We start from the raw sequence: 53,929 nt of genomic DNA on the forward strand, positions 1-53,929 counted from the left end.
CCTGCGTTTCGCGATTCGCGAAGGTGGCCGCACCGTGGGCGCCGGCGTGGTGTCGAAGATTATCGAGTAAGCCCCACCGGGGCCGGCGATTCGAAAGAATCGCAAACGTGTTCGCCGAAAGGCGGGCTGAAGAATTTGATCTTTAACAGACTGAAGGCGTACGGCAATGGCCGAACAGAAAATCCGTATTCGTTTGAAGGGTTTCGATCATCGTTTGATTGATCGATCGACCCAGGAAATCGTGGATACCGCCAAGCGCACGGGTGCGCAGGTTCGCGGTCCTATTCCGCTGCCCACGCGCAAGGAGCGCTATACCTTGCTGATTTCACCACATGTCAACAAGGACGCGCGTGATCAGTACGAAATCCGCACCCACAAGCGGTTGCTGGATATCGTCGATCCCAACGACAAGACGGTCGATGCCCTGATGAAGCTGGATCTGGCTGCGGGCGTTGACGTGCAGATCAAGCTGTATTGAGGCGAGTAAGAGCAATGGCTATCGGATTGGTAGGACGCAAACGCGGCATGACACGGATCTTCACCGAGGAGGGCAACTCCGTTCCGGTGACGGTCATCGAGGTCAGCCCGAACCGGATCACGCAGATCCGTGAACAGGATAAGGACGGATATGCCGCCATTCAGGTGACATGCGGCAACAAGCGTACGTCTTTGGTCTCCCGCCCGCTGGCCGGGCACTTCGCGAAGGCGGGTGTCGAGGCCGGTGAAGGCCTGTGGGAATTCCGCCTCAACGGCGACGACAGCGACGGTCTCGAGATCGGCGCCGAGTTGACCGTCGAGCGCTTTGAACCGGGCCAGAAAGTCGACGTGACCGGAACCACCAAGGGCAAGGGTTTTGCCGGGGTGATCAAGCGTCACAATTTTCGTATGCAGGATGCCACCCACGGCAACTCGCTGGCGCACCGTGCACCGGGCTCGATTGGCCAGTGCCAGACGCCGGGCCGAGTGTTCAAGGGCAAGAAGATGGCCGGTCACATGGGTGACGAGCGCCAGACCACGCTGAACCTGCGGGTCGTCCGCGTGGACGCAGAACGCAACCTGCTGTTGATTCGCGGTGCCGTTCCGGGCGCGACCGGCGGTCACGTCATGATTCGTCCGTCGACCAAGGCCTGAAGGAGAGAGTGATGGAACTCGCAATGACAGGCGGCAGCAAGATCAAGGTATCCGACGAGGTCTTCGGCCGTGATTTTTCGCAAAGCCTGGTGCACCAGGTGGTTACCGCCTATCTGGCCGGTGGCCGTTCAGGCACCAAGGCCCAGAAGAACCGTTCGGCGGTTTCGGGTGGCGGCCGCAAGCCGTGGCGCCAGAAGGGTACCGGCAATGCGCGCGCCGGCACGATCCGAAGCCCGTTGTGGCGGAGCGGTGGTGTGACCTTCGCTGCGCAGCCGCGCGACTTTACGCAGAAGGTCAACCGCAAGCAGTACCGGGCAGCGATCAAGTCGATCCTGTCGGAACTGGTGCGCCAGGAGCGATTGGTGGTTGTCGAGAAATTCGAGTTCGCCGAGCCGAGGACGCGTCTGGTACGCGAGAAGCTCGCGGAGCTGGGTGTCGTCTCCGGCGTGCTGATTGACGTCGAACTTGATGACAATCTCTACCTCGGCAGTCGCAATATTCCGGGTATTCAGGCGTTGACCGTCGAAGGTCTCAATCCGGTCAGCCTGGTAGGCGCGGACAAGGTGGTCGTGAGCAAGGCGGCCGTCAACAAGATCGAGGAGTGGCTGGCATGAAGACCGAACGCATGTACCAGATTGTCCGCAGGCCGCACGTTTCGGAAAAGACGGCGCTACTGCAGGCGGACAGCAATCAGTACGTTTTTGAGGTGCGCCGTGACGCCAGCAAGGGTGATATCAAGCGCGCCGTGGAAGGTCTGTTCGAAGTCGACGTGGAGCAGGTGCAGGTCCTCAACGTGAAGGGCAAGCAAAAGAGCTTCCGCTTCGTGCCGGGTCGCCAGAAGGGCTGGAAGAAAGCCTATGTGCGAGTCAAGAGCGGCCAGACCATCGAAGAAGTGCAGGCAGACTGAATAACCGCGAGCCGGGAATAGAATCATGGCAATCGTCAAATCAAAACCAACATCTCCGGGCCGTCGAGGTCGCGTAGAGATTCGGCACCCCCATCTCTGGAAGGGCGAGCCGCATGCGCCGTTGCTCGAGCCACAGGGCAAGACCGGCGGTCGCAACAATGCAGGCCGAATCACGACGCGGCATCGCGGCGGTGGTCACAAGCACCACTATCGGCGCATTGACTTCCGTCGCGACAAGGACGGCATTCGGGGTGCGGTCGAGCGGATCGAATACGATCCCAATCGCAGCGCACACATCGCCCTGGTCAAGTACCTGGACGGCGAGTGGCGCTACATCCTGGCGCCGCGTCACGTACGCGCCGGCGACGAGATCCTCAGTGGATCGGAAGCCCCGATCAAGCCGGGCAACGCAATGCAGCTGCGCTCGATTCCGGTCGGTACCCAGTTGCATGCCGTCGAGCTCAAGCCCGGCAAGGGTGCCCAGCTCGCACGCAGTGCCGGTGCTTCGGTTCAGCTGGTGGCGCGTGAAGGTCAGTATGCGACCGTGCTGCTTCGCTCCGGCGAAATGCGCAAGGTGCATTCGAATTGCCGAGCGACCATCGGCCAGGTGGCCAACGTCGAGCACAATCTGGAAAAGATGGGCAAGGCGGGCGCCAAGCGCTGGCGTGGGGTGCGGCCGACCGTTCGCGGTGTGGCCATGAACCCCGTCGATCACCCGCATGGTGGCGGTGAAGGCCGGACTTCGGGTGGCCGTCATCCGGTCACGCCGTGGGGCAAGTCGACCAAGGGCAAGCGCACCCGCAAGAACAAGCGCACTAATCAGTACATTACGCGTTCACGCAAGCGCAAGTAACAGGAATTCGTTATGCCACGTTCGATCAAGAAAGGGCCGTTTATCGATCATCACCTTCAGGTGAAGGTGGAAGCGGCCGTCGAAGCCAACAACCGGCGCCCGATCAAGACCTGGTCGCGTCGCTCGATGATCATGCCGGAAATGGTCGGTCTGACCATTGCCGTGCACAACGGTCGGCAGCACATGCCGATTCTGATCAACGAGAACATGGTTGGTCACAAGCTCGGCGAATTCGCGCCGACGAGAACATTCAAGGGTCACAGCGGTGACCGCAGGTCCAAGTAACCAAGGGTTCGAGACGGTGATGGAATCTACAGCAAAGCTCCGGGGCGCGCGCATATCGCCGCAGAAAGCCCGGCTGGTCGCGGACCAGATTCGCGGTTTGCCGGTCGAGCGGGCGGACGAGATGCTGACGTTCAGCAACAAGAAGGCCGCGCAGATCGTGCGCAAGGTCCTGATGTCCGCTATTGCCAATGCCGAGCACAACAGCGGTGCCGACATCGACGAGTTGAAGGTCAGCACGATCTTCGTCGACGAGGGTCCGACCTTCAAGCGTGGCATGCCGCGGGCAAAGGGTCGCTTCACGCGCATTCTCAAGCGCACCAGTCACATCACCATTGTCGTGGCAGAGGACTAATCATGGGTCACAAGGTACATCCAACCGGTTTTCGTCTCGGGATCGCCAAGGACTGGGGCGCCAAGTGGTATGCGGAGTCGCGCGATTTCGCGGACCAGCTCAACACTGACCTCAAGGCTCGGGCGTTCCTGCAGAAGGCGCTTTCGCATGCTGCGGTCAGTCGCATCGAGATCGAGCGTCCGGCCAAATCGGCCGAGATCACCGTGCATACGGCGCGTCCGGGCATCGTCATCGGCAAGAAGGGCGAGGACATCGAGAAACTGCGTCGTGAAGTGGGCAAGATCATGGGTGTGCCGACCCATATTCGCGTCAACGAGATTCGCAAGCCGGAACTCGATGCGCGACTGGTGGCCGAAAGCATTGCCCAGCAGCTCGAGCGTCGCGTAATGTTCCGCCGCGCAATGAAGCGTTCGGTGGGGAACGCCATGCGACTCGGCGCCCAGGGCATCAAGGTACAGGTGGGTGGTCGCCTCAACGGTGCCGACATCGCTCGCAGCGAGTGGTATCGCGAAGGTCGCGTGCCGCTTCACACGCTGCGCGCCGATATCGACTACGGCACGGCCGAGGCCGCAACGACGTACGGCGTCATTGGTATCAAGGTCTGGGTGTACAAGGGCGAGGTTTTCGACCTGTACGCCGAGAAGAGTTCGGAAAATGCACCGGCCAAAAGCGGTGCACGCAAGGAGAACTGAATCATGCTGCAGCCGAAACGCACCAAGTTCAGAAAGCAGCAGAAAGGACGCAATCGCGGCCTGGCTCACGTGGGCAATCGCGTCAGCTTTGGCGAGTACGGCCTTCAGGCGACCACGCGCGGTTTCATCACCGCACGCCAGATCGAGTCGGCCCGTCGTGCCATTACGCGCCACGTCAAGCGTGGCGGGAAGCTCTGGATTCGCGTGTTCCCCGACAAGCCGGTGAGCAAGAAGCCGGTTGAAGTCCGCATGGGCAAGGGTAAGGGTAACGTCGAGTTCTGGGTGGCCCCGATCCAGCCCGGGCGAGTGATTTACGAGATTCAGGGCGTCAGCGAAGACGTGGCGCGCGAAGCGTTCCGCCGCGCCTCGGCCAAGCTGAGCGTCCGCACCACCTTTGTAGCGAGGACGCTGTAATGAAAGCGAGTGAACTGCGTGACAAGAATTCCAGCGAGCTCAACAGCATGCTCCTGGATCTGCGCAAGGAGCAGTTCTCCCTGCGTATGCAGCACGGTACCGGCCAGTTGGGCACACCCCATGATATGCGCCGTGTCCGCAAGGAGATTGCACGGGTCAAGACCGTGCTCAACCAGAAGCAGGATGAGAAGCAGGCATGAGTAGCGAAGAACGCAAGCAACGCAGTGTCGTCGGACGCGTCGTGAGTAGCAGGATGGACAAGACCGTGACGGTTCGTCTCGAGCGGTTGGTCAAGCATCCGCTGTACGGCAAGTACGTTCGCCGTTCGAGCAAGGTGCATGCTCATGATGCCGACAACGACTGCAATGAAGGCGATACCGTGCGTATCGAGCAGACCCGGCCGATCTCCAAGACCAAGGCCTGGCAAGTAATTGAAGTGGTCGAACGGGCCCAGTAAGCGGAGCGAATGAGATGATTCAGATGCAGTCCAGATTGTCGGCAGCCGACAACAGCGGAGCACGCGAGGTCCAGTGCATCAAGGTGCTCGGTGGCTCCAAGCGCCGCTACGCCAATATTGGTGATGTCATCAAGGTGACCGTCAAGGACGCAATTCCGCGCGGCAAGGTGAAGAAAGGCGAGGTCTATAACGCCGTGGTGGTGCGTTCCGCAAAGGGTGTGCGTCGCCGTGACGGTTCGCTCATCCGTTTCGATGGTAACGCGGCGGTCCTGCTCAACAGCAAACTCGAGCCGATCGGTACCCGCATTTTCGGTCCGGTCACGCGCGAGCTGCGTACGAGTCAGTTTATGAAGATCGTGTCGCTCGCACCGGAAGTGTTGTAAGGAGTTCAAGATGGAACGTATACGCAAGGGCGACGAAGTGATCGTGACGACCGGCCGCAGCAAGGGCCAGCGCGGTCATGTGCTCAAGGTGCTCAAGGACCAGCGGTTTCTGGTCGAGAACGTCAACATGGTCAAGCGCCACCAGAAGCCCGATCCGCAGAGTCAGAAGCCTGGCGGCATTATCGAGCGCGAAGCGCCTATTGACGCTTCGAACGTGATGCTGTTCAACCCGGCCACCGGCAAGGGTGACCGCGTGGGCTTCAAGTTTCTGGAGGACGGCCGCAAGGTTCGTTTCTATCGTTCGACCGGCGAAGTGGTCGATATCTGAGGTCGGTGCAGTCCGTCGGCAGCAAGCTGAAAATCGAAAATTTTCTGGAAAAGACAATGGCAAGGCTAAGAGAATTCTACAAGGACGAAGTCGTCGGAAAGCTGACCGAGAAGTTCGGTTATTCCAACGTGATGGAAGTCCCGCGTATCGAGAAGGTCACGGTCAATATGGGCGTTGGCGAGGCGGTCGGTGACAAGAAGGTCATCGAGAATGCCATTTCCGACATGGCCAAGATTGTTGGACAGCAGCCGGTGATTACCAAGGCCCGCAAGTCGGTTGCCAGCTTCAAGATCCGCGACGGCTATCCGATTGGCTGCATGGTTACGTTGCGACGGGAACGGATGTACGAGTTCCTCGATCGATTGGTTAACGTTGCCTTGCCGCGCGTGCGCGACTTTCGCGGTGTTCCGCGCAAGGCTTTCGACGGCCGCGGCAATTACAACCTGGGTGTGAAGGAACAGATCATCTTTCCCGAGATCAACTACGACCAGGTCGACACGCTGCGCGGTATGGATATCGCCATCACGACCTCGGCGTCTACGGATGAAGAAGGCCTGGCCCTGCTGGAAGCGTTCGGCTTCCCGTTTCGGGCCAAGTAAGGAGTAAAGAAGGTATGGCTAAAGTTTCCATGGTAGAACGCGACGTGCGCCGGGCCAAGCTGGCCGCGAAGTACGCCAAGAAGCGCACCGAGCTCAAGCGCATCATCGCCGATCCCGAAGTGGATTTCGAGGAAAAGCAGGATGCGATGCACAAGCTCAACAAGCTGCCGCGCGACTCCTCGCCTGTGCGAGGACGCAACCGCTGTCGACAGACGGGCCGGCCGCGTGGTTACTACCGCAAGTTCGGACTGGGTCGCAACAAGCTGCGTGAGGCGGCGATGCGTGGTGATATTCCGGGTCTGCGCAAGGCTAGCTGGTAAGGAGAGATAAGAGCAATGAGCATGAGTGATCCCATTGCCGACATGCTGGCACGCATCAAGAACGCGCAGGCGGTCAACAAGCGCAGCGTGAGCATGCCGGCCTCGAAGGCCAAGATTGCCATTTCCGGCGTCCTCAAGGACGAGGGCTACATCCGCGACTTCCACGTCGAGGAGGACGGCCCCAAGCGGGAATTGACGATCGAGTTGAAGTATGTCGAGGGCCGCGGTGTCATCGATCGTCTCGATCGTTACAGCCTGCCGAGCCGGCGCCGGTATTTCAGCAAGGATGAACTGCCGAGCGTTTTGAACGGCCTCGGTGTTGCAATCGTGAGCACCTCGCACGGCGTCATGTCGGACCGTCAGGCCCGATCGGAAGGCCACGGCGGTGAAGTGCTCTGCATGGTCGCCTGATTGAGTTTTCGGAGAGACTAGAAATGTCGAGAATTGCCAAGGCCCCGATCGAACTGCCCAAGGGCGTCGAATTCAACCATGCTGGCGGTGTGGTCAAGGTCAAGGGCACCAAGGGTGAGCTGGAAATGGAAATGCACCCCACGGTGAACTTGAGCGTCGAAGACGGCGTGGTGTCTGTCGCTCCGGGAAAGTCCGGGACGATGGCCATGGCCGGAACGATGCGCGCACTGATCGCCAACATGGTGCAAGGCGTCACTGACGGATTCGAGAAGAAACTCGAGCTCCGCGGTGTCGGTTATCGCGCGCAGGTTCAGGGCAAGAAACTGAATCTGCAGTTGGGTTTCAGCCATCCGGTCGATTTCGAGATTCCCGATGGGGTCACGATCGAGACGCCCAGCCAGACCGAAGTCGTTATCAAGGGCAGCAGCAAGCAGCTCGTTGGTCAGGTGGCGGCCGAGATTCGCGGCCACCGTCCGCCGGAGCCCTACAAGGGCAAGGGTGTGCGCTACGCCGGCGAGCGCGTCGTGATGAAGGAAGCCAAGAAGGCCTGAGGAAACGATCATGAAGGACAAGAATCAATCAAGACTGCGTCGTGCGCGCAAGAACCGCGCTCGCATCACGCGTTCGAGCCAGGCGCGCCTGAGCGTGCACCGCTCGGGTCAGCACATTTATGCACAGATCATCGCATCGGGCGGTCAGCACACCATCGCTTCGGCGTCGACACTGCAAAAGGATGTGGCCGAAGGCCTGAAAAGCACCTGCAGTGTGGAAGCGGCCCAGGCCGTGGGCAAGAAGGTCGCCGAGCGCGGCCTCGAAGCCGGCGTCGAAGGCGTGGCGTTCGATCGCTCCGGTTTCAGATACCACGGACGGGTCAAGGCGCTGGCGGATGCCGCGCGTGAAGCCGGTCTGAAGTTTTAACGCTAACGGAATTCATCATGGCTAGAGAAAACAGCACCGACGATCTCATCGAGAAACTGGTCGCGATCAACCGTGTGGTCAAAGTGGTCAAGGGTGGCCGCCAGTTCAGCTTTACGGCGCTCGCGGTGGTCGGCGACGGTGACGGCAAGGTCGGCTTCGGCTACGGCAAGGCACGTGAAGTGCCGCTCGCCATCCAGAAGGCGATGGAACGTGCCCGTCGCGACATGGTGCGGATCTCCCTCAACGAAGGGACGCTCTGGCATCCGGTCAAGGCGCGTCACAGCGGATCGCGTATCTACATGCAGCCGGCGTCGGAAGGTACCGGTGTCATTGCCGGCGGCCCGATGCGTGCCGTGTTCGAGGCGGTCGGGGTGCACGATGTTCTGGCCAAGAGCCTGGGTTCAAACAACCCCATCAACCTGGTGCGCGCCACGATGAAGGGCCTGCAGGCCATGGCGTCGCCCGAAAAGGTCGCCATCAAGCGCGGCAAGTCGATCGAGGAGGTCCTGGAATACCATGGCTAAGAAGAATGCCGGAAAGCTGCGCGTGAAGCTTGTCCGCTCGATCAACAACACGATCGGCAAGCATCGCGAAACCGTGCGCGGCCTTGGGCTGCGCCGCATGCACCAGACCGTCGAACTGGAAGACACGCCGGCCATTCGCGGCATGATCCGCAAGGTCGACTACCTGGTGCAGGTCGAAGAAGCCTGATTTCAACTTTTTGGACGGTGACATGAAACTCAATTCGATTCAGCCCGTAGAAGGCAGCCGCAGCGAACGCAAGCGCGTCGGACGCGGTATCGGTTCCGGTCTGGGAAAGACCGGGGGCCGGGGTCACAAGGGTCAGAAGGCGCGTTCGGGCGGCTATCACAAGGTCGGTTTCGAAGGCGGCCAGATGCCGCTCCAGCGGCGTGTGCCCAAGGTCGGATTCCGCTCCGCGGTCAACCGCCACACAGCCGAGTTGCGTCTGTACCAGATCAACGTAATCGATGCTGATGTCATCGATCTCGACTCGCTCAAGTCAGCCGGTCTGATCGCTGATGTTACCCGCAAGGTTCGATTGGTCAATACCGGCGCCATCGAGCGGGCGGTGACCGTCCGCGGTATTCACGTGACCGCCGGTGCGGCCAAGGCCATCGAAGCCGCAGGCGGCAAGGTCGAATAATGGCACGCAACCCATCGGAAATGGCCGGCATGCTCGGCGGAATCGGTCGGCTCAAGGAGCTGCGCCAGCGCCTGTTCGTGGTGTTGGTCGCTCTGCTGATCTTCCGTTTCGGTACGTTCATTCCGGTGCCGGGCATCAACCCGATCGCCCTGGTGGAGCTGATGGACCAGTCGAGCGGCACCATCGTGGACGTGTTCAACATGTTCTCCGGTGGTGCGCTGGGCCGTTTCTCGATCTTCGCGCTCGGCGTGATGCCCTATATTTCGGCGGCCATTATCATCCAGTTGATGAGCCATGCCATCCCGCAACTTCAGCAGTTGCGCAAGGAAGGCGAGTCGGGTCGCCGCAAGATTACCCAGTACACGCGTTACTTCACGGTCGTGCTGGCGTCCTTCCAATCCTTCGGTGTAGCGATGGCGCTGCAGAGCCAGAGTGCCGGTTCCAATCTGCCCGTTGTGATATCGCCTGGACCCGGCTTCGTAATGGCGGCGGTCATCACGCTGACGGCAGGGACGGTTTTCCTGATGTGGCTGGGTGAGCAAATCACCGAGCGTGGTATTGGCAACGGCATCTCGATTCTGATTTTCGCCGGTATCGTCGCTGAACTGCCGCGAGCCATCGGTTCGACCCTGGAACTGGTGCGGACGGGTCAGCTCGGCATACTGACGGCAACCTTCCTGCTGGTACTCGCGCTGGCGGTGACCGCTTTCGTGGTCTTCGTCGAGCGGGGGCAGCGGCGCATTACGGTCAACTACGCACAGCGCCAGGGCCGGCAGGCCTATCGCAGCCAATCAACCCATCTGCCGTTGAAGGTCAACATGGCCGGCGTGATTCCGGCGATTTTCGCGTCCAGCCTGGTGCTGTTCCCGGCGACGATCTCGACCTGGTTCGGCGAGGCGGGGCAGTCCGGAATCCTTCAGACGATCTCGCAACAGCTGAGTCCGGGGCAACCGATTTATATCGCCATCTTCGGCGGCATGGTGATGTTCTTTTGCTTCTTCTACACGGCCATTGTCTTCAATTCGAAGGAAACGGCCGACAACCTGAAGAAGTCCGGGGCATTCATTCCGGGCATTCGTCCGGGACGCCAGACCGCGGAATACATCGATTACGTGTTGACCCGGCTGACGCTGGTCGGGGCGTTCTACCTGGCGGCGGTCTGTCTGCTGCCGGAGTTCCTGATCATGCAGTGGAACGTACCGTTCTATTTCGGCGGTACATCCCTCTTGATCATTGTGATCGTCACCATGGATTTCATGGCCCAGTTGCAGGCGCATCTAATGTCGCATCAGTACGACAGCCTGCTCAAGAAATCCAACCTGAAGGGTTATGGCCGAAGCGGCGTGGTTCGCCGCTGACAAGGGGCCGAGTCGCGGCCGGAATGATTGGAGAGCAGTAATGAAGGTTCAGGCATCAGTCAAGAAGATCTGCCGCCACTGCAAGGTAGTGCGCCGCAAGGGCGTGGTCTACGTCATTTGCAGTGATCCCAAGCATAAGCAGCGGCAGGGATGAAACAGCACCGTCCGACGGGCTTGGCAAAGGCCGGAAAACCCGGTAGAATTGCTGGTTTGCGTCGAGCGGGCGTATTGGTTTACGGAGCAAGCAAATGGCACGTATAGCAGGCGTCAATCTGCCCGTCCAGAAGCACACCTGGGTGGCATTGACTCACATTTACGGCATCGGTCGAACCCGGGCCTACGAGATTTGCGCGGCCACCGGTGTGGCCCCCGACACGAAAGTGCGCGACCTGACCGAAGCGGAGCAGGAAAAGCTTCGCCAGACGATCGGTCAGATGAGCGTCGAGGGCGATCTGCGCCGTGAGGTGTCGATGAACATCAAGCGCCTGATGGACCTGGGCTGCTATCGCGGTCTGCGTCATCGTCGTGGCTTGCCGGTTCGCGGCCAGCGCACGCGTACCAACGCCCGTACCCGCAAGGGTCCGCGTCGCCCGATTCGTTGAGGTAGGAACAGATGGCCAATCAGCAGAGCGCAAAAAGCAGAAAGAAGGTCAAGAAGACCGTGGTCGACGGCATTGCTCACGTGCATGCCTCGTTCAACAACACCATCATCACGATCACCGACCGTCAGGGCAACACGGTCTCCTGGGCCACCTCCGGTGGTTCCGGTTTCCGCGGATCGCGCAAGTCGACCCCGTTCGCGGCCCAGGTGGCGGCGGACAGCGCCGGCCGGACGGCCCAGGAATTCGGCATGAAGAACCTCGAAGTCCGCGTCAACGGCCCCGGGCCGGGTCGCGAGTCTTCGGTTCGCTCGCTCAATGCGGCCGGATTCAAGATCACCAACATCACGGACGTCACGCCGATTCCGCACAACGGCTGCCGTCCACCCAAGAAACGTCGCGTGTAAGTCACCGGCAGGCAGACTGAAGAGATATGGCTAGATATATTGGACCAACCTGCAAGCTCGCACGCCGCGAGGGCGTTGACCTCAACCTCAAGAGCCCCGCGCGCGGACTCGAGTCGAAGTGCAAACTGAACCAGCCGCCGGGCCAGCATGGCGACAGCCGTCGTCAGCGCCTGTCGGACTATGCGTTGCAGTTGCGCGAAAAGCAGAAGGTGCGCCGGATGTACGGCGTGCTCGAGAAGCAGTTCCGTAACTATTACAAAGAAGCGGCACGACGTAAGGGTGCGACCGGCGAGAACCTGTTGCAGCTTCTCGAGGGCCGCCTGGACAACGTCGTCTACCGGCTCGGTTTCGCGGTGACCCGGGCGCAGGCGCGTCAGATGGTCAGCCACAAGTCGGTCGAGATCAACGGCAAGGTGGTCAATATTCCCTCCTACCAGGTGCAGCCGGAAGACCGCGTCTCGATCCGGGAAAAGGCCAGGAAGCAGCTGCGCATCCAGGAAGCCATCAATGTGGCGCGCGAACTGGATCTGGTTCCGACATGGATCGACGTGGACTTCGACAAGATGGAAGGTGTTTTCAAGGGCGCTCCGGATCGCGATGATCTGCCGCCGGATATCAACGAAAACCTCATCGTCGAGCTGTACTCGAAGTAAGCCGCAGGCCTTCAAGCGCCTGCGCTGCAAACGAAAACCGATTTTGGAGAGGCAAACATGTCAGGCCAGATAAGCGAACTTATCGGCACGATGCTCAAGCCCAAGGGCCTGGTTGTCGACGAGATCTCGTCGCGACGAGCCCGCATTACGCTCGAGCCGCTGGAACGCGGCTTCGGGCACACACTGGGCAATGCCCTGCGGCGCATACTGCTGTCGTCGATTCCCGGTAGTGCGATCACCGAAGCCGAGATCGACGGCGTGCTTCATGAGTACACGTCTGTCGAAGGCTTGCAGGAAGATATCGTCGAGGTCATGCTCAACCTCAAGGATGTCGCCATTCGCATGCACAGTCGCGATGAGGCCACCCTGACCCTGAGCAAGGACAAGGCCGGACCGGTCACCGCGGGCGACATCCAGCTCGATCACGACATTGACGTGCTCAACCCCGAACACGTGATCTGCAACCTGACGAAGGCCAGCAAGCTGCGCATGCAGCTCAAGGTGACCCGGGGCGTCGGCTACCAGCCGGCTGCGGCTCTGAAGTTCAACGAGGAGGAGACGCGCACGATCGGTCGTCTGCAGCTCGACGCTTCCTACTGCCCGGTCCATCGCGTGGCCTACAGCGTCGAGAGCGCTCGCGTTGGCCAGCGCACCGACCTGGACAAGCTGGTTCTGGACATCGAGACCAACGGCACGATGAGCTGCGAGGACGCCGTGAAGCTGGCTGCCGGCATTCTGGTCGACCAGATGTCGGTGTTTGTCGACTTCGTCGCCCGGGAAAAGGACGAGACGGAAACGACGACCGAGAGTTTCGATCCCATCCTGCTACGCCCGATCGACGATCTGGAGTTGACGGTACGTTCGGCCAACTGCCTGAAGGCCGAGCACATCCAGTATGTCGGTGACCTGGTGCAGCGGACGGAGACCGAGCTGCTCAAGACACCCAACCTGGGCAAGAAGTCCCTGACCGAGATCAAGACGGTGCTGGCGACCCACGATCTGTCGCTGGGTACCCGCCTGGAGAACTGGCCGCCGCCGTCGCTGGCGCGCACCGAGCACTGAGGAGAAAACGATGCGTCACCGTAAAGCAGGTCGCAAGCTCAACCGGAATTCGCCACATCGCCGAGCGATGTTCCGTAACATGACTGCCAGCCTGATCGAGCACGAGCTCATCAAGACCACGCTGCCCAAGGCCAAGGAGCTGAGGCGCGTGGCCGAACCGCTGATTACGCTGGCCAAGGAAGACAACGTTTCCGCCCGTCGCCTGGCATTCAATCGCCTGCGTGATCGCGACGCCGTGGGCAAGCTCTTTTCGGAGCTCGGTCCGCGGTACCGCGAACGCCCCGGCGGCTATCTCCGCATTCTCAAGTGCGGTTTCCGGCCCGGCGACAATGCGCCGATGGCGTATGTGGAATTGGTCGACCGCCCGGACGCGCCGAGCGCGGAGACAGCTGAATAGCATCCGGATCGAGACCGGAGGTTCAGGAAGCCCGGCCCTCGTTGCCGGGCTTTTTTTGTTCAGAGACTTCTTCGCATGAATCCGAGATCACGGTTGGACGTGGGCTACAATGTGCGACTGCGGGTCGTTGTTTCCCGCCTCACCGTTGAATGACCCGGATTCTCGGATGCGCCGAACGATCATTCTTTCCGCCGCCCTCGCGATCATCGTGCTCGGCCTGTGGGGTACGGCCGCCATCTATTTTGACGAAGCCCGAATGAAAGGGATTGTTTCCGATCGGCTCAGCGAGCAGGTCGGCCGGCGAGTCGAGATCGTCGGAGCGCTTCGGTTCAGCCTGTTTCCCCGGCCCGAAGTCAATGCCGAGGACGTGATCATTGCCGGGCCGGGGGGCCATGACGGTCCCGCAACCATGCGAGCACAACGCGTCAGCATGAACCTGCGATTCCTTCCCCTGTTGCAGGGAGAACTGGCTCCGGCGCAGATGCAGCTCAGCGGCGCAGTCATCAATGTTGCAAGCGTCGACCCGGACGGTGCATCTTCCGACCCCCTGAGTGCCATCCGTTCCAGTGCCAGGTTGCTGTCGGGGCGCGCCTTGCACTTGCGGGACGTGACCCTCGTGTTGCCGGGCGGGAGCGACGGTGCTCCCCGAACCGTCACAATCGATTTTATCGAGTTTGACCGTTTCAGCCTGGACCGGACGGTGGCCTTTCAGTTCAGCGGCGACCTGGGTGACCCGCCCATTCTTGATGACGTCAGCGTCGAGGGGAAACTGCATATCCCGGCTTCGCCGGACTACCCGGTTCGTCTTCGCGACATGCTGCTCGAGGGACGCCTGGTCGCACTCGACGAGAAGGTCGCATTGGTCGGGGACCTGACCGCTTCGCCGGACGATCCATTCCGCGTCGCGCTGGCCGGCGGGCGCCTGCGCCTCGGGGAAGAAACTTTCGACCTGTCACTCAATTATCACGGCGGCTCATCGCCGTCTTCCGACCTGCTCCTTTCCGGGGGTAAACTTGATTGGCTGGCGGTCAGGAGGGTAGTTGCCCAGAGTATCGGAACGGATCTGGAAGCGGGTCTGGCGGCACTCTCGGCACACGTGGATCTGCGCTCCCAGCTGCAATTCGATCGATTGAAGATCGGCCCGGCTGAACTCTCCAACGCCCGTATCGATCTTCGTTCCCGGTCAGCCGGCATGGGAGTGAACCTGGCTGCCGTCTTTCCCGGCGGCCTGGTCGATGCAAGCGGTGTTCTGACGGGACAGGTCCCGGAATCACTGGCTCTCGACGTAAGCCTGGCTGACCTCGATCAGTTGCTCGAGTGGTGGAAGCTGCCGGCGGTCGTCGACGGCAGCGGCGAGTCCATGCTCACCCTGAACTGGCCGATTGAGGGCCGTAACGGCTATCGCCTCGAAGGTCGATACGAACTCTGGGACGGTTACTGGCGCGTCGCACGTGAAAACGGCGAGCCCGCCGTCCATGAATTCGATCAATTCAACGGAGAGCTCCGGATAACGCCCAGATTCGTGGAGATTCCCGGCTTTGAGCTCATCGGCGGCGAACTGTCCGGTAGCGGATGGGCGGCCATCGAGCTGCCAGACGGCACACTCGGCGGTGAACTCATGGGCACGGGGGCAGAAGCGTCGTACCTGGCGCTCTCGGGTAGCCTGGCCCGGCCGCAGCTCGCCTCACTGACGCCCGAGATGTCCGGACAGCACGGTGAAGCAGCGGGACTGGATGAAGAGACCGGTCAGTGACATCCGATCAGGATCGTATCGCAGGCCTGGCAGCCGCGCTGGGCGCTTTCTGCATCTGGGGTCTGGCGCCGCTGTATTTCAAATTGCTGGGACATGTCGGCGCCGACGAGATCATCGCTCATCGCGTGATCTGGTCTATGGTCTTCCTCGGCATCGTCCTCGTCGCCCGCGAGCGGCGAGGGCTGATTGCGCGCATTCGCGTCGATCGCCGGGTGCTCGCAGCGTTGATGATCAGTGCGATACTCATTGCCGTCAATTGGCTGGTCTTCGTTTACGCAATCAATACCAATCGAGTACTGTCGACGAGCTTGGGCTATTTCATCAATCCACTGGTCAACGTTTTACTCGGCATGCTGATCTTTCGCGAGCGGCTTGGAAGGCTGCAGACCATCGCTGTGGTGCTGGCTTTCATCGGCACCGCCTGGATGACGGTGCGCGTCGGCCGGTTCCCATGGATCGCCTTGATGCTGGCGTTCAGCTTTGCCCTGTATGGTGTCGTGCGCAAGAAGACCGACGTCGGCCCGCTGATCGGTCTGTTCTGGGAAACCCTGCTGATGACGCCCCTGGCGCTGTTGTGGCTGTTCTGGCTGGATCGTCGCGGTATTCTGGCCTTCGATTTCGGTTCCGCGGGTGAAGCGGCCTTGCTTGCCGGCACTGGGCTGGTGACGCTGGTACCGCTCGTCCTTTTCGCGACCGGCGTACGCCGTCTCAATCTGAGCACGATCGGACTCATGCAGTATCTTGCGCCGAGCATGACCTTCGTGCTGGCCGTGTTCCTTTTCGATGAGCCCTTCACACTCGATCATGCCGTGACTTTCGCCTGTGTCTGGACCGCCTTGATCCTGTTTACCATCGCCGGTTGGCGACACTACCGGCGAGCCCGTATTCCCACCCGGGAGGTTGCATGAACGAAACCGACGCTACCCAGCGGCCAACCAGCCGGCGGTTGGGTTCACTGCGTGCTCTCAGGCCCTTCATCCGGCGCTACCGTCTCCAGATCGCATTCGCGTTGCTGTTTCTGGCGGTTTCCGCGGCCGGCGCGCTGGCCATTCCGGCAGCGGTGGGCCAGGTCATCGACCGCGGCTTCATGGCCGAGAACATCGGCAATATCAATCGCTGGTTCTGGCTATTGTTCGCCGCCGCCACGATGATGGCGATCGGGGGCGGTCTGCGGTTCTATTGGGTGAGCTGGCTGGGGCAGCGTGTTGTCGCCGACATTCGAACATCCGTCTATGAGCGGGTGCTGGCGATGAGTCCGGAGTTTTTCGGCACCACCCGCACGGGTGAGGTGCTATCGCGACTGAACACCGACACGACCCTGGTCGAGACCCTGGTTGGTTCGACCGTGTCTTTCGGTATTCGCAATCTGCTGATGCTGGTCGCGAGCTCGGTGGCGCTGGTGTTCACCGCTCCGTCGCTGGCCGGTGTGATCGGCATGTTGATCGTGCTGATCATCGTACCGGTCGTGTTGCTCGGTCGCTGGGTGCGTCGACTTTCGCGCAATGCCCAGGACCGCGTGGCCGATTTCAGCGCGCACGGCGACGAGACCATCAATGCCGTCCAGACTGTCCAGACTTTCGCCCAGGAAATGCGCGAGCGAGAGCGCTTTTCCGCCGCCGTCGAGTCGGCCTTCGTTGCCGCGCGCGACCGGATTCGTGCCAGCACCCTTCTGATCGTGCTGATCATCCTGATGACCTTCGGAGCCATCACCTTCGTGCTCTGGCTTGGCGCACGCTCGGTGCTGACCGGGGACATGACCCCGGGGCAACTCGGCCAGTTCGTGCTCTATGCCGCCATTGCTGCGGGCTCGACCGCCAGCCTCAGCGAAATCTGGAGCCAGTTGCAGCGGGCCGCGGGTGCCATGGAGCGGCTGGCCGAACTGCTCGAAGCCAGGCCGTCGATCGTCAGCCCGGCATCGCCCCGGAGCCTGCCGGAAGGGCCGCTGTCGGTAGAATTCGACGCGGTTGACTTCGCGTATCCTTCACGTCCCGACGAGGCCGTGCTTCGTGGCCTGAGCTTCAAGGTAGAAGCGGGTGAGACGGTCGCTATTGTCGGGCCGTCCGGCGCGGGCAAGTCGACCCTGTTTCAGCTGCTGTTGCGCTTCTACGACCCCGCGGCTGGCTGCATTCGCCTGGGCGGCGTCGACGTGCGCGAGCTGGATCTGGCCGAGCTTCGCCGCCGACTGGGTGTCGTGCCGCAGGATGTGACGATGTTCTCCGGTAGCGCAGCCGATAACATCGCCTACGGCAGCCCCGGTGCGCAACCGGACGTCATTGCCCGGGCCGCGCGATCAGCCCACGCCGACGAGTTTCTGGAACGCTGGCCAGACCGCTACGAGACCTTTCTGGGCGAGCGTGGTATGCGGTTGTCCGGTGGCCAGCGGCAGCGCATTGCGATCGCCCGCGCACTGATCAAGCAACCGCCGCTTTTGTTGCTTGACGAAGCCACGGCCAGCCTGGACGCGGAGAGCGAGCGCCTGGTCCAGGACGCACTCAACGACATCAGCACCGACCGGACGGTGCTCGTGATCGCGCACCGGCTGGCAACGGTCAGGCGTGCTGACCGAATCGTGGTGCTCGACCAGGGGCGGGCAGTGGCCCAGGGCAGTCACCAGCGCCTGGTGGCCGAAAGCCCCCTTTATGCCCGCCTGGCGCGCTTGCAATTCCTTGCCGATGAGGCGGTTGAGGATCGTTCGGACGATTAAAGCGACCAGTAGCGGAATTTCTGCCCGCCGACGGAGGCTTCGGCCATCAGACCACCACGGGCATGATTGAATACCGCCACGCCCCGCTCGTAGCTGGTGGTTGCCGAGCGCCCTTCGGTGGCGGCCACAGCGGTGGCCTGGGCGGAAAATTCGAAACTTTCCCGCTGGAAGCGGCGCAGGGCGGCCTCGTCGCGGAAAAAGATCACCTGGCTGTAGGACTGGGCGCCGATTTGCGGACCGATAGTGGCCTGTGAGGCCGAGGCGCGGCCGACCGGCCGTCCCTCCTCGAAAACGATGCCGCGGCCGAAGCCACCGCCGACCCAGAAGCCCCCCTTGCCGATATTGGGAAACACGGCGTAACCGTAGGCTTGGTCAACCCAGCGCTGCAAGCCGGGATCCTTGTCGATGAAGGTGGCCAGGGCCGAACGTGATTCGCTGATGAGCGCATCGTCCGAAGGTGCCGAGGCGCAGCCGCTCAATACCGCGACAAGCAGGATCAATCCCGGTAGAAATGCGTAATTTCGGACATTGGCTGACATGGGGGACTCCATTGTCTGATTTTTCGAAAGACCGGTGAACACCGGCGTTTCAGGGTTTCGACGCTTTCGTAGTATAGTTGGTTCCCGGCCGGGAATCGCCTGCGAAATCACGTCGCATTCCTGTCCGGAAGGGAGGGTGGTCCATGAAGCTCACTGGCAGCTATGCGCTTAAGGTCGCCTTGATCTATGCGGCAGCGGGTGCGTTGTGGATTTTCCTCTCCGATTCGGCCGTCGAACAGCTGGCCGGAGACACTGCCCTGCTCACGACTTTTCAGACCTACAAGGGCTGGCTGTTCGTACTGGCCAGTGCGATTCTGGTGTTCTGGTTGAGTTGGCGCGCGCTGGGTGATCAGGCCGGCCTGATTCGTGAACTGCGTCAGACGGCCGTAATTTTCGAACGCACCCACGAAGGTGTGGTGCTGACCGATCAGCGCAAGCGGATTGTTGCGGCCAATCCGGCCTTCGAGCGCATGGCCGGCATCTCCCAGGATCGCCTGATCGGCCGTGATCTGGCCACCCTTCATTCATCCCGACACGACGAACGCTTCTTCTCGGAGCTGGAACACTCCATGGCCCAACGGGGCTACTGGAACGGCGAAATCTGGAACCGAAGTGCGGATGGCTCCGAGCGGCCGTTCCTGGCCACCGTGACCGACATCGGCGCCGATCGAGGCGGCAACGAGCAGTATGCCTGGATCTTCACCGATATCAGCGACCTGAAGCAGGCCCAGAAGCGGCTTGAACAACTGGCCTACTACGACCCGCTCACCGGCTTGCCCAATCGATTGCTGCTGCAGGACCAGTTGCGCCGGCTTCTCGCTGGTGCCAGGACGGGCGAGGAGCGCATTGCTGTCCTGTACATCGACCTTGACCATTTCAGAAACGTCAACGACAGCTTCGGTCACCCGATCGGTGATGATTTGCTGGTCATGGTGGCGCGCCGGCTACGCGGTGGACTGCCCCCCGGTGCCGGGCTCTCACATCTGGGCGGCGACGAGTTCGTCATCGATCTGAGCGGGACGGATGCGCATGATGCCGCGACGGCCTGTGCCCGGAAGACGCTGGAAGCCATCGCCGAGCCCTTCATGCTCGCCAACCGCAGTGAAGTTTACGTCAGTGCCAGCATCGGCATCTGTGTCTCGCCCGACGATGCACGGACGGTGACCGAGCTGCTTCAATTCGCCAATGCCGCCATGTATCAGGCCAAGCGCCGCGGCAGGAATACCTGGCAACATTTCAATGAATCGATGGTGCAGTCGGCCAGCAAGCGGCTGCAGCTCGACGCGCGCCTGCGCCACGCCCTCGACGCCCGGGAATTCGAGCTGCATTACCAGCCCATTGTCGCTGCCAGCCCTCAATACCATGTCTGTGGTGCCGAAGCGCTGGTCCGCTGGCGCGCTCCCGACGGGCGACTGGTCATGCCGGCCGAATTCATTCGTGCCACGGAAGAGAGCGGCCTGATCGTGCCGCTGGGCGACTGGGTGCTCGAGCGGGCCTGCGAACAGGCCGCCGAATGGTACCGGCAGGGTATCGAAGGGCTACCGATATCGGTCAACCTTTCGGCGAGACAGTTCCAGACCGGCCGCCTTGCCGAGACCGTCGAGCGGATGCTCGAGCGCACCGACCTGCCGCCCGGACTGCTGACCCTGGAGATCACCGAATCGATGCTGATGGAACAGGTGCAGGCCGGTCAGGACGTGCTGCGACGCTTGCGGGCCATGGGCGTGCATATTTCGCTCGACGATTTCGGTACGGGATACTCATCCCTGTCCTATGTCAAGGAGTTCGATCTCGATACCCTCAAGATCGATCGGTCTTTCATTCTCGATTTGGCTGCCAGAGATTCTGATCGTGACCTGGTTGCCGCCATCATCAGCATGGCGCGCTGCCTGCATCTGAAGGTCGTGGCGGAGGGTGTCGAGAAAATCGAACAGCTCGACATCCTCACGCAGATGGAATGCGACAGCTTTCAGGGCTACTTCTTCAGCCGTGCGATCTCGGCGGGTGAAGTGCCAGGCATTGTCGAGGCCTTGGGGAATCTCAGGCCGGATGCGCAATCATCTGGACAGTGACTGCGATGAAATGGCAGATACTGCCCGCCAGAACAAAAAGATGCCAGACGGCGTGTGCGTAGGGGAGGCGTTCGACGTGGTAGAAAAGTGTACCCGCGGTATAGAGAATGCCACCAAGAACCAGCCAGAGCATGGCCGTTGGCGCGACGACCTGACTCAACGGCACGAGTGCGACGACCACCAGCCAGCCCATTCCCAGATACGTGGCCGTCGACAGTTTCCGAAAACGGCCGGTGAAAAAGACCTTGAAGATCACGCCGATGACGGCCAGACCCCAGATGACGCCGAACAGGGACCAGCCCCAGCTTCCTTTGAGCGTGGCGATGGTAAATGGCGTGTATGTGCCGGCAATCAGCAGGAAGATGGCGCAGTGGTCGAGTACCTTCAGACGCGCCTTCCATACCGGGTGACGAGCGGCGTGGTAGAGGGTCGATGCCGTATAAAGCAGCGTCAGCGAGGCAACGAATACCGAGACACTCACGATCTCGCGTGCCCCGGCATGAATGGCGGCCAGGGTGATCAGTACGGCGCCGGCGCCAACGCTGAGAATCGCACCCAGGCCGTGCGTCAGCGAATTGAGCAATTCTTCGCGATGTTCGGAGTTGTGGTTCATGCGGTTGACTATACTAATGCAGCCGGAAGTATTGCCACAATCAGCTTGCCTCTCGGCGCTCGTGGCAAGGCGTCGGCGTGCTGGGTGTAGCCCGGGCCTACATCAAGCGCCGACAACGCAGTCCAGGATCGCCGAGAGGCAAGCCCTGCGGGGGCTCCGGACGAATCCGCCTGTGGCGTTAAAGTGGCTCGACGTAGAATGACTATGCCTTCGCCACTTTGCCTTGCAGGCGAATCCGTCCGGAGCCCTGAATGAGGCAATACTTTCGGTTGCATTAGTAGGACCGGGCACGCCGGGCTGCAACCGACAAGCCCTGCGACACCCTCGCAGAATACGGTACGATCACAGGGTTGCACACATCCGGAATTCGCGCCATGACCGTCATCAACCGCTTTTTTGCGCTATCACTTCTCCTTGTCCTGTGCGCGTGCGCCGATCAATCGGAGCCGGATCGAGCCGGCGCCGGCGACGAATCGGCCCAGGCAACCGCCGGGCAGGGCACCAGTGACTCGTCCGAGCCAGCGGCTGCCGAGACGGACGTGGCCGCCTTCGATGCCTTTGCCGACCAGTTGATTGATGAGATGCTTCAGCGCTCGCCCGAGTGGGCGATTTACCAGGGGCGCTACGAGAATGCCGGTGAAGTTTCGATTCCGGACGCAGCGCACCGTCGCGACGAACTGGCATTCGTCGCCGACGCCCTGGAGCGGCTCGGTGAATTCGACCGTGAGGCACTGCCAGTCGACCAGCGCACCGACTACGATCTGCTGGAGAACCGGCTCGAGTCGGCCCGCTTCTATACCCGGACGCTGAGATCGTGGGAGTGGCAGCCATCCAACTACAACGTCGCCGGTCCCCTGAATATCTTGCTCAACACCGAGTTTGCCCCGCTGCCGGAGCGGTTGGCCCTGATTCGCGACCGCCTCGAGCATGTGCCGGCCTACTATGAGGCGGCGCGCGAGAGCCTGGGCACGCCCACGCTGGAACACACTGAACTGGCCATCAGCCAGAACCGCGGAAGCCTGAGCGTTCTGGACGATATCCGCGAAAAGGCTGACGAAGCGCAACTCGACGCCGATCTGTCCGACTCGCTGTCCGATGCACTGGCTGGCGCCGAAGCCGCCATCGAGGATTGGGTCGGCTGGCTCGAACAGCGCTTGGCAAAGCTCGAGGAATCCGGAAACGCACGTCCGTTCCGTCTGGGGGAAGCGCTCTACGAGGAGAAGTTTGCCTACGACATCCAGGCCGACTTCACCGCGGCGGAGTTGTACCGCCGCGCCCAGGCCGAAAAGGAGCGCCTGCTCGACGAGATGGACGGCTATACCAAGGAGCTCTGGCCGAAGTACTTCACCGGGGAGCCCATGCCCGAAGATCGCCTGGCGCGTATCGGGCAAATGATCGATCGTCTGTCGCAGGAACACGTGGCGGTGGAAGATTTCGTCGACGAAATCCGACAACAGATACCTGAGCTGGCCGAATTCGTGCGCGAAAACGACCTGCTCGACCAGGATCCGGACAAGCCGCTTATCGTGCGCGAGACGCCCGAGTACATGCGCGGCAGCGGTGCCATTGCCTCGGTCAGTGCACCGGGGCCGTTCAACCCCGACGCCGACACCTATTACAACGTCACGCCGCTGGAGACCTTTGGCGAGGAGCAGGCAGCCAGCTATCTGCGCGAGTACAACGACTGGATGCTGCAGATCCTCAACATCCACGAGGGTATTCCCGGGCATTATACCCAGCTGCTGCATGCCAACAAGTCGCCCAGCCTGGTCAAGAGCCTGTTCGGCAACGGTGCGATGGTCGAGGGCTGGGCCGTCTATGCCGAGCGGATGATGCTCGAGCAGGGCTGGGGCGATCAGGCGCCGGAATTGTGGCTGATGCACGGCAAGTGGCTGCTGCGCGTTACGCACAACGCGATTCTCGATTACGCCGTTCACGTACGCGGTATGGAGCGCGACGAGGCCGTGCGCATGATGCGGGAAGAGGCCTTCCAGGAAAAATCGGAAGCGACCCAGAAGTGGCGGCGGCTGACGCTCACGCAGGTCCAGCTGACCTCTTACTATGCCGGCTATTCAGCCATTTACGACCTGCGCGAGCGGCTCAAGGCCGAGCAGGGCGAGGACTTCGATCTGAAGGCCTTTCACAACGAATTTCTGAGCTACGGTTCGGCTCCGGTCAACACGATCGCCGAACTGATGAGTGAAAGCGAATAAATGCTAGGATAAGCCGGAGTCAAACCAAGGGGGAGGGGACGGGCGCCGATGCTGAACCTGGATGCCTTCACGCTGGCAGTCGTGTCGGCGCTGGCGGCGCTTTTCATGGCCGTCACCATGGCCGGGATCTATTTGGCCGGCAACCGCGAGCGAGCGATCGCCGATTGGGCGCTGGCCGGGTTGCTGTTCGGTCTGGGCCACGGCTTGGGCAATCTGACCATGCTCGACATCGAGTGGCTGGATCGCCGCCTGTTACTGGCCCTGGTCAACGGCAGCGTCACCTTGGCCTACGGCATGTTGCTGCTGGGTGTTCAGCAGCACCTGGAACGGTCGCGCTGGACTTTGCCGGTGCTGGTTGCCGCACTGATGGTGCCGCTGGCGACCTGGCAGTTGCCCCTTATGTACCAGGAGCCGGTTGTCCGCATCGGAGTGCTCACCGCGCTATTCCTGGCCTTCTCCCTGGTTATCGCCACCGCTCTCTGGCGTGCCGGGGAGCAGCCGCTCAAGCCCTACCGACTAGCCGTGGCCGTCGTGATCTTGATCAACGCCTGCTTTCTGGTGGTGCGCGCCTTCTATATCTCCATGGCGGACAACCTGCCCATTGACCCGAATGCCGAATCGGTCCTGGTACCGGTGTTCTTCACTTCGGTATTGTTCTTCATGGCGCTTACGATCTCACTGTCGCTGATGCTTTTCCGGCGCAAGGAAGTGCATCTGCAGTTTCTGGCCCGGCACGACGCCCTGACCGGCCTGCTCAATCGGTATTCGCTCGATGAGTTTGCCGGCCGCGAACTGTCGCGAGCCCAGCGTGGCGAGCACGATTTGTCGCTAATCCTGCTCGATCTCGATAATTTCAAGCAGGTCAACGACGAGCATGGTCACGCCGCCGGCGACCACGTACTGGCCGAGGCGGCCGCTCGCCTTCGAGAGGTGATTCGTGAGGGTGATGTCGCGTTTCGGGTCGGTGGGGAAGAGTTTCTGGTCCTGTTGCCGGGGGCGGGGCCGAAGCGGGCCAGCCAGGTGGGTGAAAGGCTGAGGCTGTCTCTGGCCGAGCGGCCGTTTGAATTTCGCGGGCGCAGGATCGAGGTTTCCACGAGCGTCGGAGTGGTCAGCTACGATCCGCTTCGCGACGACTGGGAACGAATGTTGCGTCGTGCCGACCGGGCGCTTTACCGCGCCAAGAATGCCGGCCGGAATCGCGTCGAGATTGATTCGCTGGCGCAGCCTTCCCGGACTTTCTAGCCGATCAAGCTGCGCAAGAGCTCGGTTTTCTCCTTCAACAGCGCTTCATCGGCGCGAGTTTCCACGTTCAATCGGATGACCGGTTCGGTGTTCGACGCTCTCAGGTTGAAGCGCCAGGCGTCGAAGGACAGACTGATGCCGTCGGTGCGGTCGATGCGGGGCTCGTCGGGCGAAAAGTGATTCAGAATGCGGTCCATGACCGCCTGGGGATCATCGACGGTGAAGTTGATTTCGCCGCTGCAGGGGAAGGCGCGAATGCGTTCGTCGACCAGTTCGGCCAGAGACTTGCCGGTCAGGGCGATACGTTCGAGCAGAAGCAACCAGGGGATCATGCCCGAGTCGCAGTAGCTGAAATCGCGGAAGTAGTGATGCGCCGACATCTCTCCGCCGTAGAGCGCATTTTCCGAGCGCATGCGCTCCTTGATGAAGGCGTGCCCACTCTTGTTGACCAGGGCGGTGCCACCGGCGTCGGCGACTTCCGCCAGGGTGTTCCAGGTCAGCCTGGGATCGAGAACAATCTTCTCGCCCGGCGATTTCTCGAGCAGCTGGCGGGCAAACAGGCCAACCAGGTAATAGCCCTCGATGAAGCGGCCGTTGTGGTCGAAAAAGAAGCAGCGGTCGAAGTCGCCGTCCCACGCGATACCGAAATCGGCGCCGGCGTCGATGACGGCCTGGGCCGTTTCCTCGCGGTTTTCCGGCAGCAGCGGGTTGGGAACGCCGTTGGGGAAATCGCCGTCGGGCTCGTGGTGGAGGCGAACCACTTCCAGCGGGAGGTTTTCGGCGAGCGCGTCAAAAGCCGGTCCGGCACAGCCGTTTCCCGGATTGACCACGACCTTTGCGGCACTCAATTGGCTGGTATCGATGAACGACTTGATGCGTCGAACGTAGTCGTCGAATACCGACAGGCGACGGTGCCGGCCCGGCTTGTCGACCGTAATCGGCTCGAGGCCGTCGGCCAGCAGCGCTTCCATGTCTTTCAGGCCGGTATCGGCACTGATGGGGATGGCCTGTTCGCGGACCATCTTCATGCCGTTGTAATTGGCCGGGTTGTGACTGGCGGTGATCATGATGCCGCCGCCCACGCCGTCCATCGACGCGGCGTGGTAGACGACTTCCGTACCGCACAGCCCGATGTCGTACGTTTCGACGCCGGCGCGATTGAGGCCACGCGCCAGGGCGGCCGCCAGGGACTGGCTGGACCGGCGCATGTCGTAGCCGATGGCGACCGGTCCCGCAGGCCGTACCACGCGGGCATAGGCCTGGCCGATGAGAAAGGCGCGATCCTCGTCCAGCTGGTCGGGCACGCGCCCACGGATGTCATACGCCTTGAAGGGCGAGTTCTCGAGCGTGTTCATGCTTGCAAACTGCCGGGATGAGCAAGGATGCAATCCTAACGCAATGCCGTGCCCAACGTGGAATATCCTGCAACCGGTCGTCGCCGTCGCCCTTTATGCGCAAACCGGGGTGGCCGGCCTGGCCTCGGGACTGGCGGTCAATACCGCGCAGTGGCTGAGTCGGCTGGCCGGTCGGAGAGTAGACAGTATGCAGAGACCCCTGTTTAACGACCTTCGACCCAGTCGATCGCTGCCTGCAGCAAGTGACGGCTGTTTTCGAGATTCAGTTTTTGCTTGATGTTGTCCGCGTGCGCCTCGATGGTCTTGGTGCTGATGTTGAGCTTTTCGGCAATCTCCCTGTTGGTCCGCAACAGACCGATTTCCTCAAAAACTTCTGCTTCGCGCCGGGTCAGTAGCAGATCCCGGGGTTTCAGGCTCCCGGGTACCGGACATTTGTTGCATGCGTCTCGACCGAATGATCGCCGTGTGCAGTCGATTATGCGATCCAGGTAGTGTTTCAGTCTTGACTCGGGTGCACGTGCCGGGAAGAACCCGCAGGCATCACACTGGCGTATGGGCAAACGAATGCCGGCATGATTGCGTTCGGAGACCATCAGAATTCTGGGCTTGTTTTCCAGGGGGGGCAGGTGCGGAACGACCCGTGCGGAGAGTTCGCTGTCGAGCACCAGGATGTCGATGTCGCCACGTCCGATGGCGGCAACAGCCTCATCGATACTTTGAACGGCCAGTTCGACATCGTCATGTGCCAACTTCTGGAGCGTGTATTCGACACCCCGGGCGAAGATTTCGCTGTCGATGAGCAGGGATACCTTGATCGATGCGTTCGGCATACGCGTGGTTCGGCATTGAATTAGAAAGAACGCATAGATTATGCCAGTTGCATCTGTCACATAAATATCGGGGAATCCCCGATAGACAGTGTCGGTTTCTTTTGTCAATGATGCAGGGCAGTTCAATTGAGCGTCTCACTGGCCGGTTCGCCGGTCCGCGCCATACATCGAGCCTGTGTCGAATTGTCGAACGCGTGCTCCATGCCCGGGGAGGCCTGGGTTGCGCGGAGAGATCACGGAGTGTCGGTTCCGACGGTGAGGTTAGTGGAGTGAAACGCCGGATTCGGGGGTACGGATGCAGTCTTCCACTCACGATTGGTCAGGCAAGTTCGATGAAGCGAACGGGCATCGTTGTCCGGCCCCATCGATTCCCAGGTTTGCACCTTCCGACTGCATGCTGGGTGAAGTGCTCCGGGTTCTGGAGCACTCGCGCGATGGGGTCTGTGTATCGGTAGCCGAAGCCGGTCGAATCTGGATCGATCCAGAGCTTCGACAATATCGCGATGAAATCACATCGCCCGATGTGTTCTTCAAGGTGCCGGTCGGTGCGGCAGAGGTCGTTCATGAAACCGCTTCGGACGGAGCGGGTGCGCCCAGGCCGATCGATGAACTGCTCTATCGGACGGCCTACCACGGTGCGGATGGCGCCTTGCTGGATCGGTGCCAGCCCTACGACGTAATCGAACTCAAGTACTGGCCGAATTTCACGCGCCTCCCGCATACGCGTCACATGATCACGCTGTGTTCGCTGTTGTCGCGACGCCCCACCAGCCTTTCGTTTGCCTACCGGATGCTGAAGATTCCCGAGGCGGATGCATTGCGCTTCTGTAGCGCCGTCAATGCAGCCGGCTACACCAAGGTGGTGAGTTCGCAGCCGGCGAGCGATGCAGCCGGCCCCGGGAACCCGTCGGCCGATTTGAATGCTTCCGGAGCCTCGGGCAGCTTCTGGTCGAGATTGTTCGATCGGATCGCCGGGTTGTAGTAATGAACGATCAGTTGCACAAGATTCTCTTTGCCGGGCCCGTCGGCGCGGGCAAGACCACCGCCATCACCTCGGTCAGCGATTCGCCGGTGATTGCAACCGATGCTCAGGCCAGCGATGAGGTCGTTGAACGCAAGCAGACCACGACCGTGGCGATGGATTACGGCACGCTGCAAATCGACCCACAGTTGAACATTCAGTTGGTCGGAACACCCGGGCAGGAACGATTCGGATTCATGTGGGAGATCCTGTCCCGGGGGGCGATCGGCGTTGTATTTCTGATCGACAATGCGCGTCCGGAGCCGTTGGCCGACATGGCGTTCTACATCGACGCCTTCCGTACCCTGGTCGACAGACAGGGGGGTGCGGCGGTGGTCGGCGTTACGCGTAGCGACCTGGCGCCCAGCCCGGGCCTCGACCGATATCGTGAAGAACTGATCCGGATGGGGTATCGACTACCCGTATTCGAAGTCGACGCGCGCAAGCGCGACGACGTCAAGGTCGCTTTGCTGGCACTGGCCTCGGAACTCAACCCCACCACCTATTGGCGCCAGCGAGCATGACGCCCGTGTCACAACATTTCACTACGCGCGATTCCGTGCTCCGGCTCGATGGTTTCGGGGCCGGTTTCGGCGATCGGGTCATACTCGCCGAAATCGATCTCGAAGTGCCCGATAACGGCTTGATGGCACTGATGGGTCCGACGGGTGTCGGCAAGTCGACCTTGCTCCGGACCGTCTGCGGCGCGGCACAGCAGAACGCCAGTTTCAAGAGCTGGGGCGAGATGCGCTACCTGGCGTTGGTGGCCGGTGAGGCTGGCTGGCCGAGGCTGGTCATGCAGGATGCGCGACTGCTTGTGTCGACGGTCTACGAAAACCTGGTCAGTGGCCTGTCCAATCGTTCCCGTCTGACGCTGCCCGAGCAGCGCAAGGCCCTGACGCGCGTCCTGGAAGAGTTGGACAGCGACCGGTTCATGGGCTGTCTGGAGCAGTCCGTCGTGGAACTGTCTCTGGCCGATCAGCGTCTGATCGCAATCTTGCGCCATGTGCTTTCCGAGCCGGGCTTGTTGTGCGTTGACGAGCCGACAGTCGGACTCGACGAAGCCGGTTCCAGGAGCGTGCTCACGCTTCTGGCCCGCTACGCCGAGCAACGGCCGGTTCTGATGGCCACGCACAACCTGGCGCAGGCTGGTGATTGGGCCGACTACGTGGCCCTGCTTGTCAGCGGCCGCATCCGGGAACTCGCCCCGGCGGAAACGTTTTTCACTTGCCCGGAGACTGAGGCCGGCCGTGCATTCATTCGGCAGGGAACCTGTGCAAGCCCGAGCCCGGACATTACAGCGGAAGTGCTCGACGAAGACACACCGCCGCCACCGCCGCTACCTGAAAAGGCGCATCAGGCCATGAACGCCTGGGCCGGACCACGTGGTTTCGTCTGGCTCGACCCCGGCGAACTCGCCGGCACGCCGCGGCCCGGCGTGATCCACAACGTGGAGCAGGATCTCGATGCCCTGGCCCGCGTGGGCGTGACACGCCTGCTGACCTTGCTCGAAACACCGCTTGATTGTGATGCCGCCCTGGCCGAGCGCGGCATGCAATCAATGCATATCCCGGTCGACGACATGACAGCGCCGACGGTCACGCAAGCGGTGACTTTCTGTCGCCAGATCTGGCGCTGGATCCAACAGGGTGAGGTCGTCGCAGCGCACTGTCACGCCGGCCATGGCCGAACGGGAACGGCACTTGCCGCCTACCGAATATGGCAAGGGCTTGCGGCCGTTGAAGCCATCGAAAGCCTTCGCGCAATCGAACCACGCTGGATCCAGTCGCGCGAGCAGATCGAGTTTCTCGAACGATTCGAGAAGTTTACGCAATCGCCCGAGCATCGCCCCTCCGGCGAGCCCGGGTATGCGTGATCGGGTGTAATTCTTGCACCAGCACACACTACGACTACAACTAATGAGGAGGATTACCAATGTCCGATATTGATTCAGCCTTGCAACAGGCCATTCAGAGCATTCCCGAGTGCCTTGCCGCCGGCTATGTGGACCTCGAGTCGGGAATGCTGATCGGCATAAAGACAGTGGATTCGCATCCCGATGAAGTCATGGACATGCTGGCAGCCGCGACTGCTGAAATGTTTCAAGGGTCGAACGTGGTTGCAATCGAACGCATCTTCAAAAAGGCGCGTGGCGTGGAAGACGACGGCTCGCACTATTTCCAGGAAATGATCGTAAACAGCGACAACCTGATTCATTTTTTCATGCGGGGCAAGAATGCGCCCGACCAGGTGGCGTGCTTCGTATGCCGTCGATCGGCCAATCTGGGCATGGTGGTTACAAAGGCGCGTCAGGCCATGACCACCGTCGAGGCCGCGGCCTGAGGGTTCATTTTTAACCGCACACCAGTCGGCCCGGACTACCGGGCCGGACGAACATTTCCCAGGGACTTTCAGCCGTGAACGATGGAACTGCCAGTCAGTCGCTCCGGGACGAGCACCCCAGAGGGTCGCGGGTCCGCTCGATTCTGCGCGGACTCATGGGGTCGACCGCCGGCAGCGTCAATGCCGCGGCCGCCATCACCAGTGACGGCATGATCATCGCCTCGGTGCTCCAGGACGGTGTCGATGCCGACCGCTTCGCCGCCATGTCGGCCTCGCTCCTGGCCCTGGCCGAGCGGGAAATCAACGAGATTCAACGCGGCCGGTTACGCCAGCTGTTGATCGAGGGCACGGAAGGTGCCGTGCTGCTGGTCCAGGCCGGCAGCGATGCCGTTCTGGCCGTCTCGGCCGAGCCGAATGCCCTCATCGGCAAGGTATTCCTGGAGGCACGCCGCGCTGCCGGCAAGCTACAAGAGTGCTTGGCCGACGGGGAGTGAGGCAGACCATGCAAGTGCGATATCAGCAGCATCGTATCGAGGTGCGTGATGATGAGAGCCTGCTGTCGGCATTGTTGCGTCATGGTCTGCCGGTTCGCTATTCCTGTCGTGCCGGTACCTGCCAGACCTGCTTGATGCGTGCCACGAGCGGACGGCCGCCGGATGCGGCCCGACACGGCCTTCGTCCCGAGTTGGTCGAGCAGGGTTATTTCCTGCCCTGCAAGTGTCGGCCGACCGAACCACTGGAGGTGGAGCAGCCTTCGGTTTCGAAACTGTCGGCGGGCTGTAAGGTGACCGAGGCGAAGATGCTGGCCCCGGATATCCGCTGCCTGCGGCTGCGCTCGCACCCCGGAATCGATCCGCTGCCCGGTCAGCATATCCGGGTGATGCACCCCGATGGCCTGATGCGCTGCTATTCCGTGGCCAGCTTGCCACGCCGGGATGGTTATGTGGAACTCCATGTGCGCCGTATCGAGGGCGGCCGGGTCAGCCGCTGGTTGGTCGACGACGTGGCGGTGGGCGATTCCATTGATCTGCTGCCGGCGGCCGGCGAGCTGGTCAACCCGCAGCCCGAGGCGGACGGCGACCTGCTCCTGGTTGCCACGGGGACCGGGCTCGCGCCGCTGGCGGCCATACTGCGCGAGGCGCTCGATCGCTGCCGGGACGGGCGCATCCATTTGTTGCACGGGGTGCGACGGCGCGTGGATCTGTATGCCGATGCATGGCTGCGGGTATTGGAAGCCACTCACCGGAATTTTACCTATCTGCCCTGTTGCAGCGCCGAATCGGGCCGACAGGGCTGTTTCCACGGGCGCGTAACCGATTATCTGCGAGAAAGATTTCCCGCCGGGTTTCGGGGATGCGTTCTGCTTGCCGGGCGGCCGGATATGGTTGCCGAGGCTGCCGCCATTTGCCGTGAGCGTTGCAATTCGGTGGCGGTACGCAGTGACCCGTTTCATTTTGATCATGACGCTACGGTCGTCCCACCCTCCGGAGAAGACGAAAGGCGGGCGCCGCCACCGGATCCCGAGCTCTGGAGCAGACTGGGCAACGGCCAGGTTCTCCGCGAAGTGCTGCGCGATTTCTACGATATTGTCTTCGAGGATGAATACCTGGGGCCATACTTCGTCGGGGTGACCAGGCAACGACTCCGCGAGAAGCAGTACTCGTTTCTGCGCAGCCTGATGCTGGGAACGCGCGACTACATGGGCCAGCGGCCGCGCAATGCCCACCACTGGATGGTGATCCCGAACTGGCTGTTCGACTATCGGCTCTCGTTGATGGAGCAATGTATGCGCGATCACGGGGTGAGCGAACCCTGGATCGAGCGTTGGCACGTTTTCGAGACCTTTTTTCGCAATGACATTGTCAAGGATGCTCCCTGGCCCAGAAGGGTTGGCCATAGCGAAGTCCTGCTGGACGGCCTTGAACAAGCGAAACTGGAAGACGGCGGGCTGTGTGATTCCTGTGGGCGTGTTATCGAGCGGGGCGAGTCGGTCTGTTTCCACCTGCGCGAGGGCAGTCTCTACTGCGGTGACTGCAGTCAGACCGCCCCGGGTACCGAGTCATCCCGGACGGCCGTGTAACCGCCATGCAGTTCCGCAAGCTCGGGCTGGTCGATGGCGTATCCCACCGTGCCTGGCGAGCATTGACGCAGATCGACTCGGTGGCATTCCTGCATGTCGATCTGGAAGGGCGCATCCGCCACGTCAACGCGGGCGTTTCGCGAATTTTCGGATATCGGCTCCAGGAACTGATCGGGCGTCCCATCGAGGTGCTGTTGCCGGAGGAGCTGAGGGAGCGGCACGCCCGGTATCTGGCTGACTATATTACCCGTCGCGCCTCCGGGCGGATTCAGGCCTCACCGATCGTGCGTCGTACCCGTCATTTTCCGTGCGAATTGCAACAGCCGAACGGTGACTTCGTCCGTTTCACGACTGCGGATGCCGATGGTCGGGAGATTCCGATCTCTCTGACGGTCAACGAAGTTTATTCGGAGTCGGGCGAGCTAGACGGCTTCGTCGGCATGATCGTCGATTGCTCGGAAGAACACGCACTGCACGAGCGGCTCCGGCATCAGGCGCTGCACGATCAAGCCACCGGCCTGCTCAACTGGCGGGGGTTGCACGAGGCCGTCGTCGGGCTGGAGCGCAAGAATCGGCAGGCCCATCGAGACGGGGGATACACCCTCCTGCACGTGGATATCGATCACTTCTCCGCGCTGGCCTTCGAGTGCAAGGCCGTGGCCGACCATGCCATCGTTCTGGCCGCCCGCTGGTTGAACGCTCGTGTCGAAGCGTTGACCCCACCGGGCCGGGGCCTGGTGGCGCGGAATTTCACCGCCACAGAGTTCCTGGTTCATCTCGCCGAAACGAACCTCGAAGATGCCCTTTCGCTTGCGGAGTCACTGAGAGAAGAATTCTGCACGCTCAATCTTGGCACGGACATCAACCCCTTCTACACCACCCTGAGCATCGGTGTGGCGCGAGTGGATGTCGGCATGACCCTCGATTATGTCCTTTCACGAGCGTCCAATGCTTGTTACATGGCCCAGACCCGGGGTCATGACCGGGTCGTTGCGGCTGCCGAGCGCGACATGGAGATCTACGCACTGGGACACGAGGTCCGGCAGGCATTGCGGGCGGGGCGCATCCACGTGCATGCCCAGCGGCTGGTTCCGCTGAGACGACAATCTTCCGGCAGCAAATCGGAGCCGCTGTGTTTCGAGGTGTTGTGCAGGCTGCATGACCGGCATGGCCGGGTGATCGAGCCCGGCCGGGTGTTTCCGGCAGCAGAAAAGCTGGGCCTGGCCGTCGCACTGGATCTGCACATGATCGCGCGCGTGCTGGAGACATTCGATCGCTATCCGGATTGCCTGGCATCGCTGGAGCGCTGTTCCATCAACCTCTCGGGTATCTCCCTGTCCAGTATCCGCGCGATCGAAGAGATCCAGGGCCGGATCCGTAGCCACGGTGTCGATCCCGGGAGACTGTGCTTCGAGATAACCGAGAGTTCACGGATCCGCGACCGTCGTGTGGCGCTCAGCAATGTAGAGCAGCTACGGGCGATGGGTTGTCGCATCGCGCTCGATGACTTCGGCAGCGGTTACTCCAACTATCAGAGTCTCATCAAATGGCCGATCGACATCGTCAAGATCGATGGCAGCTATGTTCGCCAGATATTGAATGCCGGCCCGCTGAAGACGGACGTCGAGGGAATGATTGCTTCGGCAAAAGCCCGGGATATCGAGATCGTGGCCGAATACGTCGAGAACGAGCCGGTCGCCCAGATGCTTCGGCAGCTCGGCGTCGACTTCGCCCAGGGCTTTCGCTTTCACCGCGCCGAGCCACTGGAACAATTGTTGCGCAAGTTGGGTGATCGCCATGCCGGTTCGGTATGACATTGCGGAATGTGGTGCCGGCGAGCTTCATGCCGCGCCATGGGCGCGGCATGAAGGGGACTTCGGCTGGTCGTGAATCAGAAGCGCAGACCGATGGCGGTGGAGAATACCCACGGGTCGATGTCGGCCTGAATGCTGCTTTGCAGATCGACATCGAAACCGTCGCCGTCGACGGTGGTGGTGCTGAGCTCGGCGTCGGCCTCTATCTCGATCCAGCGCAGGTCGAAGTTGAGGAACCAGGCATCGTTGAGCGCGACGTCCGCACCCAGCTGCAGGGCCAACCCGAAGGAGTCATCGATCGTCATGTCGGTGCTGCCGCCGGCATAGTCGGTGCCCAGCGCGGCGTTGGAGGTGCCGATGATTCCTTGGTGCAGTGAATCGGTGGTCTTCTCGTCGAAGAACTTGGTGTAGTTCAGGCCCACCCCGGCATAGGGGCGGAAGGTCTGGTCCGGCAGAAAGTGGTACTGCAGGCTCAAGGTGGGCGGCAGGTGCTTGGTGCTGCCGAGCTTGCCCAGGTCGGACAGGGCGCCGTCGCCCTCGACGCTGTGGTTGAACGGCCAGGCGGCGAGCAGTTCGACGCCGATGTGATCGGTGGCCATGTAGGTGAGATTGATGATCGGACGCGTGTTCTCGTCGACGTCGACCTGGTAGTTGTCGAGTTCGATGCCCTCGAAGACCAGGTTCTGACTTTCGACATCGGGCGATACGTATCCCAGCCCGAGACGAACCAGCCAATCGCCCTGGGACTGGGCCAGCGCGTTGAAGGAGAACAGGGCCAGGATAGCCGTGAGCAGGAGTTTCTTGGGGTTCATTTGCATGCCTCCATCGGGGATACGGGTTGGTTTATGGAGGACAGTCTATGACTCCCCGCAGCTCGTGCAGTTGACCGGCATCAAGTTTGCGGAATTTGTCCCGTTCGGGCTGACGTACACCACTTGGTGATAACATTGATGAGCTTTCAAAGCCGGAATTGTTGACCCATGTTTGACCAGTCTTTCACTATCGCCGGATTCGACGAGGAACTGGCCTCCGCGATGCGCTCCGAAGAGCAGCGCCAGGAGGATCACATCGAGTTGATCGCCTCGGAGAACTACGCCAGCCCGCGCGTGATGGAGGCGCAAGGTTCGGTACTGACCAACAAGTACGCCGAGGGTTATCCGGGCAAGCGCTACTACGGTGGCTGTGAATTCGTGGATATTGCCGAGAACCTCGCCATCGAGCGCGTCAAGCAGCTGTTCGGCGCCGGCTATGCCAACGTTCAGCCGCATTCGGGTTCCCAGGCCAACCAGGCGGTCTACATGGCCCTGCTCAAGCCCGGCGATACGATCCTGGGCATGGACCTGTCCGAGGGCGGGCACCTGACTCACGGTGCCAAGGTGAACTTCTCGGGCCGGTTGTTCAATGCCGTGCACTACGGGCTGAACCGTGAAACGGGCGAGATCGACTACGAGCGCATGGCCGAACTGGCCCGCGAGCACAAGCCGAAGATGCTCATCGGCGGTTTCTCGGCCTATTCCCGCGTGGTCGACTGGGCCAGGATGCGTGAGATCGCCGACGACGTCGGTGCCTGGTTCATGGTCGACATGGCGCATGTCGCCGGCTTGATCGCTGCCGGCGTCTATCCCAACCCGGTGCCCCATGCGCATGCCGTGACCTCGACCACGCACAAGACCCTGCGCGGGCCGCGGGGCGGCATCATCCTCGCCGCCGGTGACGACGAGGATATCGTCAAGAAATTCCAGTCCCTGGTCTTTCCGGGCTGCCAGGGTGGGCCGCTGATGCATGTCATCGCTGCCAAGGCGGTGGCTTTCAAGGAGGCACTCGAGCCGAGTTTCCGCGACTACCAGCAGCAGGTCGTCGACAACGCCCGGGCCATGGCGGAAGCGATCATGCAGCGTGGCTACAAGGTCGTCTCCGGCGGTTCGGACAATCACCTGTTCCTGATCGACCTGATCGACAAGGACATTACCGGCAAGGATGCCGAAGCCGCGCTCGGCCGTGCCAATATCACGGTCAACAAGAACACCGTGCCGGGCGAACCGCGATCACCCTTCGTGACCTCGGGTCTTCGCATCGGCACGCCGGCGTGTACGACCCGCGGCTTCACCCAGGACGACTGCCGTGAACTGGCCGGCCTGATGTGCGACATCCTCGACAATTTGGGCGACGAGTCCGTCGAGGCCCGCGTCAAGGAGGCTGCCCTGGTGCTGTGTCGGAAGTATCCGGTTTATGGGTAGTTCAGTGTCAAGTGTTAAGTGTGAAGTGTTAAGTCCAGCTTTGATAAACGGGCAGTCGGAGTCATGCCTGCCTGGCTTCGTCGTTGGCACGCGACACTTGCAACTTAAAACTTGCAACTGACAACTTGCCAACATGTGGTGCCCATTCTGTAATCATACTGAAACCCGCGTGGTTGACTCGCGGCTGGCTTCCGATGGCTTCCAGATCCGGCGTCGGCGCGAGTGTGCCGATTGCGGAGCGCGTTTCAATACCATGGAAACGCCGGCGCTCAAGGCGCCCAATGTCATCAAGTCCGACGGTTCGCGCGAGGCTTTCGACGAGGACAAGCTCCGCCGCGGCATGCTCAAGGCACTGGAGAAGCGACCGGTGGAAACACAACTGGTCGAACGGGCCCTGCGCAAGCTGGTGCGCGAAATCCGCACGCTGGAGGAGGCCGAAATTTCCAGTCAGCGGCTGGGCGACTGGGTAGCCGCCGAGCTCTCTCATCTCGACCAGGTCGCTTACGTGCGCTTCGCCTCGGTTTACCGGCGCTTCGAGGACGTACAGGCATTCCGCGAGGAAATCGAAAAGCTCGAACGCGAAAACCCCGGCGTCATAGACCGCCGCCAGATCTCCCTGCTCGGCGACCGCGAAGACTGAACTGCTTCTCTTGGAACCACGGAATACACGGAATGACACGGAATTTGATTAAAAAAGTCATTTCAGTCTCCGTGTTTTCCGTGCCTTCCGTGGTTCCAATGCTTTTGTAGCGAGCGCGCCATGACCTTTACCTCAGACGATCATCGCTACATGGCCGAAGCCCTCCGTCTCGCGGAGAAGGGTCGGCTGACGGCCGATCCGAATCCGGCCGTCGGCTGCGTTATCGTCAGCGACGGCGAGATCGTCGGTCGGGGTTGGCACCGGGCGGCGGGCGAGCCGCATGCCGAGACCCTGGCGCTGCAGCAGGCCGGCGTCCGCGCCCGAGGCGCGAGCGCCTACGTCACGCTCGAGCCCTGCAGCCACCACGGCCGGACGCCACCGTGCGCGCAGAGTCTCGTCGAGGCCGGTGTCGCTTCGGTCATCTCGGCCATGCCCGATCCCGATGCAAGGGTGGCTGGCCGCGGCCACGATCGGCTCGCAAGGGCAGGAATCACGGTGCGTACCGGGCTGATGGAGCCCGCCGTACGCGAACTCAACCGCGGTTTTGTCAGCCGTCACGAGCGCGGCCGGCCCTGGGTTCGCGTCAAGCTCGCCGTCAGCCTCGATGGGTTCACGGCCGGGGGGGACGGCCACTCGCAATGGATCACCTCGAATTCCGCCCGCGCCGACGTTCAGCAATGGCGTGCGCAGGCTTCCTGCATCCTGACCGGTATCGGCACAGTACTGGCCGATGATCCGCGGCTGAACGTGCGGCTCAGCGGCTTCGATCGACCCGTGCCGCGGGTGGTGGTGGACTCGGCCGCGCGCTTGCCCGACGGGCTGCGCCTGACCACATTGCCCGGGCCGGTGATCGCGGCAACCTGCGTCGAGCCGCGCGCCATCGAGGGGGTGACGTGGTGGCAGATGCCGGCGAACCACGCGGGACGGGTCAATCTGACGGCGCTGATGGCAAGGCTGGTCGAACGCGAAATGAATACCGTCCATGTCGAGGCCGGCCCGACCCTTTCCGGCGCCCTGATCCAGGCCGGCCTTGTTGACGAACTGCTGGTCTACCAGGCGCCCTGCCTGATCGGGCAGGGCCGTCCGATGCTCGAATTGCCGGGGATGGAAAAATTCGCCGACCGCCTCCACCTAGAACGAATCGATCAGCGTCGTCTCGGCCCTGACTGGCGTTTTCTCTACCATCTCGCATCCTGATAGCACAGTCATGTTTACCGGAATCGTCCAGGCCGTCGGAACGGTCAACCGGATCACGCCCGTCCAGGCGGGTTGCCGCATGCGTATCGATTGCCCGGAGCTCGAGCCTGCCGGCTGGCGGGAAGGCGATAGCGTGGCCGTGGCCGGCTGCTGCCTGACAGCACTGGACATCGACGATCGGGGATTTTCGGCGGATCTTTCGGCCGAGACCCTCGAGCGCACCACCCTGGGCGGCCTGGATGAAGGCAGCCCGGTCAATCTCGAGCCCGCATTGGCGCTCGGCGATCGTCTCGGCGGCCATCTCGTCAGCGGCCACGTCGACGGCCTGGCCGAACTCATCTCCGTTCATGCCGCCGGCGAAAGCCGGGTTTTCCGGTTCCGCGTGCCGGATACACTGGCGCGCTTCGTGGCCGAGAAGGGCTCGCTCACGCTCGATGGGGTCAGCCTGACCGTCAATGCCGTCCACTTGAGCGAGTTCGAAGTCAACCTGATCCCCCACACCCTGGCCGTGACCACGCTGGGCCGGCTCGAGCCCGGCGATCGCGTCAACCTGGAGATCGACCTCCTGGCGCGCTATCTTGAGCGGCTTACAGGAGTTCAAGCATGAGCTTTGATTCGATTGAATCCATCCTCGACGACATCCGCCAGGGCCGGATGGTCGTCATGCTTGACGACGAGGACCGCGAGAACGAGGGCGACCTGATCATGGCCGCTCCGATGGTGCGCCCGGAGGACATCAACTTCATGGCCCGCTATGGCCGCGGCCTGATCTGCCTGTCGCTCACCCGCGAGCGCTGTCGGCAGCTCGGGCTGCAGTTGATGGTGCGCGACACCGACCGTCATCACCAGACCAACTTCACCGTCTCCATCGAGGCGGCCACCGGCGTGACGACCGGCATTTCGGCCTATGATCGCGCCCACACCATCCGTGCCGCGGTGGCGCCCGATGCGAATCTGGACAGTCTCACCCAGCCGGGCCACGTCTTTCCGCTCATGGCCCAGCCCGGCGGCGTGCTGGCCCGGGCCGGGCATACCGAGGCGAGCATGGACCTGTCGCTGCTCGCTGGCCTGGAGCCAGCCGGGGTGTTGGTCGAGATTCTCAACGAGGACGGCACCATGGCACGGCGGCCGGAGCTGGAGTCGTTCGTCAAGACGCACGGGCTCAAGATGGGTACGGTCGCCGACCTGATCCGCTACCGCATGAGCACCGAGCAGAACGTCGAGTGCGTGCACACCCAGACGGTGGGCACCGCGTACGGCGAGTTCCGGCTCAAGGTCTTTCGCGACCGCATCACGCAGCGCCTGCACTGGGCCCTGATTCGCGGTGAGATCGATCCCGAAGCGCCCTTCCCGGTCCGCGTACACGTTCCGGAACTCCTGGGCGATGTCATGGGCATTACCGAGCCCGGTTTCGGCATGCCGCTCGATGCCGTGCTTTGCGACATCGCGCGTCGCGGGCGGGGCCTGGCCCTGGTGCTGGGCTATGATGAGGACGACGCCGACCGGCTCGCCGGCTTGCAGGAGGGCGGCACAGGCCCGGAAGGCGGCGACCGCGGCCAGGCGGCCAACGAACTGCGCAGTTACGGCATCGCCGCACAAATCATCGCAGAGCTTGGCATCCGCCGCATGCAGGTCTTCGGCGCGCCGAAGCGACTGCACGCACTCGACGGTTTCGGCCTCGAAATAACCGACTACGTCGTACCCGAAGATGAGGGCTGAACGAAAGTCATGACCGACAAGCATCCCGCTGCCGCCGGCAGCCGCCTCGCCATCGCGGTTGCCCGCTTCAATCCCGACGTCACCAATCTGATGCTGGCCGGCTGCCGCCAGGCCTTGCTCGACGGTGGCCTTTCCGAGGACCGTCTCGAGGTTTTTGCCGTACCCGGTGCCTGGGAACTGCCGCTGGCCGCGCGCGAGCTGGCCGACAGCGGCCGTTTCGACGGTGTCATTGCGCTCGGTGCGGTGGTGCGCGGCGAGACAGCGCACTTCGACTTCATCTCGGCCGAATGCGCCCACGGGCTGCAGCAGACCCAGCTCGAGACCGGCGTGCCCGTGGGCTTTGGTGTGCTCACGCCCGAAAACGGCGAGCAGGCCATGGAGCGTGCCGACCCCGGGCGCAAGAACAAGGGGCGCGAGGCGGCGATGGCCGTACTCGACATGATCGAATTCAAGCGCCGGGTGAAGGCATGAGCCGTCGCCGGACCGTCAGCCCCTTCGAACCCCGTCGCCGTGCGCGTCGCCGCGCCCTGCAGGCGCTCTACCAGTGGCAGATCAACGATGACTCGGCCGCGGCCATCATCGACCAGTTCCGCGAGGAACAGAATTTCGAGGGCGTCGACGAGGACTACTTCGAGACCCTCGTGCGCGAGGTCGTGGCCAACCGAGAAGCGCTCGACGAGGCGCTCGGGCCACACGTAAGCCGTGTCGACGCCAGCCTCGACCAGATGGAACGCGTCATCCTCAGGCTCGGTGCCTGCGAACTCCTTCATCATCCCGAAACACCCTACCGGGTGATCATCGACGAGGCCGTCGAACTGGCTCACCGTTTCGGCGCCGAGCAGGCGCATACTTTCGTCAACGGCGTCCTCGACCACCTCTCGCGTGATGCCCGCTCCACCGAGCGCGAGCGTGCCGGCGGGGATGGGTGAATTCGAGCTGATCGATCGCATCCGCGCGCGCTCGCGCGCTGGATCAGGCGTGGTTGTCGGCATCGGCGACGACGCAGCGGTGCTCGCCCCCACACCCGGCCATGAACTGGTGGTCACCACCGACACCATCGTTCTCGACCGTCACTTCACGCCAGACTGGCCGGCCGCCGACGTCGGCCACGTCGCCGCCCATGCCAACCTCAGCGACCTGGCCGCCATGGGGGCAGTTCCACGCTGGGCCCTGCTGGCCCTGACCCTGCCCGAAATCGACGAGGCCTGGGTCGACGGCTTCCTCGACGGATTCCTGGCCGCGGCCGACTCGGCCGGGATGGCGCTGGTGGGGGGCAACCTGGCGCGCGGTCCGCTCAACATCGGTGTCCAGCTCATCGGCGAGGTGCCGTCGGGGCAGGCCGTCAGGCGCCGCGGAGCGCAGGTCGGCGACCGCATCGTGGCGACCGGCACCATAGGCGATGCTGCCGCGGCCCTGGCGTTGGGTGAAGGCGTGAGTTCCGGTCTTATGGCGCGCCTGCATCGTCCCGTGGCCCGCCTTCAGGCCGGTATGGCCCTGCGCGGGCAGGCCCGCGCCATGATCGATCTGTCCGACGGCCTGCTGGCCGACCTGGGGCATCTGCTCGAAGCGGGGCAGGGGGCCGAAGTGGACCTGGAAGCGCTGCCCGCCTCGCAAGCCCTCGAGGAGGCCGTCCCCGACGAGGTCGAGCGATGGCGGCTTCAGACCGGCGGCGGCAGCGACTACGAATTGTTGGCCGCTGTAGCGCCCGATGCGGATCTGGCGGCCCTGTCCGAGGCCGGTGGAGTCGCCATGACGGAAATCGGGCGGATCACGAATCGTGGCCGCATCGAGTGTCGATCCACGCGGCATGAAGTGCCGGAAGACCTCGGGTGCGGCTGGGATCATTTCCGCGATGACTGATCCCACCCGCACGCGTGAAGTCGCGCTGAAGTCGGTCGACGGTTTCCTGGCCTTCGGTTTCGGCAGCGGGCTCGCTCCCTTCGCACCGGGGACGGCAGGCAGCCTGGTTGCGGTTCCGCTGGCACTTCCGCTGGTCTTCCTCCCTGTACCGGCCGCCCTCGGCCTTGTCTTTGCGGCCTTTGCCTTCGGCATCTGGCTGTGTGGTCGGGTCGGACGGCGCCTGGGCGTGCACGATCACAGCGGCATCGTCTTCGACGAGTTCGTCGGCTTGTGGCTGGTCCTGATCTTTGTGCCCCTGCATTGGGCCTGGTGGCTGGCGGCCTTCGTCCTTTTCCGGATCTTCGATGCCGCCAAGCCCTGGCCCATCGGCTGGTTCGACCGCCGCATTCACGGTGGCCTGGGGGTGATGCTCGACGACCTGCTGGCAGCCGGCTTTGCGCTTGCCGGCCTGGCCTTAGCCGCGGCCTTGCTGGGGCGTCTCTGAAGAGCGCTCAGCCCTGTAGTTCGAACGCACCCGGAATCCAGCGCAAGTGGCCCTCCTCGCCGTCAATGCCGACCACGTCGAAGCGGCAGGCATGTTCCTGCCATTCGGGACGGCTCATCAGGAAGTGGCGCGCGGCGCTGATCAGGCGGCGCTGCTTGCGCTCGTCGATACTGTCGATGCTGCCGACCCGTGCGCCCGGCCCGCGCAAGCGTACCTCGATGAAGGCCAGTACCTCGGTATCGCGTGGATTGGGGTCGATCATGACCAGGTCGATTTCGCCGGCGCGGCACTGATAGTTGCGTTCGACCAGTTTCAGTCCTCGATCCGCCAGCCAGCGCTCGGCGTGCTGTTCGCCTAGATTACCGCGGTGACGCTTGCTCATGCTCGAACCCCGCGGGGCTGGCCACCCCGCCGTCGATGCGGATCACGGGCAGGTCGCGCCGGATGATGTTGCCGTCGGGCAGGCTCAGCTCGCCCATCATGCCCGGCAGCGACAGCGTGGGGTCGGCTCGCATCATCGAAAGCCAGGGCACCAGTGCGATGGCATCGCGTCCCAGCGCATGCAGCCGCGAGAGCGTGGCGTTGTCGAGGCCGGCATAGAGCGAGCGGGCGCGTTCACGCAGGGTGCCGGCGGTGGTGAAGTCGAGGAACCACGGCGGCATCGGTGTCGTCACGCCGTCGAGATCCCGGTCGCGGTCGGGCCGTGGTGCGCCGTCGACGATGTAGGAAGTGGCCATGAGTGTGAGGTCGCCGGCGTCGAAGAACGCCAGTTGAGGGCGCAGCAGGCGACCGTCGGCGGCGCGTGCGCCCAGGAAGATGACGTCGACGTCGGTGCGGCGCTGGGCCACCGATTCCACCTGGCCGTCGATAAGGCCGGAAATCCGGTCGATACGGGCCTGTGAGCGATCGACCTCGAGTATCTCGCGCAGCAGCGTGGAATGATCTGGCAGTTCGGGATCGTAGATGCGGTCGGCCAGAATCTGGCCGCCGCCGAGCGTGAAGGTTTCGGTGAAAGCCTCGGCGACGCGTCGGCCCCAGTCGGTGTACTGGGCAATGACCAGGGCACGACGGCGACCCGTTGCCAGGGCGTGAATCGCGGCCAGCTCGGCTTCGGTTTCCGGTGGCAGCGCCAGGGCGGTGATTTCGCCGCCGGCCTCGGTCAGGCGATCGACGTCTTCGGGCAGGTTGAGCAGCAGCGTGGGGATGACGCCGGCATCGGGCAGTTCGGCCAGCGCTTGCGCCTTGCGCCGATCAAGCGGGCCGATCAGGAAATCGGTGTCGTTTTCCCGGGCCTCGAACCACGCCGACACCACGTCGCCGGTTTCCGGGCCGATGTAGCGAAAGGTCAATCGCGGGCGCTGATCCGGCGGCAGACGCAGCCAACCGGCCACCAGGCCTTCTCGCAGGGCCTCGCCCGGCCTGTGCAAGTCGGCATCCTTGGCCGGGAGGAGTACGGTGATGTGTTCCGGCAATGGGCGCGTCTGTCGCCAGGCGGCGATCCAGCGACGCGCCTCGTCGGCGCTGTATTCGAGTTCGGGCCAGCGCCGCTGCCACGCGGTCAGTGCCTCGTCCAGGGCCGCATCATCGAGCAGATTCTCGCGTGCACTGATGACCAGATCCAGCCAGGGCAGCAGGTCTGGCTGGTCGCCGACCTCGTAGAGCACCCGTTCAATCTGTGCCAGGGGGAATTCCAGCAACAGCGCGAGCGCTGTCTCACCGCTGAAGTCCGGTTCGTCGATTGCCTGCTCAAGCGCAGCCAGGGCGCCGCGAACCGGTTGCGATTCGAGCTCGAACAGACGGGCTTCGAGCTCGGCGTGACGCGTTTCCAGCTCATCCGGCAATCGATCGGCCGCACTTGCCAGCAACCATCCGGCATTGGCCAGGTCGCCACGGAGCATGGCCAGTTCGGCCTGTGCAAGGTCCAGCTGAACCAGGGCGCGATCCGGGAGGGTCGTGCTGTCGATCCGGGCGAGTACCCGTTGTGCCTCTTCGGGGCGATCGGCCTGAAGCCAGGCCTCGGCGGCGCGGATCAACAGGCGGTCGCCGGATTCGGGCCCTTCCAGCGCCTGTTGTTCGAAGGCGCGTGCGGCATCTTCGTAATCGCCGGCGGCCAGCATCTGCTCGATTCGGCCGATCTCGGCATCGTCGCCACCACCGGATCGGACGCCGGGGCCGGAAGGTGCGCAGGCCGCCAGCAGGACCACAGCGGCCAGGATCGGAATTAATCTTTTCATGGGCTGAATGATAAACCACGCCAGGCCAGCCCGGAGCATGACCCCTGGTACAGGCGAATTACTAATGCGGTCACTAATCAGCAGACACTCAGCTGGCCTCTCAGCGTTTGTGGCAAGGCGTCGGTGCGCAGTTGTAGCGGGCTCTACATCAAGCACCGACAACGCAGTCCACAAACGCTGAGAGGCCAGCCCTGAGGGCGCTCCGGAGCCGGTCACCGGCTGCGTTCCGCTCGCTTGACATAGGGCCCACTATGCCTGCGCTCGCGCGCCTTGCCGGTGACCGGCTCCGAAGCGCTGAGTGTTTGCTGATTAGTGACCGCATTAGTAACAGTCAATCTGGCATCATGCCCGGTTTTCGGACCCAACCTGGACATGAAGAATGAAACAACTCCTCGCAGCAATCCTGATGGCCGGCATCGTGGCACCGGTGTCTACCATGGCGCATGACGATCCCTGGCTGTGGCTCGAAAACGTCGAGGGCGAGAACGCCCTCGCCTGGGCGCGTGGGCAGAACGAGCGTTCGCTCGACCATATCCAGGCCCATGAGCTGTTCGAGCCGATTCATGAACGTGCGCTCGAAATCCTGACCTCGGACGATCGCATTGCCTACCCGGCGCTGAGGGGCGGCGAGGTGTACAACTTCTGGCGCGACGACGAGCACGTTCGTGGTATCTGGCGCAAGACTTCGCTGGACAGCTATCGCGGTGAATCGCCCGACTGGGACGTGATACTCGACGTCGACGCCCTGGCCGAGCGCGAGGAGCGCAACTGGGTCTGGGCCGGGGCGGACTGCCGTTACCCGGACTATGATCGTTGCATTGTCGGCCTGTCGGTCGGCGGCGCCGATGCCGCCGTGCGGCGTGAATTCGATCTTCAAACGCGCGAGTTCGTCGAGGACGGGTTCCGGCTGGATGAATCGAAGAGTTCGATCACCTGGCGCGACCACGACAGCGTGTTCCTCGGCCCGGCCTTCACCGACGAGCAGATGACGGACTCGGGCTATCCGCGCACAGTCCGCCTGTGGCAGCGCGGCACCGACCTGGCCGAGGCGGAAACCATCTTCGAAGGCGAGAAGGGCGATGTTGGCGTTTTCTCGGCGCGCATCCATGACGGTGACGATCACTACGATGTGATTACGCGTGCGCCGAGCTTCTTCAGTTACGAGTACTACCTGTTCGAAGACGGCCAGGTTAAGCGTCTCAACGTGCCCGAGGATGCCGATCTGGCAGGTGTGATCGACGGCCAGCTGCTGGTCGACCTCAAGTCCGACTGGACATTGGGCGGGCGCACGTTCAAACAAGGTGCGCTGGTCGCGGGGCCGGTCGGGAGCTTCCTGGAAGCGTCGCCGAGTCTCGAGTTGCTGATCCAGCCGGGCGAGCGCCAGTCGATCGACGGCGTGGACACCACCGAAAACGCGGTACTGGTCAATCTGCTCGACAACGTCAACGGCAAATTGCTGAGCTTCGCCCGCGAGGACGGCGGCTGGCGCCAGCGCGAGCTCGATGTGCCGGAAATGGGCACGATTTCGATTGTCGCGACCGATGACCGCTCGAACCGGTTTTTCTACGACTACACCGGTTTTCTGACGCCGTCGACCCTGTTCGAGGCCGATGCTCTGGCCGGTTCGCAGCGGGAAGTCCGTTCCGAGCCGGCCTGGTTCGACGCCGAGGGCATGGAAGTGGCGCAGTTCGAGGCCGAGTCGGCCGACGGCACGATGATTCCCTATTTCGTCGTCATGCCCCGCGAATACGAGGCCGATGGTGCCAACCCGGCCCTGCTGTCGGCCTACGGCGGCTTCGAGGTTTCACGCACGCCGTCCTACTCGGGCGTGACCGGTTCGGCCTGGCTCGAGCGCGGCGGCGTTTACGTGTTGGCCAATATCCGTGGCGGCGGCGAGTTCGGCCCGAAGTGGCACCAGGCGGCCCTCAAGGAGAACCGTCAGCGTGCCTATGACGACCTGATCGCCGTGTCCGAGGACCTGATCGATCGCAACGTCACCTCGCCCGATCACCTGGGTATCCAGGGCGGCTCCAACGGCGGCCTGCTGGTCGGTGCGGTGATGGTGCAGCGTCCCGATCTCTACAACGGCGTGGTCTGCCAGGTGCCGCTGCTCGACATGAAACGCTTCCACAAGCTGCTCGCCGGTGCCAGCTGGATGGGCGAATACGGCAATCCGGACGACCCGGAACAGTGGGCCTACATTTCCAGATACTCGCCGTACCAGAACGTGTCGGCCGAGGCCGACTACCCCAAGGCCTTTTTCACCACGTCCACGCGGGATGACCGTGTTCACCCGGGTCACGCGCGCAAGATGGTGGCGAGAATGCTCGATCAGGGCCACGACGTGCTCTACTACGAGAACATCGAGGGCGGCCATGGCGGCGCGGCCAACCTCAAGCAGCGCGCCTTCCTGTCGGGTCTGATCTACGCCTATCTCCACGACCGACTGGCTTCGGAGGATGCCGGGGAGGACGAGGATTGAGGCGGATTCAGGAGTCAGGGGTCATGGATCATGGATGACTCCTGAAGCCTGGCCCCTTTGATAGTGCGCCCGCCGCCCCAAGGTCGGGAACTTCGGGGACCGGGCGCCGTCAAAACGTGCGACAGGCAAAAAAGTACCAGAATGATCCTGATTCAATGGATGACGGCTGATTTGGTATAATTTGCGCAGAATTGAAGGAGGATTGAATGACCAAGGATCTCGTACCAAGTCATCTGCTCGCACCGGCCGGCACCGGCTCGCTGGATGCCTATATTCAGGAGGTCAACCGCATTCCGGTGCTGACGCTCGAAAGGGAGCAGAGTCTGGCGCGCCGGTATCGTGACGAGGAAGATCTCGACGCGGCGCGGCAGTTGGTCATGTCGCACCTGCGTTTCGTGGTGCACGTCGCGCGCGGATACTCGGGCTACGGACTCCAGATCAGCGACCTGATCCAGGAGGGCAATATCGGTCTGATGAAGGCCGTCAAGCGCTTCGACCCGGATCAGGGCGTGCGCCTGGTTTCCTTCGCCGTGCACTGGATTCGGGCCGAAATTCACGAATTCATCCTGCGTAACTGGCGAATCGTCAAGGTGGCCACCACCAAGGCGCAGCGCAAGCTGTTCTTCAATCTGCGCAGGCAGAAGAAGCGCCTGGGCTGGCTTAACCAGAAGGAGGTCAATGCCGTGGCCGAGGACCTCGGCGTCAAGCCCGAGGTGGTCATGGAAATGGAGTCCCGCCTGTCGGGCCAGGATGTCGGCTTCGACCTGCGCAATGACGACGACGAATCCACCTATGTGGCCCCTGCGGCCTACCTGGAAGGTTTGTCGGCGTCGCCCGACCAGGCGGCGGAAGCCGAGGACTGGGAACAGCATCACCACAACCTGCTGTTCGACGGCATCGAGCACCTCGACGACCGGTCGCGAGACATCATCCAGTCGCGCTGGTTGATGGATCCCAAGACCACGCTGCAGACGCTGGCCGACAAGTACGATGTTTCGGCCGAGCGCATTCGCCAGCTCGAAGCTGCCGCCCTGAAGAAACTCAAGGCGCGCTTCGAGGCCTGAACGAACCGCGATGATTGATCGGGCTGCGAGGCCCGATGGAGTCAGAAGGGAGCTCAGACGCTCCCTTCTGCGTTTCAGGGGTTCAGGAGTAAGGGGCAGGAATCCTCATCCCGGCATGCTTGCCGAGCATGGACCGGCTGTCTAAGATGCTCGGGTGACTCCTGCCTCTAATCGCAGCAAAGCCGAGCGCGTCACCGATCGCGCTTCCGCCCAGGCCCGGATCGATCGTGTTCGGGCTTTCCGTGACGAATTGGCAGCGCTCGAGCGCGAGGGCGTCACGCTGCCCGACCCTGACACCCGCTCGTGCATGGACGCCCATCACGAGGCACTGATAGCCGACTTGCGCGAGCGCTTCGACGTGGATATCGACGGCTCGCAGAAGCGGTTTTCGCTGGGCATGCGGATCGCTTCCCTGATCGGGGCGCTGGCCTTGTCGGCGGCGGTCTTCTTTTTCTTCTACCGGATCTGGGGCCTGCTGAATACGCCGGTCCAGGTGATCCTTCTCATCGTCGCGCCGATTGCCGCCACGTTTCTGGCCGGCTATGCACATCGGCGGGAGCGCACGGGGTACTTCACCGCTCTGGCCGCGCTGGTGGCGGTCGCCTGTTTCGTCCTCGATCTCAGCGTGCTGGGACAGACCTTCAATCTCGTGCCCAGCCGCAACGCATTTCTCGCGTGGGCCCTGTTCGCACTGATCCTGGCCTATTCGTGGGGACTGAAACTGGTGCTGACCGCCGGCCTGGTGAGTCTGATCGCTTACCTCTCGGCCACGGTGGGCGCATGGGGCGGCCTGTACTGGCTGTCGTTCGGGGAGCGCCCGGAAACCATCCTGATTGCTGGCCTCCTGATCACTTTGCCGGGATGGTTCGGGAATCTGCCGCGACCCGAATTCTCGAACGTGTATCGGGTATTCGGGTTTCTGGTGGCCTTCATCAGCGTCCTCGTTCTCTCTCATTGGGGCCGCGCGAGCTTTCTGCCCTTTTCGCCCTCGCTGGTGGAGGCGGGCTATCAGTTGGCGGGATTTGTGGGCAGCGCGGTGCTGATCGCCGTGGGTATCCGCCGCGGGGAAGGCAAGCTGTTCAATCTCGGGGCGACGTTCTTTCTGCTCTTTTTCTACACCAAGATCTTCGACTGGTGGTGGGACTGGATGCCGAAGTGGCTGTTCTTCCTGGTCGTCGGCCTGGTGGCGGTCGGCTTCCTTTTCATACTGGGGCGGTTGCGGCGTACCGGACACGCGGGAGACGGCTCGTGAGAGTGCGGCTTTCCATATTCGCCATCGTGCTTGTCGTGGCCGTCAATGCCTTCGTGTTGGCCGGCGTTGCCTGGAATCGCTCCGGTGAACCCGCGGCGATACTCGAATTGACCGAGCGTGAGCTGGCGATGCCCTACAGCCGGTGGTCGGGCCGGGAAAGTACCGGCGTGTCGCTATCGATTCGGCAGGCCGACCAGGATCACGAATGGCTGGGCCGCGACAAGCTCGCCGAACTCGGCTTCGATGTCGACCGTTATGAAGGCCGCCCACGTCATGACTGGCGTGCACTCGAGCGCCGGGTTTTCGTCGTGCTGGAGTTCGACGGTCCGGCGTTTCGCGCCTTGCGGGCCGAGCGGGAAGCGCGCTTGGCAAAAGCGCGCGAAGGCCTGGAATCCGGTGAAACGAACCGCAAGCAGGTTGAAGCCGCCGAGGCTGCCCTGGAGCGCTTCGAGACGGCCGAGTCGCGGCTCGTGGTGATTGATGCGGGAGAGGAGGCCTCTTCCCTGCGGCAACGCTATCCGGACCGGGAAAGATACGCGGTGATGCGGGCGCTCGTGCACATGCACGCCACAAGCCGTCCGGGGCAGGAGTCGGAGCCGGTTGTGCGTGGCCGGGTAGGTCGCCTGTTGCCCGGTCGGGTGCACGTCCCGCGACGCTTCCATGCGCCGCTGAGGCGCTCAACCGATGAAACGCGGAACGCCTATGACGCACCGCCGCGCTACCGCGCGGTCGTTAAGTTCGGCCGTCGTGCCGAGCCCTGGCTGGCGGGGATCGAGCCGATTCCGGCCGGCGCGGATTCAGAAACTGCCGCGGATTGAACCGTGCCGGCGCAGATGGATGCGGGCCAGCAGCATGAGTACCGCGACCAGAGATCCAAGGGACCAGGCGCTGCCAACCGGCACCGCGACCGCTTCCGACGGGCTCGCCGGTTCGACCGGCGCACCCTGGGCGATCCAGTCGCGAATCAATGCGCGTTCCTCGGGCGTCGTGCCGGGCATTCGGAAGCCGGGACCGTCCGGTGAATCGCAATTGACGGCCAGGAACAGGGCGCTGGTAGCCGGGTTGAAGGGGTCGACGCGCAGTCGGCTCGAGTTGGTCGTGCTGACGACCCCGACGAGATTGTCGTAGGCCTCGCCCGCGCGCAGGTCGAGGCCGGCGGGGCCGGATTCACCGTGGCAGGTCGCGCAGTCATCGAAAACGGGCTGGATCTGCGACTGGAAATCGACCCGTGGGGTTGTGGTAATACCACTCAGGTCGTCGCAGCCGGCTGCACCGAGGCCGGCCGCGGCCGGCGCGGCCATGAGTACGAATCCGGCACCGGCCAAGATGTTTCTGAGTATCGACATGGGGTTGAGTGACACGGTTGTCATGTTGATGATCGCTTAATCCTAGTCGATTGCGGGCGAGCCCGTTCCGTCCGGTCGCCCGACCAGATTTGGTTCCGCTTCCAGGGAAAGTCCGTATTCCCGTTCGACCGATTCGGTGATGGCGGCGACCAGCTCGAGCAGTTCCGACGGGGCGGCGCCACCGCGGTTGACCAGTACCAGGGCGTGGTTTTCGTAGACACCCACCCGTCCAAGCGATCGCCCCTTCCAGCCGAGCCGCTCGATCATCCAGGCGGCGGCCAGCTTGGTGCGGTTCCCGGGTGCCGGCCAGTGCGGCAGGTGGGGGTGTTCGGCCAGGATTGCGGTGGCCGTTTCGTCATCCACGATGGGGTTCTTGAAGAAACTGCCGGCGTTCGGCAGCCGGTCCGGGTCGGGCAGGCGGTGTCGTCGCAGTCGCATGACGGCGGCGGCCAGCTGCCGCGGTGCCGGCCGGTCTACCTTCAGGCGGTCGAGTTCACCCGCCAGGCTGGCGTAGCCGGTGTTCGGCCGGAACCGTCGTGACAGTCTCAGCGTGACTTCGGCAATCAGGAAGCGGTCGCGTTCGCCCGACTTGAAGCGGCTGTCGCGGTAGTCGAAGCGACAGTCTTCCCGGTCGAGCCGAACCAGGCGGCCGGATTCCCGGTCCAGCGCGAGCAGGGACTCGAAGCGGTCGGCCAGTTCCACGCCGTAGGCGCCGATGTTCTGCATCGGGGCAGCGCCCACGGAGCCGGGGATCATGATCAGGTTCTCGATGCCGTACAGGCCTTCGTCGAGGCAGTCGCGAACCAGGGCATGCCAGTTCTCCCCGGCCGCTGCGCTCACCAGCACATCATTGCCCTCGGTCTTCATGCCGATCCCGCGCATGCGGTTGATGACGACGCGGCCGGGGAAGTCGCCCACGAATACGGTGTTGGAGCCGCCGCCGAGAATGAGTTCCGGGCCTTCGAAAGATGGCAGTTCCCGAAGCTCCTCCGGCGTATCGAGCCGAACCAGTTCGGCGCCACGGGCGGGCAGACGGAATGTGCTCAGTTCCGTCAGATCGGCATTGCGGATGATCTCAGGTGCCTGACGCGCTGCCATCGCCGTTCCAGGCGCGGATGCACTCGCGGATCAGCGCGGGGCCGCGATAGATGAAGCCGGTGTAGATCTGCACCAGATCGGCGCCGGCGTCTTGCTTCTCGGCCGCGTCGGTGCCCTGCATGATGCCGCCCAGGCCGATAATCGGGAAGTCCTTGCCCAGCACGCGGCGGGCATGGCGCAATACGCGGTCGGCCTGCGGCTTGAGTGGGGCGCCGCTCAAGCCGCCCACCTCGTTGGCGTGCCGGTGCCCATTGACGGCCGTGCGCTCGAGCGTCGTGTTGGTGGCGAGCAGTCCGTCGATGCCCGACTCGCCCACCACGTTCAGTGAGGCGGTCAGGGCCTCTTCCTCCCAGTCGGGCGCAATCTTGACCAGTAGCGGGCGGGATAGGCCGTGCTCGGCGGCCAGGCTGGCGTGCGCCCGCGTCAGTTCCACCAGGAGCTCGCGCAGGTGACCGGTATCCTGGAGCTCGCGCAGGTTGGCGGTATTGGGCGAGGAGATGTTGACCGCGATGTAGTCGCAGTGGGGATAGACCTTTTCCAGGCAGTGGCGATAGTCCTCGGCCGCGCGATCGACCGGCGTTGCCTTCTGCTTGCCGATATTGGCGCCGACAATGCCCTTGAAGCGTCGAGTGCGCAGGCGCGCGACGAGATGGTCGACGCCCTTGTTGTTGAAACCGAGACGATTGATCAGGGCCTGGTGTTCGGGCAGCCGGAACAGGCGCGGTTTCGGATTGCCGGGCTGCGGCTTCGGCGTGACCGTGCCGACCTCGATGAAGCCGAAACCGAGTTCACCCAGTGCGTCGATGTGATCGCCGTTCTTGTCCAGCCCGGCAGCCAGGCCGACCGGGTTGGGAAAGGTCAGTCCCATCAGTTCCACCGGCCTGGACTCGTCGCAGCTCCCCATCAGCCGCGGCAGGCCGACAAACCGGCCCGCAGACAGGGCATTCAGGGCCAGATCATGCGCCGTCTCCGGCGGGAGGAGGAACAGGCCGTTGCGGAGCCACTGGTACATGGTGGGTTTTAGGTGTCAGGTTTCAGGTTTCAGGAAAGAGCGACCGAAGTCGCTCCTGAACCCTGAACCCTGAACCCTGAAACCTTTCAATCAAAGCTCGAACTTGATGCCCTGGGCCAGCGGCATCTCGGTCGACCAGTTGATGGTGTTGGTCTGCCGACGCATGTAGGCCTTCCAGGCGTCCGAGCCGGACTCGCGGCCGCCGCCGGTTTCCTTCTCGCCGCCGAAGGCGCCGCCGATCTCCGCGCCCGAGGTGCCGATGTTGACGTTGGAGATACCGCAGTCCGAACCCTGGTGAGACAGGTAATACTCGGCATTGCGCAGGTCGGTGGTGAAGATCGACGAGGACAGGCCCTGGCGCACGTCGTTCTGCATCGCCACGGCGTCCTCGATGTCGCTGAACCTGATCACATAGAGGATCGGCGCGAAAGTCTCTTCCTGGACGATGTCCCAGTGGTTCTCGGCCTCGATGATGGTCGGCTCGACGAAGTAGCCGTCGCGATCGATGCGCTTGCCACCGGTGAGCACCTTGCCGCCGGCGTCACGGGCGCGTTCGACGGCCTGTTCAAAGCGCTCGACGGCCTTGGCATCGGTCAGCGGCCCCATCAGCGTGTTCTCGTCGAGGGGGTCGCCGATGCGGACCTGGCCGTAAGCGTTGACCAGTGCCTCGACGGTCTGATCGTAGATCGAATCGTGCACGAACAGGCGGCGTGTGGTCGTGCAGCGCTGGCCGGCGGTGCCGACGGCGCCGAACACCACGGCCGGAATGGCCAGCTTGATATCGGCGGTTTCGTCCATGATGATCGCGTTGTTGCCGCCCAGTTCCAGCAGGCTCTTGCCCATGCGCGCGGCCACGCGTTCGCCGACCATGCGGCCGACCTGGCTGGAGCCGGTGAACGACAGCAGGTCGACGCGCTTGTCGTCGATGAAGCGACCGGCCAGATCGTTGCCTGGCTCCATGAACGAGGTGAACACCGGCGGATAGTCGGTATCGGCCAGCGCCTCGTTGATGATGTTCTGCACGGCGCTGCAGG

65 protein-coding genes and 1 pseudogene (1 of these 66 cut by a window edge) are annotated in these 53,929 nt (G+C 62.6%); 55 read left to right on the top strand and 11 right to left on the bottom strand.

Annotated features, from left to right (window positions below):
- The 32 genes and pseudogenes from DZK26_RS12500 to DZK26_RS12655 form a co-directional block, all read left to right on the top strand.
- Positions 1-70 (top strand): annotated as a pseudogene (locus DZK26_RS12500) (elongation factor Tu); the annotation flags it as partial.
- A gap of 96 nt (positions 71-166) precedes the next feature.
- On the top strand, positions 167-478 hold the full coding sequence (gene rpsJ, locus DZK26_RS12505; protein ID WP_116899354.1) for a 30S ribosomal protein S10: 312 nt from the start codon (positions 167-169) through the stop codon (positions 476-478).
- A gap of 14 nt (positions 479-492) precedes the next feature.
- Positions 493-1,131 carry a 50S ribosomal protein L3 gene (gene rplC / locus DZK26_RS12510; RefSeq protein ID WP_116899353.1) on the top strand — a complete coding sequence of 213 codons (639 nt, stop codon included), beginning with the start codon at positions 493-495 and terminating at the stop codon, positions 1,129-1,131.
- An 11-nt stretch (positions 1,132-1,142) separates the two neighbouring features.
- Complete coding sequence (gene rplD, locus DZK26_RS12515) at positions 1,143-1,745, top strand: 50S ribosomal protein L4 (protein WP_116899352.1); 603 nt, start codon at positions 1,143-1,145, stop codon at positions 1,743-1,745.
- Positions 1,742-2,038, top strand: coding sequence for a 50S ribosomal protein L23 (gene rplW / locus DZK26_RS12520; protein ID WP_116899351.1), 297 nt, complete (start codon positions 1,742-1,744; stop codon positions 2,036-2,038). Before rplD ends, rplW begins: the two co-directional genes overlap by 4 nt.
- 25 nt (positions 2,039-2,063) lie before the next feature.
- Positions 2,064-2,891, top strand: coding sequence for a 50S ribosomal protein L2 (gene rplB / locus DZK26_RS12525; protein WP_116899350.1), 828 nt, complete (start codon positions 2,064-2,066; stop codon positions 2,889-2,891).
- A gap of 12 nt (positions 2,892-2,903) precedes the next feature.
- On the top strand, positions 2,904-3,176 hold the full coding sequence (gene rpsS / locus DZK26_RS12530) for a 30S ribosomal protein S19 (RefSeq protein WP_116899349.1): 273 nt from the start codon (positions 2,904-2,906) through the stop codon (positions 3,174-3,176).
- 19 nt (positions 3,177-3,195) lie between these two features.
- On the top strand, positions 3,196-3,528 hold the full coding sequence (gene rplV / locus DZK26_RS12535; RefSeq protein ID WP_116899348.1) for a 50S ribosomal protein L22: 333 nt from the start codon (positions 3,196-3,198) through the stop codon (positions 3,526-3,528).
- 2 nt (positions 3,529-3,530) lie between these two features.
- On the top strand, positions 3,531-4,220 hold the full coding sequence (rpsC, locus tag DZK26_RS12540) for a 30S ribosomal protein S3 (protein WP_116899347.1): 690 nt from the start codon (positions 3,531-3,533) through the stop codon (positions 4,218-4,220).
- Positions 4,221-4,223: 3 nt separating this feature from the next.
- Positions 4,224-4,634 (top strand): 50S ribosomal protein L16, encoded by a 411-nt coding sequence (rplP, locus tag DZK26_RS12545; RefSeq protein ID WP_116899346.1) that lies wholly within the window; start codon positions 4,224-4,226, stop codon positions 4,632-4,634.
- A complete protein-coding gene (gene rpmC, locus DZK26_RS12550) occupies positions 4,634-4,834 on the top strand; it encodes a 50S ribosomal protein L29 (RefSeq protein ID WP_116899345.1) in 201 nt (66 codons plus the stop codon). The genes rplP and rpmC overlap by 1 nt, the downstream gene beginning before the upstream one ends.
- The gene (rpsQ, locus tag DZK26_RS12555; protein WP_116899344.1) at positions 4,831-5,091 is read left to right on the top strand and encodes a 30S ribosomal protein S17; all 261 of its coding nucleotides are present in this window, start codon (positions 4,831-4,833) and stop codon (positions 5,089-5,091) included. The genes rpmC and rpsQ overlap by 4 nt, the downstream gene beginning before the upstream one ends.
- Positions 5,092-5,105: 14 nt before the next feature.
- Positions 5,106-5,474 carry a 50S ribosomal protein L14 gene (gene rplN, locus DZK26_RS12560; protein ID WP_116899343.1) on the top strand — a complete coding sequence of 123 codons (369 nt, stop codon included), beginning with the start codon at positions 5,106-5,108 and terminating at the stop codon, positions 5,472-5,474.
- A gap of 10 nt (positions 5,475-5,484) precedes the next feature.
- The gene (gene rplX / locus DZK26_RS12565) at positions 5,485-5,802 is read left to right on the top strand and encodes a 50S ribosomal protein L24 (RefSeq protein ID WP_116899342.1); all 318 of its coding nucleotides are present in this window, start codon (positions 5,485-5,487) and stop codon (positions 5,800-5,802) included.
- A 56-nt stretch (positions 5,803-5,858) separates the two neighbouring features.
- Positions 5,859-6,401, top strand: coding sequence for a 50S ribosomal protein L5 (rplE, locus tag DZK26_RS12570; RefSeq protein ID WP_116899372.1), 543 nt, complete (start codon positions 5,859-5,861; stop codon positions 6,399-6,401).
- A gap of 14 nt (positions 6,402-6,415) precedes the next feature.
- Complete coding sequence (rpsN, locus tag DZK26_RS12575; protein ID WP_116899341.1) at positions 6,416-6,721, top strand: 30S ribosomal protein S14; 306 nt, start codon at positions 6,416-6,418, stop codon at positions 6,719-6,721.
- Between the two features lie 15 nt (positions 6,722-6,736).
- Positions 6,737-7,132, top strand: a complete 396-nt coding sequence (rpsH, locus tag DZK26_RS12580; protein ID WP_116899340.1) for a 30S ribosomal protein S8 — start codon at positions 6,737-6,739, stop codon at positions 7,130-7,132.
- A gap of 23 nt (positions 7,133-7,155) precedes the next feature.
- Complete coding sequence (gene rplF / locus DZK26_RS12585; protein WP_116899339.1) at positions 7,156-7,683, top strand: 50S ribosomal protein L6; 528 nt, start codon at positions 7,156-7,158, stop codon at positions 7,681-7,683.
- A 10-nt stretch (positions 7,684-7,693) separates the two neighbouring features.
- Positions 7,694-8,050, top strand: coding sequence for a 50S ribosomal protein L18 (gene rplR, locus DZK26_RS12590; protein WP_116899338.1), 357 nt, complete (start codon positions 7,694-7,696; stop codon positions 8,048-8,050).
- A gap of 17 nt (positions 8,051-8,067) precedes the next feature.
- Entirely contained in the window at positions 8,068-8,574 is a 507-nt protein-coding gene (rpsE, locus tag DZK26_RS12595; protein WP_116899337.1) for a 30S ribosomal protein S5, read from the top strand.
- Positions 8,567-8,761, top strand: coding sequence for a 50S ribosomal protein L30 (gene rpmD / locus DZK26_RS12600; protein WP_116899336.1), 195 nt, complete (start codon positions 8,567-8,569; stop codon positions 8,759-8,761). The genes rpsE and rpmD overlap by 8 nt, the downstream gene beginning before the upstream one ends.
- Positions 8,762-8,783: 22 nt before the next feature.
- On the top strand, positions 8,784-9,215 hold the full coding sequence (gene rplO / locus DZK26_RS12605; protein WP_116899335.1) for a 50S ribosomal protein L15: 432 nt from the start codon (positions 8,784-8,786) through the stop codon (positions 9,213-9,215).
- Positions 9,215-10,573, top strand: coding sequence for a preprotein translocase subunit SecY (gene secY / locus DZK26_RS12610; protein ID WP_116899334.1), 1,359 nt, complete (start codon positions 9,215-9,217; stop codon positions 10,571-10,573). Before rplO ends, secY begins: the two co-directional genes overlap by 1 nt.
- A 40-nt stretch (positions 10,574-10,613) precedes the next feature.
- A complete protein-coding gene (gene rpmJ / locus DZK26_RS12615) occupies positions 10,614-10,727 on the top strand; it encodes a 50S ribosomal protein L36 (RefSeq protein WP_116650666.1) in 114 nt (37 codons plus the stop codon).
- A gap of 94 nt (positions 10,728-10,821) precedes the next feature.
- On the top strand, positions 10,822-11,175 hold the full coding sequence (rpsM, locus tag DZK26_RS12620) for a 30S ribosomal protein S13 (RefSeq protein ID WP_116899333.1): 354 nt from the start codon (positions 10,822-10,824) through the stop codon (positions 11,173-11,175).
- A gap of 11 nt (positions 11,176-11,186) precedes the next feature.
- On the top strand, positions 11,187-11,579 hold the full coding sequence (gene rpsK, locus DZK26_RS12625; protein ID WP_116899332.1) for a 30S ribosomal protein S11: 393 nt from the start codon (positions 11,187-11,189) through the stop codon (positions 11,577-11,579).
- A gap of 26 nt (positions 11,580-11,605) precedes the next feature.
- A complete protein-coding gene (gene rpsD / locus DZK26_RS12630; protein WP_116899331.1) occupies positions 11,606-12,232 on the top strand; it encodes a 30S ribosomal protein S4 in 627 nt (208 codons plus the stop codon).
- A gap of 57 nt (positions 12,233-12,289) precedes the next feature.
- On the top strand, positions 12,290-13,294 hold the full coding sequence (locus DZK26_RS12635) for a DNA-directed RNA polymerase subunit alpha (RefSeq protein WP_181918505.1): 1,005 nt from the start codon (positions 12,290-12,292) through the stop codon (positions 13,292-13,294).
- Positions 13,295-13,304: 10 nt separating this feature from the next.
- A complete protein-coding gene (gene rplQ, locus DZK26_RS12640) occupies positions 13,305-13,691 on the top strand; it encodes a 50S ribosomal protein L17 (protein ID WP_116899330.1) in 387 nt (128 codons plus the stop codon).
- A gap of 166 nt (positions 13,692-13,857) precedes the next feature.
- Positions 13,858-15,444: an AsmA family protein gene (locus DZK26_RS12645; protein ID WP_181918504.1), complete on the top strand. Its 1,587-nt coding sequence runs from the start codon at positions 13,858-13,860 to the stop codon at positions 15,442-15,444.
- A complete protein-coding gene (gene rarD, locus DZK26_RS12650; RefSeq protein WP_116899328.1) occupies positions 15,441-16,352 on the top strand; it encodes an EamA family transporter RarD in 912 nt (303 codons plus the stop codon). The genes DZK26_RS12645 and rarD overlap by 4 nt, the downstream gene beginning before the upstream one ends.
- Positions 16,349-18,148, top strand: coding sequence for an ABC transporter transmembrane domain-containing protein (locus DZK26_RS12655; RefSeq protein ID WP_116899327.1), 1,800 nt, complete (start codon positions 16,349-16,351; stop codon positions 18,146-18,148). The genes rarD and DZK26_RS12655 overlap by 4 nt, the downstream gene beginning before the upstream one ends.
- Here the strand turns inward: DZK26_RS12655 and DZK26_RS12660 are convergent.
- Positions 18,145-18,687, bottom strand: coding sequence for a YSC84-related protein (locus DZK26_RS12660; protein ID WP_181918503.1), 543 nt, complete (start codon positions 18,685-18,687; stop codon positions 18,145-18,147). The genes DZK26_RS12655 and DZK26_RS12660 overlap by 4 nt on opposite strands.
- 143 nt (positions 18,688-18,830) lie before the next feature.
- Here DZK26_RS12660 and DZK26_RS12665 point away from each other — a divergent pair, with 143 nt between their 5' ends.
- Positions 18,831-20,759, top strand: a complete 1,929-nt coding sequence (locus tag DZK26_RS12665) for a bifunctional diguanylate cyclase/phosphodiesterase (protein WP_116899325.1) — start codon at positions 18,831-18,833, stop codon at positions 20,757-20,759.
- Here the strand turns inward: DZK26_RS12665 and DZK26_RS12670 are convergent.
- On the bottom strand, positions 20,728-21,372 hold the full coding sequence (locus tag DZK26_RS12670) for a hemolysin III family protein (RefSeq protein ID WP_116899324.1): 645 nt from the start codon (positions 21,370-21,372) through the stop codon (positions 20,728-20,730). The genes DZK26_RS12665 and DZK26_RS12670 overlap by 32 nt on opposite strands.
- A 374-nt stretch (positions 21,373-21,746) precedes the next feature.
- Between DZK26_RS12670 and DZK26_RS12675 the strand changes: the two genes are divergently transcribed.
- Positions 21,747-23,585 carry a DUF885 domain-containing protein gene (locus tag DZK26_RS12675; RefSeq protein ID WP_116899323.1) on the top strand — a complete coding sequence of 613 codons (1,839 nt, stop codon included), beginning with the start codon at positions 21,747-21,749 and terminating at the stop codon, positions 23,583-23,585.
- Between the two features lie 48 nt (positions 23,586-23,633).
- Positions 23,634-24,827 carry a GGDEF domain-containing protein gene (locus DZK26_RS12680; RefSeq protein WP_116899322.1) on the top strand — a complete coding sequence of 398 codons (1,194 nt, stop codon included), beginning with the start codon at positions 23,634-23,636 and terminating at the stop codon, positions 24,825-24,827.
- On the opposite strand, the gene DZK26_RS12685 is transcribed toward DZK26_RS12680, so the two are convergent.
- Positions 24,824-26,182: a phosphomannomutase gene (locus tag DZK26_RS12685; protein WP_116899321.1), complete on the bottom strand. Its 1,359-nt coding sequence runs from the start codon at positions 26,180-26,182 to the stop codon at positions 24,824-24,826. The genes DZK26_RS12680 and DZK26_RS12685 overlap by 4 nt on opposite strands.
- A 203-nt stretch (positions 26,183-26,385) precedes the next feature.
- Entirely contained in the window at positions 26,386-27,120 is a 735-nt protein-coding gene (locus tag DZK26_RS12690) for a response regulator transcription factor (RefSeq protein WP_147316870.1), read from the bottom strand.
- Between the two features lie 286 nt (positions 27,121-27,406).
- Here DZK26_RS12690 and DZK26_RS12695 point away from each other — a divergent pair, with 286 nt between their 5' ends.
- From DZK26_RS12695 to DZK26_RS12725, 7 genes are all read left to right on the top strand, one after another.
- Positions 27,407-27,994, top strand: coding sequence for a hypothetical protein (locus DZK26_RS12695; RefSeq protein WP_116899319.1), 588 nt, complete (start codon positions 27,407-27,409; stop codon positions 27,992-27,994).
- Positions 27,995-27,996: 2 nt separating this feature from the next.
- Positions 27,997-28,557 (top strand): ATP/GTP-binding protein, encoded by a 561-nt coding sequence (locus DZK26_RS12700; RefSeq protein WP_116899318.1) that lies wholly within the window; start codon positions 27,997-27,999, stop codon positions 28,555-28,557.
- A gap of 5 nt (positions 28,558-28,562) precedes the next feature.
- Positions 28,563-29,909 (top strand): ATP-binding cassette domain-containing protein, encoded by a 1,347-nt coding sequence (locus DZK26_RS12705; RefSeq protein ID WP_181918502.1) that lies wholly within the window; start codon positions 28,563-28,565, stop codon positions 29,907-29,909.
- A gap of 59 nt (positions 29,910-29,968) precedes the next feature.
- Positions 29,969-30,376 (top strand): hypothetical protein, encoded by a 408-nt coding sequence (locus DZK26_RS12710; protein WP_116899316.1) that lies wholly within the window; start codon positions 29,969-29,971, stop codon positions 30,374-30,376.
- 74 nt (positions 30,377-30,450) lie between these two features.
- Complete coding sequence (locus DZK26_RS12715; RefSeq protein ID WP_220337274.1) at positions 30,451-30,870, top strand: roadblock/LC7 domain-containing protein; 420 nt, start codon at positions 30,451-30,453, stop codon at positions 30,868-30,870.
- An 8-nt stretch (positions 30,871-30,878) separates the two neighbouring features.
- Positions 30,879-32,456, top strand: a complete 1,578-nt coding sequence (locus tag DZK26_RS12720) for a 2Fe-2S iron-sulfur cluster-binding protein (protein WP_116899314.1) — start codon at positions 30,879-30,881, stop codon at positions 32,454-32,456.
- A gap of 5 nt (positions 32,457-32,461) precedes the next feature.
- Positions 32,462-34,270, top strand: a complete 1,809-nt coding sequence (locus tag DZK26_RS12725; RefSeq protein WP_116899313.1) for an EAL domain-containing protein — start codon at positions 32,462-32,464, stop codon at positions 34,268-34,270.
- Between the two features lie 77 nt (positions 34,271-34,347).
- Here the strand turns inward: DZK26_RS12725 and DZK26_RS12730 are convergent, their stop codons facing one another.
- The gene (locus DZK26_RS12730; protein WP_116899312.1) at positions 34,348-35,082 is read right to left on the bottom strand and encodes an OmpW family protein; all 735 of its coding nucleotides are present in this window, start codon (positions 35,080-35,082) and stop codon (positions 34,348-34,350) included.
- A gap of 168 nt (positions 35,083-35,250) precedes the next feature.
- On the opposite strand from DZK26_RS12730, the gene glyA reads away from it, so the two are divergent.
- The 9 genes from glyA (at position 35,251) to DZK26_RS12775 (ending at position 42,407) form a co-directional block, all read left to right on the top strand.
- Complete coding sequence (gene glyA / locus DZK26_RS12735) at positions 35,251-36,507, top strand: serine hydroxymethyltransferase (RefSeq protein WP_116899311.1); 1,257 nt, start codon at positions 35,251-35,253, stop codon at positions 36,505-36,507.
- A 133-nt stretch (positions 36,508-36,640) separates the two neighbouring features.
- A complete protein-coding gene (nrdR, locus tag DZK26_RS12740) occupies positions 36,641-37,147 on the top strand; it encodes a transcriptional regulator NrdR (RefSeq protein WP_116899310.1) in 507 nt (168 codons plus the stop codon).
- A gap of 120 nt (positions 37,148-37,267) precedes the next feature.
- Positions 37,268-38,344, top strand: a complete 1,077-nt coding sequence (gene ribD, locus DZK26_RS12745) for a bifunctional diaminohydroxyphosphoribosylaminopyrimidine deaminase/5-amino-6-(5-phosphoribosylamino)uracil reductase RibD (protein WP_116899309.1) — start codon at positions 37,268-37,270, stop codon at positions 38,342-38,344.
- Between the two features lie 10 nt (positions 38,345-38,354).
- Positions 38,355-38,951: a riboflavin synthase gene (locus tag DZK26_RS12750; protein WP_116899308.1), complete on the top strand. Its 597-nt coding sequence runs from the start codon at positions 38,355-38,357 to the stop codon at positions 38,949-38,951.
- Positions 38,948-40,063 (top strand): 3,4-dihydroxy-2-butanone-4-phosphate synthase, encoded by a 1,116-nt coding sequence (ribB, locus tag DZK26_RS12755; protein WP_116899307.1) that lies wholly within the window; start codon positions 38,948-38,950, stop codon positions 40,061-40,063. Before DZK26_RS12750 ends, ribB begins: the two co-directional genes overlap by 4 nt.
- A 9-nt stretch (positions 40,064-40,072) precedes the next feature.
- Entirely contained in the window at positions 40,073-40,534 is a 462-nt protein-coding gene (gene ribH, locus DZK26_RS12760; protein WP_116899306.1) for a 6,7-dimethyl-8-ribityllumazine synthase, read from the top strand.
- On the top strand, positions 40,531-40,992 hold the full coding sequence (gene nusB, locus DZK26_RS12765; protein WP_116899305.1) for a transcription antitermination factor NusB: 462 nt from the start codon (positions 40,531-40,533) through the stop codon (positions 40,990-40,992). The genes ribH and nusB overlap by 4 nt, the downstream gene beginning before the upstream one ends.
- On the top strand, positions 40,949-41,923 hold the full coding sequence (gene thiL, locus DZK26_RS12770; RefSeq protein WP_116899304.1) for a thiamine-phosphate kinase: 975 nt from the start codon (positions 40,949-40,951) through the stop codon (positions 41,921-41,923). The genes nusB and thiL overlap by 44 nt, the downstream gene beginning before the upstream one ends.
- Positions 41,916-42,407, top strand: coding sequence for a phosphatidylglycerophosphatase A (locus DZK26_RS12775; protein WP_116899303.1), 492 nt, complete (start codon positions 41,916-41,918; stop codon positions 42,405-42,407). The genes thiL and DZK26_RS12775 overlap by 8 nt, the downstream gene beginning before the upstream one ends.
- A 7-nt stretch (positions 42,408-42,414) precedes the next feature.
- On the opposite strand, the gene DZK26_RS12780 is transcribed toward DZK26_RS12775, so the two are convergent.
- Complete coding sequence (locus DZK26_RS12780; RefSeq protein WP_116899302.1) at positions 42,415-42,789, bottom strand: YraN family protein; 375 nt, start codon at positions 42,787-42,789, stop codon at positions 42,415-42,417.
- On the bottom strand, positions 42,767-44,641 hold the full coding sequence (locus DZK26_RS12785) for a penicillin-binding protein activator (protein WP_181918501.1): 1,875 nt from the start codon (positions 44,639-44,641) through the stop codon (positions 42,767-42,769). The genes DZK26_RS12780 and DZK26_RS12785 overlap by 23 nt, the downstream gene beginning before the upstream one ends.
- 379 nt (positions 44,642-45,020) lie before the next feature.
- Between DZK26_RS12785 and DZK26_RS12790 the strand changes: the two genes are divergently transcribed.
- From DZK26_RS12790 to DZK26_RS12805, 4 genes are all read left to right on the top strand, one after another.
- The gene (locus DZK26_RS12790) at positions 45,021-47,123 is read left to right on the top strand and encodes a prolyl oligopeptidase family protein (protein WP_116899300.1); all 2,103 of its coding nucleotides are present in this window, start codon (positions 45,021-45,023) and stop codon (positions 47,121-47,123) included.
- A 206-nt stretch (positions 47,124-47,329) separates the two neighbouring features.
- A complete protein-coding gene (gene rpoH, locus DZK26_RS12795; protein WP_116899299.1) occupies positions 47,330-48,187 on the top strand; it encodes an RNA polymerase sigma factor RpoH in 858 nt (285 codons plus the stop codon).
- Between the two features lie 154 nt (positions 48,188-48,341).
- Positions 48,342-49,439 (top strand): DUF2157 domain-containing protein, encoded by a 1,098-nt coding sequence (locus DZK26_RS12800; protein ID WP_116899298.1) that lies wholly within the window; start codon positions 48,342-48,344, stop codon positions 49,437-49,439.
- Positions 49,436-50,257, top strand: a complete 822-nt coding sequence (locus DZK26_RS12805) for a DUF4824 family protein (RefSeq protein ID WP_181918500.1) — start codon at positions 49,436-49,438, stop codon at positions 50,255-50,257. The genes DZK26_RS12800 and DZK26_RS12805 overlap by 4 nt, the downstream gene beginning before the upstream one ends.
- Here the strand turns inward: DZK26_RS12805 and DZK26_RS12810 are convergent.
- The 4 genes from DZK26_RS12810 to DZK26_RS12825 form a co-directional block, all read right to left on the bottom strand.
- Positions 50,237-50,809: a hypothetical protein gene (locus tag DZK26_RS12810; protein WP_147306722.1), complete on the bottom strand. Its 573-nt coding sequence runs from the start codon at positions 50,807-50,809 to the stop codon at positions 50,237-50,239. The genes DZK26_RS12805 and DZK26_RS12810 overlap by 21 nt on opposite strands.
- Positions 50,810-50,827: 18 nt before the next feature.
- A complete protein-coding gene (gene murB, locus DZK26_RS12815) occupies positions 50,828-51,883 on the bottom strand; it encodes a UDP-N-acetylmuramate dehydrogenase (RefSeq protein ID WP_116899295.1) in 1,056 nt (351 codons plus the stop codon).
- Positions 51,861-52,895, bottom strand: coding sequence for a quinone-dependent dihydroorotate dehydrogenase (locus DZK26_RS12820; RefSeq protein WP_116899294.1), 1,035 nt, complete (start codon positions 52,893-52,895; stop codon positions 51,861-51,863). The genes murB and DZK26_RS12820 overlap by 23 nt, the downstream gene beginning before the upstream one ends.
- Before the next feature lie 90 nt (positions 52,896-52,985).
- Positions 52,986-53,929, bottom strand: partial view of an aldehyde dehydrogenase family protein gene (locus DZK26_RS12825; protein ID WP_116899293.1) — the 3' portion only. Its footprint extends 586 nt past the window's final position; the window shows 944 of its 1,530 coding nt (coding positions 587-1,530); its start codon lies off the right edge, out of view — the gene reads right to left on this strand; its stop codon occupies positions 52,986-52,988.

The organism is Wenzhouxiangella sp. 15190 (assembly GCF_003417465.1).
Lineage (GTDB): Bacteria > Pseudomonadota > Gammaproteobacteria > Xanthomonadales > Wenzhouxiangellaceae > Wenzhouxiangella.

Coding starts and splice junctions, on each gene's coding strand:
- rpsJ (WP_116899354.1), top strand. CDS start 167: ATGGCCGAACAGAAAATCCGTATTCGTTTGAAGGGTTTCGATCATCGT.
- rplC (WP_116899353.1), top strand. CDS start 493: ATGGCTATCGGATTGGTAGGACGCAAACGCGGCATGACACGGATCTTC.
- rplD (WP_116899352.1), top strand. CDS start 1,143: ATGGAACTCGCAATGACAGGCGGCAGCAAGATCAAGGTATCCGACGAG.
- rplW (WP_116899351.1), top strand. CDS start 1,742: ATGAAGACCGAACGCATGTACCAGATTGTCCGCAGGCCGCACGTTTCG.
- rplB (WP_116899350.1), top strand. CDS start 2,064: ATGGCAATCGTCAAATCAAAACCAACATCTCCGGGCCGTCGAGGTCGC.
- rpsS (WP_116899349.1), top strand. CDS start 2,904: ATGCCACGTTCGATCAAGAAAGGGCCGTTTATCGATCATCACCTTCAG.
- rplV (WP_116899348.1), top strand. CDS start 3,196: ATGGAATCTACAGCAAAGCTCCGGGGCGCGCGCATATCGCCGCAGAAA.
- rpsC (WP_116899347.1), top strand. CDS start 3,531: ATGGGTCACAAGGTACATCCAACCGGTTTTCGTCTCGGGATCGCCAAG.
- rplP (WP_116899346.1), top strand. CDS start 4,224: ATGCTGCAGCCGAAACGCACCAAGTTCAGAAAGCAGCAGAAAGGACGC.
- rpmC (WP_116899345.1), top strand. CDS start 4,634: ATGAAAGCGAGTGAACTGCGTGACAAGAATTCCAGCGAGCTCAACAGC.
- rpsQ (WP_116899344.1), top strand. CDS start 4,831: ATGAGTAGCGAAGAACGCAAGCAACGCAGTGTCGTCGGACGCGTCGTG.
- rplN (WP_116899343.1), top strand. CDS start 5,106: ATGATTCAGATGCAGTCCAGATTGTCGGCAGCCGACAACAGCGGAGCA.
- rplX (WP_116899342.1), top strand. CDS start 5,485: ATGGAACGTATACGCAAGGGCGACGAAGTGATCGTGACGACCGGCCGC.
- rplE (WP_116899372.1), top strand. CDS start 5,859: ATGGCAAGGCTAAGAGAATTCTACAAGGACGAAGTCGTCGGAAAGCTG.
- rpsN (WP_116899341.1), top strand. CDS start 6,416: ATGGCTAAAGTTTCCATGGTAGAACGCGACGTGCGCCGGGCCAAGCTG.
- rpsH (WP_116899340.1), top strand. CDS start 6,737: ATGAGCATGAGTGATCCCATTGCCGACATGCTGGCACGCATCAAGAAC.
- rplF (WP_116899339.1), top strand. CDS start 7,156: ATGTCGAGAATTGCCAAGGCCCCGATCGAACTGCCCAAGGGCGTCGAA.
- rplR (WP_116899338.1), top strand. CDS start 7,694: ATGAAGGACAAGAATCAATCAAGACTGCGTCGTGCGCGCAAGAACCGC.
- rpsE (WP_116899337.1), top strand. CDS start 8,068: ATGGCTAGAGAAAACAGCACCGACGATCTCATCGAGAAACTGGTCGCG.
- rpmD (WP_116899336.1), top strand. CDS start 8,567: ATGGCTAAGAAGAATGCCGGAAAGCTGCGCGTGAAGCTTGTCCGCTCG.
- rplO (WP_116899335.1), top strand. CDS start 8,784: ATGAAACTCAATTCGATTCAGCCCGTAGAAGGCAGCCGCAGCGAACGC.
- secY (WP_116899334.1), top strand. CDS start 9,215: ATGGCACGCAACCCATCGGAAATGGCCGGCATGCTCGGCGGAATCGGT.
- rpmJ (WP_116650666.1), top strand. CDS start 10,614: ATGAAGGTTCAGGCATCAGTCAAGAAGATCTGCCGCCACTGCAAGGTA.
- rpsM (WP_116899333.1), top strand. CDS start 10,822: ATGGCACGTATAGCAGGCGTCAATCTGCCCGTCCAGAAGCACACCTGG.
- rpsK (WP_116899332.1), top strand. CDS start 11,187: ATGGCCAATCAGCAGAGCGCAAAAAGCAGAAAGAAGGTCAAGAAGACC.
- rpsD (WP_116899331.1), top strand. CDS start 11,606: ATGGCTAGATATATTGGACCAACCTGCAAGCTCGCACGCCGCGAGGGC.
- DZK26_RS12635 (WP_181918505.1), top strand. CDS start 12,290: ATGTCAGGCCAGATAAGCGAACTTATCGGCACGATGCTCAAGCCCAAG.
- rplQ (WP_116899330.1), top strand. CDS start 13,305: ATGCGTCACCGTAAAGCAGGTCGCAAGCTCAACCGGAATTCGCCACAT.
- DZK26_RS12645 (WP_181918504.1), top strand. CDS start 13,858: ATGCGCCGAACGATCATTCTTTCCGCCGCCCTCGCGATCATCGTGCTC.
- DZK26_RS12655 (WP_116899327.1), top strand. CDS start 16,349: ATGAACGAAACCGACGCTACCCAGCGGCCAACCAGCCGGCGGTTGGGT.
- DZK26_RS12660 (WP_181918503.1), bottom strand. CDS start 18,687: ATGTCAGCCAATGTCCGAAATTACGCATTTCTACCGGGATTGATCCTG.
- DZK26_RS12665 (WP_116899325.1), top strand. CDS start 18,831: ATGAAGCTCACTGGCAGCTATGCGCTTAAGGTCGCCTTGATCTATGCG.
- DZK26_RS12670 (WP_116899324.1), bottom strand. CDS start 21,372: ATGAACCACAACTCCGAACATCGCGAAGAATTGCTCAATTCGCTGACG.
- DZK26_RS12675 (WP_116899323.1), top strand. CDS start 21,747: ATGACCGTCATCAACCGCTTTTTTGCGCTATCACTTCTCCTTGTCCTG.
- DZK26_RS12680 (WP_116899322.1), top strand. CDS start 23,634: ATGCTGAACCTGGATGCCTTCACGCTGGCAGTCGTGTCGGCGCTGGCG.
- DZK26_RS12685 (WP_116899321.1), bottom strand. CDS start 26,182: ATGAACACGCTCGAGAACTCGCCCTTCAAGGCGTATGACATCCGTGGG.
- DZK26_RS12695 (WP_116899319.1), top strand. CDS start 27,407: ATGCTGGGTGAAGTGCTCCGGGTTCTGGAGCACTCGCGCGATGGGGTC.
- DZK26_RS12700 (WP_116899318.1), top strand. CDS start 27,997: ATGAACGATCAGTTGCACAAGATTCTCTTTGCCGGGCCCGTCGGCGCG.
- DZK26_RS12710 (WP_116899316.1), top strand. CDS start 29,969: ATGTCCGATATTGATTCAGCCTTGCAACAGGCCATTCAGAGCATTCCC.
- DZK26_RS12720 (WP_116899314.1), top strand. CDS start 30,879: ATGCAAGTGCGATATCAGCAGCATCGTATCGAGGTGCGTGATGATGAG.
- DZK26_RS12725 (WP_116899313.1), top strand. CDS start 32,462: ATGCAGTTCCGCAAGCTCGGGCTGGTCGATGGCGTATCCCACCGTGCC.
- DZK26_RS12730 (WP_116899312.1), bottom strand. CDS start 35,082: ATGAACCCCAAGAAACTCCTGCTCACGGCTATCCTGGCCCTGTTCTCC.
- glyA (WP_116899311.1), top strand. CDS start 35,251: ATGTTTGACCAGTCTTTCACTATCGCCGGATTCGACGAGGAACTGGCC.
- nrdR (WP_116899310.1), top strand. CDS start 36,641: ATGTGGTGCCCATTCTGTAATCATACTGAAACCCGCGTGGTTGACTCG.
- ribD (WP_116899309.1), top strand. CDS start 37,268: ATGACCTTTACCTCAGACGATCATCGCTACATGGCCGAAGCCCTCCGT.
- DZK26_RS12750 (WP_116899308.1), top strand. CDS start 38,355: ATGTTTACCGGAATCGTCCAGGCCGTCGGAACGGTCAACCGGATCACG.
- ribB (WP_116899307.1), top strand. CDS start 38,948: ATGAGCTTTGATTCGATTGAATCCATCCTCGACGACATCCGCCAGGGC.
- ribH (WP_116899306.1), top strand. CDS start 40,073: ATGACCGACAAGCATCCCGCTGCCGCCGGCAGCCGCCTCGCCATCGCG.
- nusB (WP_116899305.1), top strand. CDS start 40,531: ATGAGCCGTCGCCGGACCGTCAGCCCCTTCGAACCCCGTCGCCGTGCG.
- thiL (WP_116899304.1), top strand. CDS start 40,949: ATGCCCGCTCCACCGAGCGCGAGCGTGCCGGCGGGGATGGGTGAATTC.
- DZK26_RS12775 (WP_116899303.1), top strand. CDS start 41,916: ATGACTGATCCCACCCGCACGCGTGAAGTCGCGCTGAAGTCGGTCGAC.
- DZK26_RS12780 (WP_116899302.1), bottom strand. CDS start 42,789: ATGAGCAAGCGTCACCGCGGTAATCTAGGCGAACAGCACGCCGAGCGC.
- DZK26_RS12785 (WP_181918501.1), bottom strand. CDS start 44,641: ATGAAAAGATTAATTCCGATCCTGGCCGCTGTGGTCCTGCTGGCGGCC.
- DZK26_RS12790 (WP_116899300.1), top strand. CDS start 45,021: ATGAAACAACTCCTCGCAGCAATCCTGATGGCCGGCATCGTGGCACCG.
- rpoH (WP_116899299.1), top strand. CDS start 47,330: ATGACCAAGGATCTCGTACCAAGTCATCTGCTCGCACCGGCCGGCACC.
- DZK26_RS12810 (WP_147306722.1), bottom strand. CDS start 50,809: ATGACAACCGTGTCACTCAACCCCATGTCGATACTCAGAAACATCTTG.
- murB (WP_116899295.1), bottom strand. CDS start 51,883: ATGGCAGCGCGTCAGGCACCTGAGATCATCCGCAATGCCGATCTGACG.
- DZK26_RS12820 (WP_116899294.1), bottom strand. CDS start 52,895: ATGTACCAGTGGCTCCGCAACGGCCTGTTCCTCCTCCCGCCGGAGACG.